This is a genomic window from Acidobacteriota bacterium (assembly GCA_034211275.1).
Lineage (GTDB): Bacteria > Acidobacteriota > Thermoanaerobaculia > Multivoradales > JAHZIX01 > JAGQSE01.
This window is the reverse complement of record JAXHTF010000015.1, coordinates 1-57,671: the sequence shown is the minus strand read 5'-3', so window position 1 is coordinate 57,671 and position 57,671 is coordinate 1. Positions and strand designations below refer to the sequence as shown.

Annotated in this window: 42 protein-coding genes; 39 read left to right on the top strand and 3 right to left on the bottom strand. The window is 67.2% G+C overall.

Annotated features, from left to right (window positions below; all coding sequences use genetic code 11):
- The first annotated feature begins 160 nt into the window (after positions 1–160).
- From SX243_04820 to SX243_04635, 38 genes are all read left to right on the top strand, one after another.
- Positions 161–1,348, top strand: coding sequence for a hypothetical protein (locus tag SX243_04820; protein ID MDY7092279.1), 1,188 nt, complete (start codon positions 161–163; stop codon positions 1,346–1,348).
- Positions 1,349–1,454: 106 nt separating this feature from the next.
- Positions 1,455–2,297 (top strand): polysaccharide biosynthesis/export family protein, encoded by an 843-nt coding sequence (locus SX243_04815; GenBank protein MDY7092278.1) that lies wholly within the window; start codon positions 1,455–1,457, stop codon positions 2,295–2,297.
- Positions 2,294–4,633, top strand: coding sequence for a polysaccharide biosynthesis tyrosine autokinase (locus SX243_04810; GenBank protein MDY7092277.1), 2,340 nt, complete (start codon positions 2,294–2,296; stop codon positions 4,631–4,633). The genes SX243_04815 and SX243_04810 overlap by 4 nt, the downstream gene beginning before the upstream one ends.
- Entirely contained in the window at positions 4,633–5,352 is a 720-nt protein-coding gene (locus tag SX243_04805; protein ID MDY7092276.1) for a CpsB/CapC family capsule biosynthesis tyrosine phosphatase, read from the top strand. The genes SX243_04810 and SX243_04805 overlap by 1 nt, the downstream gene beginning before the upstream one ends.
- A 331-nt stretch (positions 5,353–5,683) precedes the next feature.
- Positions 5,684–6,970: a hypothetical protein gene (locus tag SX243_04800; GenBank protein MDY7092275.1), complete on the top strand. Its 1,287-nt coding sequence runs from the start codon at positions 5,684–5,686 to the stop codon at positions 6,968–6,970.
- A gap of 105 nt (positions 6,971–7,075) precedes the next feature.
- Positions 7,076–7,975, top strand: a complete 900-nt coding sequence (locus tag SX243_04795; GenBank protein ID MDY7092274.1) for a hypothetical protein — start codon at positions 7,076–7,078, stop codon at positions 7,973–7,975.
- Positions 7,976–8,064: 89 nt separating this feature from the next.
- Positions 8,065–9,246: a glycosyltransferase gene (locus SX243_04790; GenBank protein MDY7092273.1), complete on the top strand. Its 1,182-nt coding sequence runs from the start codon at positions 8,065–8,067 to the stop codon at positions 9,244–9,246.
- A complete protein-coding gene (locus SX243_04785) occupies positions 9,243–11,045 on the top strand; it encodes a nucleotide sugar dehydrogenase (protein ID MDY7092272.1) in 1,803 nt (600 codons plus the stop codon). The genes SX243_04790 and SX243_04785 overlap by 4 nt, the downstream gene beginning before the upstream one ends.
- Positions 11,042–11,761, top strand: coding sequence for an acylneuraminate cytidylyltransferase family protein (locus SX243_04780; protein MDY7092271.1), 720 nt, complete (start codon positions 11,042–11,044; stop codon positions 11,759–11,761). Before SX243_04785 ends, SX243_04780 begins: the two co-directional genes overlap by 4 nt.
- Positions 11,755–12,756, top strand: coding sequence for an NAD(P)-dependent oxidoreductase (locus tag SX243_04775; protein ID MDY7092270.1), 1,002 nt, complete (start codon positions 11,755–11,757; stop codon positions 12,754–12,756). The genes SX243_04780 and SX243_04775 overlap by 7 nt, the downstream gene beginning before the upstream one ends.
- The gene (locus tag SX243_04770) at positions 12,753–13,763 is read left to right on the top strand and encodes an N-acetylneuraminate synthase family protein (GenBank protein ID MDY7092269.1); all 1,011 of its coding nucleotides are present in this window, start codon (positions 12,753–12,755) and stop codon (positions 13,761–13,763) included. Before SX243_04775 ends, SX243_04770 begins: the two co-directional genes overlap by 4 nt.
- 66 nt (positions 13,764–13,829) lie before the next feature.
- A complete protein-coding gene (locus SX243_04765) occupies positions 13,830–15,299 on the top strand; it encodes an oligosaccharide flippase family protein (GenBank protein MDY7092268.1) in 1,470 nt (489 codons plus the stop codon).
- Between the two features lie 45 nt (positions 15,300–15,344).
- On the top strand, positions 15,345–17,318 hold the full coding sequence (locus SX243_04760) for a hypothetical protein (protein ID MDY7092267.1): 1,974 nt from the start codon (positions 15,345–15,347) through the stop codon (positions 17,316–17,318).
- Positions 17,318–18,586: a glycosyltransferase gene (locus SX243_04755; GenBank protein ID MDY7092266.1), complete on the top strand. Its 1,269-nt coding sequence runs from the start codon at positions 17,318–17,320 to the stop codon at positions 18,584–18,586. Before SX243_04760 ends, SX243_04755 begins: the two co-directional genes overlap by 1 nt.
- Positions 18,586–19,524, top strand: coding sequence for a class I SAM-dependent methyltransferase (locus tag SX243_04750; GenBank protein MDY7092265.1), 939 nt, complete (start codon positions 18,586–18,588; stop codon positions 19,522–19,524). The genes SX243_04755 and SX243_04750 overlap by 1 nt, the downstream gene beginning before the upstream one ends.
- Complete coding sequence (locus SX243_04745; GenBank protein MDY7092264.1) at positions 19,521–20,474, top strand: NAD-dependent epimerase/dehydratase family protein; 954 nt, start codon at positions 19,521–19,523, stop codon at positions 20,472–20,474. Before SX243_04750 ends, SX243_04745 begins: the two co-directional genes overlap by 4 nt.
- A gap of 161 nt (positions 20,475–20,635) precedes the next feature.
- Complete coding sequence (locus SX243_04740; protein ID MDY7092263.1) at positions 20,636–22,360, top strand: hypothetical protein; 1,725 nt, start codon at positions 20,636–20,638, stop codon at positions 22,358–22,360.
- A complete protein-coding gene (locus SX243_04735) occupies positions 22,357–23,133 on the top strand; it encodes a glycosyltransferase family 2 protein (GenBank protein MDY7092262.1) in 777 nt (258 codons plus the stop codon). Before SX243_04740 ends, SX243_04735 begins: the two co-directional genes overlap by 4 nt.
- Positions 23,134–23,138: 5 nt before the next feature.
- A complete protein-coding gene (locus SX243_04730; GenBank protein ID MDY7092261.1) occupies positions 23,139–24,212 on the top strand; it encodes a glycosyltransferase in 1,074 nt (357 codons plus the stop codon).
- 29 nt (positions 24,213–24,241) lie between these two features.
- Entirely contained in the window at positions 24,242–25,468 is a 1,227-nt protein-coding gene (locus SX243_04725) for a glycosyltransferase family 4 protein (protein ID MDY7092260.1), read from the top strand.
- Positions 25,465–26,907, top strand: a complete 1,443-nt coding sequence (locus SX243_04720) for an AMP-binding protein (protein ID MDY7092259.1) — start codon at positions 25,465–25,467, stop codon at positions 26,905–26,907. The genes SX243_04725 and SX243_04720 overlap by 4 nt, the downstream gene beginning before the upstream one ends.
- Complete coding sequence (locus SX243_04715) at positions 26,904–28,769, top strand: ATP-grasp domain-containing protein (GenBank protein ID MDY7092258.1); 1,866 nt, start codon at positions 26,904–26,906, stop codon at positions 28,767–28,769. The genes SX243_04720 and SX243_04715 overlap by 4 nt, the downstream gene beginning before the upstream one ends.
- A complete protein-coding gene (locus tag SX243_04710; GenBank protein ID MDY7092257.1) occupies positions 28,766–29,659 on the top strand; it encodes a polysaccharide deacetylase family protein in 894 nt (297 codons plus the stop codon). The genes SX243_04715 and SX243_04710 overlap by 4 nt, the downstream gene beginning before the upstream one ends.
- Positions 29,656–30,708, top strand: coding sequence for a hypothetical protein (locus tag SX243_04705; protein MDY7092256.1), 1,053 nt, complete (start codon positions 29,656–29,658; stop codon positions 30,706–30,708). The genes SX243_04710 and SX243_04705 overlap by 4 nt, the downstream gene beginning before the upstream one ends.
- Before the next feature lie 12 nt (positions 30,709–30,720).
- On the top strand, positions 30,721–32,073 hold the full coding sequence (locus tag SX243_04700) for an O-antigen ligase family protein (GenBank protein ID MDY7092255.1): 1,353 nt from the start codon (positions 30,721–30,723) through the stop codon (positions 32,071–32,073).
- 35 nt (positions 32,074–32,108) lie between these two features.
- Positions 32,109–33,317 carry a glycosyltransferase family 4 protein gene (locus SX243_04695; GenBank protein MDY7092254.1) on the top strand — a complete coding sequence of 403 codons (1,209 nt, stop codon included), beginning with the start codon at positions 32,109–32,111 and terminating at the stop codon, positions 33,315–33,317.
- Between the two features lie 96 nt (positions 33,318–33,413).
- Entirely contained in the window at positions 33,414–35,129 is a 1,716-nt protein-coding gene (locus SX243_04690; protein MDY7092253.1) for a carbamoyltransferase C-terminal domain-containing protein, read from the top strand.
- Positions 35,130–35,139: 10 nt separating this feature from the next.
- Positions 35,140–37,098, top strand: a complete 1,959-nt coding sequence (gene asnB, locus SX243_04685) for an asparagine synthase (glutamine-hydrolyzing) (protein MDY7092252.1) — start codon at positions 35,140–35,142, stop codon at positions 37,096–37,098.
- A complete protein-coding gene (locus SX243_04680) occupies positions 37,095–38,336 on the top strand; it encodes a glycosyltransferase family 4 protein (protein MDY7092251.1) in 1,242 nt (413 codons plus the stop codon). The genes asnB and SX243_04680 overlap by 4 nt, the downstream gene beginning before the upstream one ends.
- Positions 38,333–39,493 carry a hypothetical protein gene (locus tag SX243_04675; GenBank protein ID MDY7092250.1) on the top strand — a complete coding sequence of 387 codons (1,161 nt, stop codon included), beginning with the start codon at positions 38,333–38,335 and terminating at the stop codon, positions 39,491–39,493. Before SX243_04680 ends, SX243_04675 begins: the two co-directional genes overlap by 4 nt.
- Positions 39,480–40,982, top strand: a complete 1,503-nt coding sequence (locus tag SX243_04670; protein ID MDY7092249.1) for an MBOAT family O-acyltransferase — start codon at positions 39,480–39,482, stop codon at positions 40,980–40,982. Before SX243_04675 ends, SX243_04670 begins: the two co-directional genes overlap by 14 nt.
- Before the next feature lie 25 nt (positions 40,983–41,007).
- Positions 41,008–42,804 carry an AMP-binding protein gene (locus SX243_04665; protein ID MDY7092248.1) on the top strand — a complete coding sequence of 599 codons (1,797 nt, stop codon included), beginning with the start codon at positions 41,008–41,010 and terminating at the stop codon, positions 42,802–42,804.
- Positions 42,801–43,049 carry a phosphopantetheine-binding protein gene (locus SX243_04660; GenBank protein ID MDY7092247.1) on the top strand — a complete coding sequence of 83 codons (249 nt, stop codon included), beginning with the start codon at positions 42,801–42,803 and terminating at the stop codon, positions 43,047–43,049. The genes SX243_04665 and SX243_04660 overlap by 4 nt, the downstream gene beginning before the upstream one ends.
- The gene (locus SX243_04655; protein ID MDY7092246.1) at positions 43,046–43,783 is read left to right on the top strand and encodes a class I SAM-dependent methyltransferase; all 738 of its coding nucleotides are present in this window, start codon (positions 43,046–43,048) and stop codon (positions 43,781–43,783) included. Before SX243_04660 ends, SX243_04655 begins: the two co-directional genes overlap by 4 nt.
- Positions 43,768–44,865, top strand: coding sequence for a nucleotidyltransferase family protein (locus SX243_04650; protein ID MDY7092245.1), 1,098 nt, complete (start codon positions 43,768–43,770; stop codon positions 44,863–44,865). The genes SX243_04655 and SX243_04650 overlap by 16 nt, the downstream gene beginning before the upstream one ends.
- A gap of 38 nt (positions 44,866–44,903) precedes the next feature.
- Positions 44,904–45,980: a UDP-N-acetylglucosamine 2-epimerase (non-hydrolyzing) gene (wecB, locus tag SX243_04645; protein ID MDY7092244.1), complete on the top strand. Its 1,077-nt coding sequence runs from the start codon at positions 44,904–44,906 to the stop codon at positions 45,978–45,980.
- Positions 45,981–46,046: 66 nt separating this feature from the next.
- Positions 46,047–47,267 carry a DegT/DnrJ/EryC1/StrS aminotransferase family protein gene (locus SX243_04640; protein MDY7092243.1) on the top strand — a complete coding sequence of 407 codons (1,221 nt, stop codon included), beginning with the start codon at positions 46,047–46,049 and terminating at the stop codon, positions 47,265–47,267.
- A gap of 18 nt (positions 47,268–47,285) precedes the next feature.
- On the top strand, positions 47,286–48,920 hold the full coding sequence (locus SX243_04635) for a sugar transferase (protein MDY7092242.1): 1,635 nt from the start codon (positions 47,286–47,288) through the stop codon (positions 48,918–48,920).
- Positions 48,921–48,942: 22 nt separating this feature from the next.
- Here the strand turns inward: SX243_04635 and SX243_04630 are convergent, their stop codons facing one another.
- The 3 genes from SX243_04630 to SX243_04620 form a co-directional block, all read right to left on the bottom strand.
- Positions 48,943–49,920, bottom strand: a complete 978-nt coding sequence (locus SX243_04630; GenBank protein MDY7092241.1) for a hypothetical protein — start codon at positions 49,918–49,920, stop codon at positions 48,943–48,945.
- A 377-nt stretch (positions 49,921–50,297) separates the two neighbouring features.
- Positions 50,298–52,289 (bottom strand): asparagine synthase-related protein, encoded by a 1,992-nt coding sequence (locus SX243_04625; protein MDY7092240.1) that lies wholly within the window; start codon positions 52,287–52,289, stop codon positions 50,298–50,300.
- Between the two features lie 166 nt (positions 52,290–52,455).
- The gene (locus SX243_04620; protein MDY7092239.1) at positions 52,456–56,835 is read right to left on the bottom strand and encodes a choice-of-anchor A family protein; all 4,380 of its coding nucleotides are present in this window, start codon (positions 56,833–56,835) and stop codon (positions 52,456–52,458) included.
- A 597-nt stretch (positions 56,836–57,432) separates the two neighbouring features.
- Here SX243_04620 and SX243_04615 point away from each other — a divergent pair.
- Positions 57,433–57,671 (top strand): hypothetical protein (locus tag SX243_04615; protein MDY7092238.1); only part of this gene is annotated, 239 nt, incomplete at its 3' end.

Sequence of the window (57,671 nt, the reverse complement as noted above, 5' to 3'; positions counted from 1 at the left end):
CGCTCGTCAGAGCTTCCCCTCAGTCGTGGGCGAAACGCTCGAACTTGGAGGAACGATGGGATTTTCCGCTCACCGGCCATGGATTTTGGCAATCTTCGCCGTTCTCATATGGATCATCATTCCTGTTGCAGAATGTCAGCAGTATATCCCGCCGGGTAGCTTGACCGCGATCGAGCTTCCGCGCCGGGAGGGACTGGAGAAAAGCCTGGCGGAGGCCCGGTGGCAATTCGGCGGCCTGCGGGTCGACCCCTGGCTGGCGGTAGAGAATCTGAGCTATCTCAACGATGTCTTCTCCGGCAGCGACGGCCCCGAAACCAGCGACGTCACCGCCACCGCCGGCGCCGGCTTGCGAGCCTTCTTGCCCGTCGGTCCCGACACCATCATCGCCGGTTATGCCCTGCCCCAATACATCTACTGGCAGGACCTGGAGGAGCGCCGCCAGCTGGTGGGCCGCTACGGCGCCGGCGTCTTCACCTATTTCAACCGCGCCACCCTCGAGGTGATGTTGTCCTCCCACGAGGAGCAGCGCTTCGCCAGCTCCGAGTTCACCCAACTGGCGGTGAGCCAGCGCGACCGGCTGGAGGTCGTCGGCGAGGTGCGGCTGGTGCGCTCCCTGTGGCTCACCGCCGCCGGCGAAACGTCCGAGCTGCGCTATCAAGTGGACGACCTGGATGAGATTCCAACCCCTCAGTTCAGCCTGCTGAACCGCGATGAAGAGGTCACCCGCATCGGTCTTCGGGCTCAGCTCCGCGGCGGCTGGGATGTCTCTCTCGGGCTCGAAAGCTTCGAAACCGATTTCATCGACCCCGGACTCAACCTCTCCAACTCCGGCGATTCGCCCTATCTATCGATCCGTTTCCAGGAGGACGAGCAGGGGGTGCTGGTGAGTTTGCTGCAGCGCAAGCTGGACCCCGAACCGGGCTCGATCTTCGTTCCCTTCGACGAGCTCGTGGGCAATGCGACGTGGAATCAACCGCTGTCGGCTCGCTTCACCTTCAGCCTCTTCGCCGCGCGCCAACTCGGCTACAGCCTCATCAACGGCTATTCCCACACGCTGGAAGACCGTGTCGGACTGGCCCTCGCCTGGAGCTGGAACCGGCGACTGAGCTTCCAGGTTTCCGCCGAGCAAGGAGAAAGCAGCTACCAGCGCACCCTCATGAGCACCGCCGCGGAACGCCAGGACGACATTCAAGCCACCGGCCTGCGCATCTCCTGGCAGATCCTGCCCAAGCTCAGCCTGGGGGTCGGTTACAGCCGCACCGAGTTCGACTCCAACCTGCCGCGCTTCGACCGCGAGCTGGACCAGATCACCACCAGCATCAATCTCGGCGGCATCGACTGGCCCTGACCCCTGGGCCTCGGAGCTTTCGGGGGCACCCGACGCGGCGAGCCCGCAGACTCTGCGCCAACGCTTCAAACCTTGGGCCGGAGGGGCTTTTGCGGTAGATTGGGTGATGATGCGGAAAACACTGCCCTCAGCCCTCTTCCTAGCCCTGCTCGTTTCCGTCCTGCCGTCCTTGGCTCAACAGCCGACGACGGACGACGGCTATCGCATCGGAGCCCGCGACCTGCTCGAGATCCGGGTCTTCGAGGTCCCCGACCTCAACGGAGAGCGGCGAGTGGCGCCGGAGGGCACCATCAGCTTTCCCCCATTGGGTGACGTTCCCCTGGCCGGGCTCACCGTCGGCGCGGCGGAGGAGCTGATCAAGCAGAAGCTCGAAGAAAAATACTTCCAGCGGGCTACGGTGTCAGTACAGGTGCGTGAGTACCGCTCCAAACCCATCTCCGTCATCGGCGCGGTGAAGCAGCCGGGCAACCTCGGCTTCTCCGGCCGCTGGACCCTGCTGGAGGCCATCACCGCCGCCGGCGGGCTGGCGGAAAATCACGGATCGGTGATCTACGTTCTGCGGCGGGCGAGCAATGGGCTGTCCGCTCAGGTGGAAATCTCGGTGGCGGACCTGATGGTAGCGGGGAACCCCCGCGCCAACATCCCCATCTTCGCCAACGACCTGATCAACGTCGCGTCCACCATCGAGGTCACCGTCTACTGTCTGGGAGAGCTCGCCCAGCCGGGATCGGTGATCTTCAAGAGCACCGAGCGCATCACCCTGCTGGCCGCCATCGCCCGCGCCGGTGGCCTCACCGAGCGCGCGTCTCCCAAAATGGTGATCAAGCGCACCCGCGGCGGCACCGAAGAGGAAATCGAAGTCGATTTCCGGCGCATCCTGGGGGGCAAGGAAAACGACTTCCCGCTTCAGGACGGTGACGTGGTGGTGGTCAAGGAGAGCTTCTTTTGAACCACCGACCCGACCTGCAAGCGCCGGGTACGGATCCCTTCGGCCAGGAGCCGGATTCCGCCCTGGACGTCAAGGAGTACCTGCACAAGCTCCGCCGGCACTGGCGCCTCATCGCCCTAGTGGCCCTGGTGTGCACCGTCGCCGGCGTCGTGATGTACTTCATCACTCCCAAGCTCTACACCGCCCGGGCGGTTCTGCAGATCGAACGCCGCAGCCTGACGCCGCTGCTGGGGAGCGAGAATCCCTGGCTGGAGAATTGGTTCAACCTCGAGTTCTACCCCACCCAGGAGCGGCTGCTGCAAAGCCGCGGCCTGGCGGAGCGGGTGGTGCGGGACCTCGACCTGGTCAACAACCCGAGCTTCGAGAGCCCCCGGCCGGAGGGTTGGGAAGGCACCGAAGATGCCTCCGCGGCCCTCGACGAGGCGGCCCTGGCGCGCATCGCCAACCGCATCCGCGGCGGCCTCAGCGTGCGGCGCATTCGGGAGACCCAGCTGGTGGAGCTGACCTACACCTCGCGCTCGCCGGAGATGTCCGCCAAGCTGGCCAACGGCTTCGCCGAAGCGTTCATCGACCAGGGCATCGACAGCCGTTTCGAGAACGCCGGCAAGGCCTCCACATTCATCGCCGAGCAGATCGAGACCCTCAAGCGTGAGATCAGCGAGCGCGAGCTCCAGCTCCAAGACCTCAGCCGCCGCACCGACATCGTCGATCTCGACCCTCAGGCCAACACCACCATTCAGCGGCTGCGCACCCTGGACCAGGACTACAGCAACGCCAAGAACGACCGCATCGAGATGGAAGCGCGCTACCGCGAGCTGCTGGCCCTGCCGGCGGAGAGCGTCGCCGACAGCTTCTCCGGCGGCGAGGTGAGCCAGCAGCGCAGCAACCTCGCCAGCCTGCGCCAGGACTACAACTCCCGTCTCAACGTCTTCAAGCCCGAGTGGCCGGAGATGGTGGAGCTCAAGTCGCGCATCGAGACGGCGGAAGAGAATCTGCGCCAGATGGTGGAAGAGAACGCTGCCCTGGCCCGGGAGACGGCGCGGGCGGCGTACCAAGCGGCGCTGCGCAAGGAGCAAACCCTGGATCGGGACCTCAACGCCCTCAAGAGCCAGACCGTCGATCAAAAATCCAGCCGCCTGGAGATCGCCAATCTGGAGGACGAGGTGCGCACCCGCCGCGAGCTGCTCAACGAGCTGCTGCGCCGGCAGAGCGAGACCGATGTCGCCAGCCGCCTGCAGAATAGCCGCGCCTCCAACGTACGCATCGTCGACACCGCTCTGGTCCCCGGCGGCGCCTCCCACCCCTCCCTGCGTCGCAACGTCGGCATGGGCCTGCTCGCCGGGTTGCTGCTGGGCATCGGCCTGGCGCTGCTGCTGGAGTACCTGGACCGGACCCTCAAGAGCAGCGAGGAGCTGGAGCGCATCCTCGGCCTGCCCACCCTGGCGGTGATCCCCGACATCAGCCACAATGAGCGCGGGTACTACGGTTACGGCAACCGCCTGCTGCCCAGCTACGGCGCCGAGGGCCAGCGAAGCGGCAAGAGCAGCAGCAAGAGCGGCAAATCCAAGAGCCGCCGGAGCAAAGAAGGCCGTCCGGAGGAAGCGGATGCCAAGATCGAGCTGCTGCCCTACACCAAGCCTCGCCTGGCCATCGCCGAGGCCTATCGGTCGTTGCGCACGGCGCTGCTGCTGTCCAGCGCTCAGCAGCTTCGGGCGGTGACCATCACCTCCGCCGAGGCCGGCGAGGGCAAGACCGCCACCGCCGCCAACCTGGCGGTGGTGATGGCGCAGCTGGGCCGCAATGTGCTGATCGTCGACGGCGACCTGCGCAAGCCCCGGCAGCACCAGCTCTTCCGCACCTCCAACCGCTCCGGGCTGGTCAACCACCTGGTGGGGGATACGGAGGCCAAGGACGTCATCTTCCGCACCGAGATCCCCCATCTCTACATCTGTCCTTCCGGCCCGACGCCGCCCAACCCCTCGGAGCTGCTCTCCTCTAAGAAGATGACCAGCTTCCTGGACTACGCCCTCGAGCGCTTCGATTTCGTGGTCATCGACACGCCGCCGACCCTGGCGGTCACCGACTCCACCCTCCTCGGCGCCCTGACCGACGGCGTCGTCCTGTGCTGCCGCGCCGGCAAGCTCCAGCGCGAGGAAGCCCGGGCCTGCCGGGACCGCCTGCATTTCGCCGAGATCCGCATCCTCGGCGCCGTGCTCAACCGCTTCCGGCCCACCGCCGGCAGTTCGAGCTACGCCCGCAAGTATCGCTACTACGAGAGCTACATGGACGCGGAGGCGGACTCCGCCAAAGACTCTCGCGCCGATTCCGCCGCTTGATGATCGACATCCACTCCCACGTGCTCCCGGGGATCGACGACGGCGCCGAAGACCTCCCGGAGTCGGTGGCCATGTGCCGGCGTGCCGCCGAGGACGGTTGTACCGCCATCATCGCCACGCCGCACCAGCGCCACCGGCTGTGGTGGAACGCCGAAAGCGACGACCTGCACCAGCTCCGCGGACTGGTGCAGAGCGAGCTGGACGGTGAGATTCAGATTCTGGGCGGCGCGGAGATCCGCGTCGACTCCGAGCTACTGGACGACCTGGACGCCGGCGTCACCACCCCGCTGGCCGGCAGCCGCTACCTGCTGGTGGAATTCGCCCGCAGCGGCTTCGGGCCGGTGCCGGAGGACACCATCCACGAGCTGAGCGTCGCCGGCTGGAGGCCGATCCTCGCCCATCCCGAGCTCCTGCCCTGGCTGGCCGAGGACATCCCCCGGCTCACTCAGCTGGTGGAGCTCGGCGCGCTGCTCCAGATCACCGCCATGAGCGTCACCGGCGAATTCGGCCAGCGGCCCCAGCGGGCGGTGCACGGGCTCCTCGAGGCCCGCCTGCCCCACTTCATGGCCAGCGACTGCCACGGCATGGCCACCCGGCCACCGGGACTCTCTGCGGCGCGGGAGCTGGTGAGCCAACGTTGGGGCTCGGAGCTGGCCCAACGGCTCACCGAAATCCATCCGCGAGCGATTCTCGAAGATTCCGAGCTGCCGCCCTGGTAGACTCCAAAGATCCGGATCGGCCCTCCCCCGGAAAGATCGGCTGCTAAGCCTCACCTGGAATGCATATTGCTACATTAATGCAGGCAGAGACCGGAGGCCTTGCTCCCGCCCCCCGTCAATCGTCCCCATCGAGCACCGGGACCGAAGCCTCCGATGCCTCCCCTGACCTATTCCTGACGCCAGAATGAGAATTTCAAAAGTGTTTCTTCGCCTCCCTACCCTTCGCGGGTTGGTCCTCGCGCCGGCTCGCAACCCGGGAGAAACTCCCAGGAGTTTCTCCCGGTTCTGGCATTCCTACAGGGGCCCCCTGCTCGCGAGCTTGTTGATGCTCATGGCCACATCATCCACCGCCACCGCCGCCTATGCCGCGGATCCGTTCTATGAACGCCTGCTCCGCGACGGCATCGAGGCCGCTGCCCGCGGCGAGCACGCCGAGGCCCAAAAAGATCTAAATCTGGCCTGCTTTGGCTTCCTCGACGACCTCGAGCTACTTTCCGAGTGCCTGGTGCAGCTGGGACTCTCCCAGGCCCAAACCGGAGACTCGGAAGGCTTCCGAGACACCTTCCGCCGGGTGTTGGAGATCGAGGAGCGTTTCGGCGCCTACACCGAAGCGCAGCTCCCGCTGGACCTGCGGAGCCGCTTCGAAGCGGAGAGCGTCGAACGGGTTCCGGAAGCCCTCTTGCGCCGTGTCGATGCCTTCGCCAAGCTCGCCGACCGCAAACGTCTGGGGCAGATAGAGAATCTCTCTCCCGACGAGCAGCGGGCCTTTCTCGAAGAGCGCATCACCGAGGAGCCCGAGGACTTCCAATGGAGACTGGAGCTGGCCCAGCTCGAGCTCGACCAGGACCGCCCCCAACAGGCTCTCGACGCTCTCCACGAGCTCAGCCAGGATGCAGCACGGGTGCCCCAGGCGCGATGCCTGAGCGCCGAGGCCGCAATCCGTCTCGGAAGGTGTACCGCCGCCGAACAGCTGGCCACCTGCCCGCGCCCCCGGCGCAACACGGAGGCCGCCGCGGCGCTGCTCGAATGCCTCGCCGAGCGGGGACGCTGGACTGAAGCCCAGGCGTTCCTCAGCGCCGCCGGCTCCACCGCCCTTGGCCGGCGCGACCTACAGCGCTGGAACCGGCGGGTGGAGCGCGCGCTCCGCGACTCCAACGGCCAGAACACGCCGGAAGCCGCGGCTGCCGACCGCAGCCCCCTACCGGAAGTGGAGGCCGCACCGGCCACCCGTCTCTCCGCCGAAGAGCAGGCCGAGCTCCAGCGCGCCCGGGACCTCCTCGCCAACGCCGAGATGGCCCAGGATCTGGATGAAGCCTTCGCCATCGCCGCCGAGGTCGCGGACGCCAATCCCCAGGCCCGAGAGGCTCAGCATCTGGCAGCGGAGATCGCCTACCGCGCATCCCGCTGGACCGAAGCCGCCGCCTATTTTCGGCGCGGTGGCGATCCCGGCGACGACAACCCCATCCGGCTCTTCTTCATGGCGGTTTCGTTCTATGAATCCGGAGACCGGGAAAGCGCCGCGGCCGCGCTGCGCCGCAGCCTCCCGGGCATCCAACGGACCCCCTATGTCGAACGCTACGTCCAGAACATTCTCGGCACCGAGGCTGTCAATGAATGAACAAGCATGCATGAGGCGGTGTCTATCTTGAGCACGAAGCACTACATAGCCAACTTGACATCAGAGGGTCATCGCTCTACGATCTTGCAAAAAAAGGAGTTCCCCGTGAACCGCTCGGTCATCCTTTTCTTCTCCATACTCCTGCTCGCGACAATTCTGGCACCTCCTGCGGCTGCCCAGGGCACATCGATCTCCGTCGAGGTCGAAGCTCCCGGCTGTCTGCCCATCGCCGAGAATGGCGTCGTCACCGCCCAGGTGCAGAACGAGCCCGCCGGCAGCAGCGTCCGCATCTACTTCCGCCGCCTTCACCAGGAGGTGGAGGACTTCTACTACGTCCTCGCCAGCCCCGACGGCCCCGGCACCTACCGCGCCGTGCTCCCGGAGGCCGAGGACGAAGAGCTGGAAGAAAAGCAGCTGGAGACCTCCGCCGCCGCCGAGGACGGTTCCGAAGACGACTGGGCGGATTGGTGGAAGGCCAAGGAAGAATCCACCAACCGGGACCCCAACGACGATCTCAACCGCGACCTCATCGACGAGCGGGCCCAGCAGGGCCGCCTGGAGCGCCGCGATTGGATGCTGGCGATGACCGACGAGGAGCTCCAGGATTGGCTCGCCCAGCAGGAGAACGAGCCCACGGAGTACTTCGGCGAGGTCATCGACGCCAACGGCCAGCTGGTGGCCCAGTCGGAGATGGAAGTGGTCGAGGTGCGGGACAACTGCCAGTTCCCGCTGACTCCCCGGCAGGAGGGCGAGGCGGAGAACCTCGTCGTCGGTGAAACCGCCGAGTGGGAAGAGGGCGAAGAGCCCTTCCATTGGCTGTGCGACGGCATCGTCTCGCGTATCGATCCCCAGGGCGTGCTGCGGGTCGACCGCCACTGCCGCTTCTGCGTCATCGCCTGGTGGCAGCGCAAGGAAGTGCTGATCCCCGCCGCCGCCGCCGCTGTGGCCACCGGCGTGATCATCGCCGACAACGACGACGAGCCCGCATCGCCTTCGGCGCCCTGAAGCGCTCTCGCTTCTCCGGTCTTCCGGCAAGAGAACCCCGGCGCAGCTTGGCTGGCCGGGGTTTTTCACGCCGTGCAGACCCGCCTACCATGGCAGCCACGGCAGTCACCAGCCCCGAGATCCACTCCATGCAGGCTCCACGAATCGCCGCCATCATCTGTCCCAACGGCCTGGGGCATCTGCGGCGAGCGGTGGGCATCCTCAGTCGCTTGATCCAACGCCGGCCCGAGGTTGAGTTCGACCTGATCTGCAGCCGCTGGCAGCTCGACAAGCTGGCCGGCTGGGATCGCCTTCAAGGGCTTGTGCAGTCCGGGGCGGGGCTCCATACCGGATGGACGGAACCCGGCGTCCGATGGTCTACAGACCCGAACCTCTACACCGACGGCCGACTCACCCGCTGGATCGAGCGACTCGCGAACCAGCAAGTCCTCGAGACTGCCGACCTAGTCCTCTCCGACAACCTGGCGGCGGTGCTAGAGCTACGCCCCGATGCAGTGCTCTCGGGCTCCTTTCTCTGGTCCGACGTGCTAGGCCAGGCCTACCCGGAGAGCGCCGCGGTGGAATCCTTTCGGCACAGGGAAGAGACTCTCCTCCGACGACATCGCCCGCCCATGCTCTGCCTGCGGGATCTGGCCATGCCGGCGGTGATGGAGCAAACCGAGGCTGTACCGCTGGCCTGGATGTGCGAGGATACTCGGCGTTCCGTGGAAGACCGTTTTCCGAAGGGCGGGGCAGGCAACCGGACCTCGGCTCCGACGATCGCGGTCGCCGGCGGCGCTACGGGGGCTGCGACGAAGATTCTGGCCTCCCTGGTCGAAGATCTCGCCACGGAGGGCTACCGCTTGCTGGCACCGGAAGCCCTGGTACCCAAAGCAACGACAGCCAGGAGCTCCGAGCCGGCCGGACCGGTGGAGACCTTCGAGCCCCGCAGGCTGGCAGAAGCCCGGATCCTGATCTGTCGCCCAGGGGCCGGAACCCTCAACGACGCCATCGCCCATCGCGTACCGATGATCACTCTCTACGAAGCCGGGAACCCGGAAATGGACCACAACGGCCGGCGCATCGAGGAGCTTGGATTGGGCATCGATCTGGGCGCCCAGGCCGACTCCTCTCAACTTCTCGACGCGGTCCGCCGGCTTCAGGAGCCGGCGACCTACGCCGCCACCCGGAAGCGTCTCCAGGAGCTTCCTCGCAACGGCCTGGAAGAGGCGGCGCGGTGGTTGGAGAAGCGGCTGGAGAGGCAGTTGACCGAAGGACGCCAGCATCCATGAGCTCCACCCCATCCCATCGAGATCCCCAGGCTCCCGAGCTCCATGACTTGAGCTGGATCTGCGTGAGCCCGTCCACGCCGCTGAAGCAGATCCTGGAGCGTCATCAAGGAGCGCCCGAGCGCGGGCTGCCGGCGGGGATCGCTCTGGTGTTGGACGAGGAGGGCGGCCTCCTGGGCACCGTCACCGATGGAGACGCCCGCCGCGCCCTGCTGCGCACCGAGGATCTGACCACTCCCGCCCGGGAGGTGATGCGTCCGGACCCCATCCGGCTGCCGGAAGGACTGAGCTTTCGCGAAATTCTCCGCCGACTGCCCAAGGAGCTCGAGCGCCGGGGCCGCCGCAGCCAGCGTTTCCTGGGCAAGATCATCCTGGTGGACGAGCAGGACCGCCCGACCCGGGTGCTCGACTATCACCAACTGTGGGAGCAGCGGGTCGCGTCCCACCGCCATGTGACGGTAGTCGGTCTGGGGTATGTCGGGCTGACCCTGGCGCTGGTGCTGGCGGAGGAGGGATTGCGGGTCACCGGCGTCGACCTCGACGAGGACAAGATCTGCGCCCTCGAAGAAGGCCGCCCCTACGTCCACGAGCCAGGCCTGCCGGAGCTCCTGCGGGAGCAGTTGAGTCACAGCTTCTCGGTCACCACCGACCTGCCGGAGGGCAGCGATGTGTTCATCGTTGCGGTGGGCACGCCGGTGGAGGCGGGCCTGGACTCGCAGCGGCCGGAACCCAGCCTCGCCATGCTCGAAGCAGCGACCCGGGCGGTGGCCGCCCGGCTCACCCCCGGCGCCCTGGTCATCCTCCGCTCCACGGTGCCCGTGGGCACCACCCGGGGCTTCGTGCTGCCCCTCCTGGAGCAGCTCACGGGCCTGCGGGGTGGCCGGGACTTCCATCTCAGCTTCGCTCCGGAGCGCACCGCCGAGGGCCGGGCTCTGGAGGAGCTGCGCACCCTGCCGCAAATCATCGGCGGTCTCGACGAGGACAGCGTCGAAGCCACCGCCGCCCTCTTCCGGGAGCTCACCCACACCTTGGTGCGGGTCGAGTCCATCGAGGCCGCGGAGCTGGCGAAGCTGGTCAACAACTCCTTCCGGGACCTCTCCTTCGCCTTCGCCAACCAGGTGGTCCAGCTGGCGGCGCCGTTCAATCTGGATGCCGTGGAGGTGATCCAAGCCGCCAACCGCGGCTATCCCCGCGACCCGGTACCACTGCCCAGCCCAGGAGTCGGCGGCCCCTGCCTAAGCAAGGACCCCTACATCCTCGCCGCCGCCCGCCAGCCTTCCGGGGAGATCTCGTCCACCGATGGCCTCACCCTCTCCGAGCTCGGCCGGCGGGTCAACGAATCGATGGTGCAATGGGTCGCAACGGCGGTGCTCTCGCAGCTCCGGCGGCTGGGGAAAGAGCCTGGGGAGTGCTCCGTGTTGATCTGCGGCCTGGCGTTCAAGGGGCAGCCGGAGACCTCGGATATTCGATCCTCGACTTCGCTGGAGATCGCCCGGCTTCTCTCTCTGGAGGTCGGCGAGCTCTTCGGTCACGATCCGGTGGTGGCGCCGGAAGAGATCGCCGCCGCCGGGCTCCAGCCGGCCCAGCTGCCGGCGGGCTTCGACGGCATGGATGCGGTGCTCTTCCTCAACAACCATCGCTCCTACTCTCGCCTCGACGTCTTCGCCACTATTCGCGCCCTGGCGGAGCCGCCGTTGCTCTTCGACGGCTGGCATCTCTTCCGGCCCGAGGAAGTGCTCCAGGCTCGGCCGGGAATCTACATGGGGCTGGGCTTCACGCGTTCGTCCCTGGAGGAGTCATGACTCTGCGCACCCTCGGTGTCATCCCCGCTCGAGGCGGCTCCAAGGGTCTGCCCGACAAGAACATCCTGCCGCTGGGAGGCGAGCCGCTGGTGCTCCATACCTGGAAAGCCGCCCACGCGGCGCAGCGGCTGCACCGGGTCATCCTGAGCACCGACTCCGCAAGGATCGCCGACACCGTGCGCCAGGCCGGCGGCGACGTCCCTTTCCTGCGCCCCGCGGAGCTGGCCACGGACAGCGCCCAGGCCATCCCGGTGATTCAGCACGCCCTGGCGGAGGTCGAGCGGCAGGAGCGGCAAGAGCACGAAGAGGCCCCTCCCTACGACGCCGTGGTGATGCTCCAGCCCACTACCCCGCTGCGCACCACCGAGGACATCGACGGGGCCCTGGCGCTGCTCGAATCCAGCGGCGCCGACAGCGTCATCAGCGTAGTCGACGTCGGCGGGCACCATCCGGCGCGGATGAAGTATCTGCGGGGAGATCGGCTCGTCGACCCTCCGTTCTGCGAAGCGAGGGAGAACCAGCCGAGGCAGGAGCTGGAGCCCATGTACCTGCGCAACGGTGCCATCTACGCCACCCGCCGGCAAGTCCTGCTGGGCGGCTCGTTCAAGGGCTCCGACTGCCGCGCTTGGATCATGCCCGCGGAGCGCTCGGTAAATATCGACACCGGCCTCGACTTCCGTCTCGCCGAGCTGATGCTGAACGAGGATGCATGCTGATCCTCCACGTCGAGCCTCGGCGGGCCGGCAAGGTCGCCCGGCGCCGGCTGAAAGCTTGCGGCTGCCAGGTCGAGTACGTCGACTGCTCCGACCAGGCAGAGCTCCTCACCGCCCTGGCGGCCCGGCCCTACGAAGCGATCTTCCTCCGCCTCGGCCTGGCCCTCGACGCAAGAGCTCTCGACGCCGGCGGTGAGCTGCGCTTCGCCGTCACCCCCACCACCGGACTCGATCACATCGACCTCGCCGCCGCCGAGGAACGCGGCGTCGAGGTCCTCAGCCTGCGGGGCGAGACCGAATTCCTGGCCACCGTACGCACCACGGCGGAACACACGTGGGCCTTGCTCCTCGCCTCCATGCGGCATCTGGTTCCAGCCCTGGAGGACGTACGCCGGGGCAGCTGGCGCCGCGAGCCCTTCCTCGCCGACGAGCTCGACGGCAACACCCTGGGCATCCTCGGTCTGGGGCGGCTAGGGCGCATCGTCGCTGGCTACGGCGTAGCCTTCGGTATGGAAGTGCTGGCCCACGACATCGACCCCGACGCCTTCCGTAGCGCGCCCGCCGCCGTCGCCGCCCGCAGCCGCGACGAGCTGCTGGCACAGGCCGACGTGGTCAGCGTGCACCTGCCCCTCGACGAAACCACCGCCGGCTATTTGGATGCCGACGCCCTGAGTCGTATGCGGCGAGGCGCGGTGCTGATCAACACCGCCCGCGGCGAGCTGGTGGACGAAGAGGCGCTGCTCGAGGCCCTGGAGTCCGGTCGTCTCGCCGCCGCCGGCCTCGACGTCCTGGCCGGAGACAGCCGCTGGAGCGAGCAGGGCCCCGGCGCCGAGCACCCCCTGGTACGCTACGCTCGCGAGCACGAGAATCTGCTGCTGACGCCCCACATGGCGGGCTACGGCCGCAACGCCATCGCCCGCACCCGCTTGTTCATGATCGAGAAATTCCTCCGCGCCGCCGGCAAGAGCCGAGGGGGCGCCGAACCGGGAGAGTCATGAGACCGATTCTGATCGCCGAATGCTGCCAAAACCACAACGGTCGCCGCGACCTACTCCAGCGCATGATCCACCAGGCCGCGGAGGCCGGCGCGGACTTCGTCAAGCTCCAGGCCATCCGGTCCCGGGAGCTGACCCACCGACCCCGCTTCGACCAGGGAGAGCGCCGTAGCGACAACGGCAACGAGGTCGTGGAGGTCATCCAACGGCCCTACCAGCCGGAGCTGGAACGGCTCCGCACCCTCGATCTGACTCTGGACGACGAGGCTTGGTTCGTCGACGAATGCCGGCGTGCCGGCGTCGCCTCAATGACGACCCTCTTCACCCGCACCGCCTGCCGTGAGGTTGAAGACCTGGGCTATGACGCGGCGAAGATTGCCAGCTACGACTGCCGTTCCTATCCCTTGCTGCGGGATGTGGCGGAGCGCTGGTCCACCGTCGTGTGCTCCACCGGCGCCACCTACGACCACGAGATCGAGGGCGCCGCCTACGAGCTCGCCGGCACCGAGCTCACCCTCCTGCACTGCGTGACCATCTACCCGACACCCATGGATCAGCTGCATCTGCGGCGCATGAGCTTCCTGCGACGCTTCACTCCCCGAGTCGGCTGGAGCGACCACACCAAACCCGCGGAAACGGGTCTTTGGGCGAGTAAGATCGCCCTCGCCCTGGGAGCCACCTGCATCGAGCGCCACTTCACCGTCCTCGGCCCCGGCGAGACCAAGGACGGCCCGGTGTCCATCACTCCGGAGCATCTGAAGGAGCTGCGGGCCTTCGCCGACCTGCCGCGGGCCGAGCGCATGGCCCTGGTACGCCGCGACTATCCGGAGTGGGAGCAGGCCCTGGGGCAGGCCCGGCGCTCCCTGTCCCACGGCGAGCTGCTCAACCGCGACTACTACGCCGGCCGCTTCGCCAGCCGGGTGGCGGGCCGCTGGATCTACAACTGGGAGGACGTGGATCTGGATCCGCTGCTGGACCACGAAGCTCCGACAATGCCCCCCAGCGTCTGACCCCATAGTCGGTTACTAGGAGAGCCCCTCGCTCTCCCCACATGCGCGAACCTCGAGACTTGAGTCTTGGCCACCCTTCTCCGCCGCCTAACCTCCGGGACCTTCTTCTACGGTCTGGGGCAGTTCCTCCCAAGGCTGGTCCGCTTCCTGCTGCTGCCGGTCTTCACCCTCTTTCTAACTCCGGCGGATTATGGAGTCTTGGAGCTGGCGGGAGCGGCGGGGGGATTCCTCGCCATCTTCCTGCGGCTGGGGCTACCGGGCTCCGCTACCCGCTTCTACTTCGATTATCGGGAAGGGCCCGAGCTCAAGGACTACATCACCACCCTGGCGTGGTTTCTGAGCTTGGTCAGCCTGGGCGTGGGAATGCTGGCCTTGATGGCCGCGCCGTGGGTCTTGCAGCGCTGGCTCCCCGACCTGCAGTACGCGCCCTTCTTCGTCCTCGCCGCCATCACCGCCATCCTCGCCACCAACTACGAGCTGCAGCTGCGGCTGATTCAGGCCCGCGAGCAGGCCAGCCTGGCCGCCCGGCTGAGCGTCTCCCGAGCGGGCATCAGCATCGCCTTGTCCCTGCTCCTGGTGGTGGGCCTGCGCATGGGTGCCACCGGCGTCCTGATGGCCGAAGCGGTGGTCGCCGGGCTCTTCCTGCTGCAGGCGGTGCGCTACCTCGCCCCCGAGCTGCGGGGCAATTTCCGCCGCGAGCTGCTGGGAGCGTCCGCCCTCTATGGCCTGGGCATCCTGCCAGGGCACCTGATGGGCACCTTCACACCGCTCATCACCCGCGGCTGGCTCTCCACCGCCGAGTCCCTTTCAGCGGTGGGCCTGCTGGGCATCGCCACCCGTTTCGCGCTGCCCATGACCTTGTTGGTGGCCGCCTTCCAGCGCGCCTACCAGCCGGTGTACTTCGCCCTCCGCCAGTCGCAAGGAGAGGAAGACAGACAACAGCTGGCCACCGCCGTGCGCACCATCTGGACCAGCGCTCTGGGCATCGCCCTGCTGGTCGGCCTGGGAGGACCGGCGCTGATCCAGCTGATGACCCCGGCGAGCTTCCACGACGCCGCACCGCTGCTGACCATCCTCAGCTTCGGCTTCCTCGGTCATACCCTCTACACCCTGCTCGGCTCCGAGATTTACTTCAAGAAGAAGACCTGGCTGATCCCCGCCATCTCCGCCGCCTCCCTACTGGCAACCCTCGGCGTCACCGCTCTGACCGTCGAGGGTTTCGGCGCCGCCGGTGTCGCTTGGGCCACCGTTGCGGGCTATTGGGCCAGCGCCCTGGTAGCCTCCACCGTCGCCAGCCGCCTGGTGCACATTCCGCATCACTGGCTGGCCTTGGGCCGCTCGACACTGGTGGGCGGAGGGCTGCTGGTCCTGGGCCTGCTCTACCCGGCCCAGGACCCATGGATGCAGCTCCTCCGCTGCGGCGGTGCCTTTGCCGTCTTCGCCACGCTGTTGTGGATCACCGGCGATCCGACCCTGCGGGAAGCGGCGAACCGGCTGCGCCAGCTGCGGCCCCGGGGGGAGGACGAGACTCCATGAACACCGTTCCCATGAATCAACCATTCCCATGAATCAACGGTCCCCATGAATACCGTCCTCTTCTACGACCTGGAGAGCCTCACCAACGAGGAGCTGCAGCGGGTCCGGGAGGCCGCCGGCAATCCGAGCACTCGGGACGAGCCGCCGCATCGCCTCATCGAGATCGCACCTGCGAGCACTGTCTGGCCAGAGAGCACTGTCTGGCTAGAGAACACCGTCTGGCCAGCAAGCACCGTATGGCCGCAGTCTTCTTCGGAGAACCCGCCTCCCTCGGAGGAGCAGCCGGAGCCCCTCCAGCGCGTGGCGGACCACCGCGGGGAAGACTTCCTGGATCGGCTGATGGACTGGATCGACCAGGTCGTGGGCAGTGAGGCTGCCGGCGGCACCATGGCGCCGGCCCAGGAGATCCTGGCCGCGGCCCGCTACGCCCTCCTCTTCGATCTCGCCCATCCTCTCTCCCGATGGTGCAACCTCGTCGACCTGCTCCACCGCTTCTCCCCGGACCGACTAATCTGGGTCACCAACGGTGCCGAGGGCAGAGCACCGGCGGAGATCCGCGCCCTGCTGGCCAGCGTGCCGCAGCTCGAGCCGCGCTGGATCGAGCTCCGGCGGCCGAATCTTCTCGACCGTTGCCGGAGCGCGCCCCGCCGGTTGCTGGAGCGCCACTGGCGCGCCGTGGAACGCTGGCGTTCGCGGCTGCGCGCCGCCCTCCGCCGCCGCCCCGCCTTGGAGCCGGCGCCGGTGGTCCTCACCGAGTATTTCCCCAACAGCGTCCGCACCTCGCTGCCGGTGGCCAGGGCTCTCGCGGAACGGGGCATGGCGGTGCGCTGGTTGCCCGCCCGGCAGCGGGTGGCCCATCGTCTCGCCGAGTTCACCGCCGGCAGCTCCTCCGAGCCAACGACGACCTCCATGGAAGAGGTGGTGACCTCGGCTTCCCGCCTGCTTCGGGGCCACTGGATGCGCGCCCGGCGGTCCGCCCTCCAGCAGCTGCTGGGCCTTGCCACCACCCCGCTGCCAACGGTCCGAGAAACGCCCCCGCAGGTCCAGCCGCTGGCCGAGCTCCTGCGTCTGCTGCACCATCGGGGGCTGCCCCTGCTGGTCGAAGCCGCCCACTGGCTCGAGGTCTACGACCAGGCCTGGGAGCATCTGAAGCCCCGGGTGGTGCTCTCCACCACCTACAGCAGCATCCAAGGCCGGGCCGCCGCCCTCACCTTGCGCCGCCGGGGCGGCAGGGCGGCCTACCTCCAGCACGGCATCTTCCCCTCCCGCCGGGTCTATTCACGCTTCTGTCACGACCTGATCCTGGTCTGGGGGGAGCACGAGCGACGAGCTCTGGAGGGCTTCGGTGTCGCCGGCGAGCGCCTGCGATGCGTCGGCGCGACTCTCTACGACGCCCCCCTGCGGGAGGCTTGGAACCGGCGATCCGAGAACTTCCCCGCCGCCGGTGAACCCCTGAGCATCTCTTTCATGGCCTCCCGCTCCGGCGGGGCGGTCTCGACCCTGGCGGTCTCCCGCCGCACCCTGGAGCTGGTGGCCGGCGCCGCCCGCCGCATCCCCGGCGCCGGGCTGACGGTCAAGACCCACCCGGCGGACGCCACCGGCCTGCCGGAGCGGATCCTCGCCGCCTACCCGGAGGTGGAGCTGATCCGCCAGGGCAATTCTCAAGAGATCATCCGCGAGTCGGACCTGGTGATCGTCGTCTCCAGCACCACCGGCTACGAAGCCTGCGTCTTCGCCAAGCCCCTCATCGTGTGCAATCTCACCGGTCGACCGGACTTCGTAAACTATGAGGCCTACGGCGCGGCCCTCGCCGCCGAAGACGAGAACCAGCTAGTGCATACGATCCTTCGGCTGCAGAACGACAAAGACCTGCGGCGGCAGCTCCAAGCCGGCCGGCAGCGGCTCTTTGACGAGTTGCTCAACGGCGGCCGTGGAGATGCAGCAGAATCCGCTGCTCGGGCCATCGAGGACTGTCTCCAAGCCACCCGGGCCGCCGCAGGAAATCGAGAGAAAGCCTGATGAGCACGGCCACCGAGCACTCTTCTACGCCTCCCCCAGCGGATCTACCCCGGCTCTTGGTGTGGACCTGGACCGATCCGGACTTCCCTTCCGGTAGCCCGGCGATCCTCGCAGCTCTGCTCGACCCGCTCCCCGCTGGCAAGGTGGAGGTCGTCTGCGAAGACCGCACTCAGGGTCGCCGCCAGCGGTTGCACCGCTTTCGCCATCCCGTACATCGATATCGTCTACACCAGCGGCTCTGGCCGTTTCGCCGCGGCTCGCGGATCCGCACCGCCCTCGCCTACCTCTGCGCCCCCTGCCTGCTGCTCTACGGCCTTTGGCGGATCTACCGGTTTCGCCCCGGCTGCCTGCTCACGGTCTACCATCAGCCCTTGTGGATCTTCACCAGCTATTTGCTCTCCAAGCTCACCGGCGTGCCGGTGGTCTACTACGTCCATGACCCCTACCGGCAAGCCGCCGAGCACCGTGGGCGCCTCGAAGGTAAGCTCGCAGCGTGGATCGAATCAAGAACCTTGCACCACGGGCTTGTAGTGGCGCTGTCCGACTACACCGCCGAGTTGTACCGGCAGACCGCCGGTATCGAAGCCCGGGTATTACCTCACGTCGCCGACCTGTCCTGGGCCTCAGAGGTGGTCCCTCGACCCCACACGACCGGCGAAGAAGGCCGTCTTGTCGGCTATGCCGGTACGATCTACGAGAACAATCAGGACCTGATGAAGTGTCTCGCCTCCGTAGTGGAGGCTGAACCTCGACTCTGTCTGCGGGTCTGGACTCCGGCCCGGCAAGCGGTGCTGGAAGCTTGCGGGCTTCTCCATCCGCGCATCGAGATTCGCTTCGAAAGCGATCATCAGCGTCTACTCGAAGAGCTCTCCCAATGCGACTTGCTCTACCTTCCCCTAAGCTTCCACGATAGCCCCAGTCTCCCCACCGACTCTCTGCGGTACGCTCTGCCGACCAAGGTGGTGGATTACTGCCTGGCAGGAGCGCCGACCCTCGTCCATTGCCCGGAGGACTATGCTACGGCAAGGTTCTTCCGTCATCACGAAGCGGGATTCCTACTGCATCGCGAGAGGTTGGAAGATCTGAGAAGCTGGATCAAGCAGTGGCTCGACGAAGATGACACACCGTCCTTCTCAAGAGGCTTGGGAAGTGCGAGGGCTACTTTCGACCCCAGCCGCAATCATCGGTTGTTTCGTGAGTATGTCCGAGAAGCGGCACAGCAAGATTCCAAGGCCAACCAACGTCAGCGCAACGAAGTAGAGAAGTGATGAGCAACCAGCAGCCAAGCCCGCCCAACCAACCGGTGGATCCCGGCTCCTCCCGGAAATTCTTTAGCGCTGAGTTCAACGGCGCGCGCTTCGGATCCTTCCAAGATCTTAAACTGCCGCGCTTCATCGAGCTGTTCAAGGAGCTCGAGGAGTTCTCAACCGCCTATGGGCAGCAAGTCGCCAGTGGAGAGGGATGGCCCGAGACCTATCCTTGGCCCCTGGACGCCCTCCACACCAACACGCGTATCTGGGAGTATCCCTTCGCCCTCGATGCCCTCCGCCGTTTCGCCGCCCCGGGGGCCAGGATCCTGGACATCGGATCAGCCCTCACTTTCTTCCCATCCTTCCTGGCGTCCAGTGGGTATGAGGTCGTTGCCTCGGATATCGATCCGGCTATGGAGAGCTCCTTTCGCCAACTTCAACCGGGTCTCCGAGCGCTGTTAGGTCCCAAAGCTTTGGAACGAATCGCCTACCGCCGGGAGGATGTGACGAGGCTATCTCTGGAGGATCACTCCATCGAGGCGGTAACCAACATCTCGGTGCTCGAACACCTACCCTTCGAAGCGCTGGAACGCGCCATCATCGAGATCCGAAGAGTTCTCGTCCCCGGAGGTTTGTTCATCTGCACCCTTGATACGTGGATGAGAGGAGGTCCGCGAACGGCGCATCACAGTCCCCTTGATCAACAAGAGTTTGAAGCCTTTATGACTTCGATGCTCGATCATTTCGAGCTCCTGGATCGACCCCGGATCACCGTGCCCAGGGACCTCATTACCAACCTCCATTGTCCGCTTCCTACCAGCAGCTACAATGCAGCAGCGGCCACCGCCCGCAGAATCCGGCCATTCAAGGCCCTGCGCGCGCTATTCAACCGTCCAGAACCCACGCCCCTTGAATGGAGCGTCTTCGGTACAGCCCTGGAGAGCTCGTCAACATGAAACACGTCGCATTGGTCACAGGTGGAGCCGGTGCCATCGGTTCGCGCCTGGCAGCAGAGTTGCTCCGCCGAGACTTCGAAGTTGTCGTCCTCGATGATCTTTCCTCTGGGTATCCCGAGAACGTTCCCGAAGGAGCCCGGTTCGTCGAGGGTAGCGTCACCGACCTGGGTCTCCTTGATCGGCTCTTCACAGACCACGGTTTCACCTATGTATTCCACCTGGCCGCCCTTTTTGCGAACCAGAACTCGGTAGATCACCCGGTCCAAGACCTTGAGATCAACGGAGGAGGAACCCTCGCTCTCCTTGAGAGAACTGCTCACGCGGCGGAAGACTTGGGCGGGTTTCAGCGATTCCTCTACGCATCCTCGTCGTGCGTCTACGGCAACGTGTCCGGAGCCATTAGCGAAGACCAGCCAACCCATGCGACCGAAACCCCCTATGCCATCACCAAGTTCCTGGGCGAGCAGTACCTGCAATTCTTCATGGAGCACTACGGTCTCCCTGGAACCATCGTCCGCCCGTTCAATAGCTACGGGCCCGGAGAACGCCCCGGCCGCTACCGCAATGTCATCCCCAATTTCATTAAGCTCGCGCTACGGGGCGACCCCCTGAACATCACCGGTGAGGGCAACGAAACGCGAGATTTCACCTTCAACGGCGACACGGTTGCAGGCATTGTCGGTGCTGCTACGTCCTCCGCCTCACAAGGCAAAGCCTACAATCTAGCTACAGGCCAAGAGACCAAGATCATCGACCTCGCCAAACAGATCATCCGTCTGTCCGATAGCACCAGCGAGATTCGATTCACCGGCCGCCGCAGTTGGGACCAGGTCACCAGCCGATGCGGATCGATCACGCGAGCTCGTGAGGATTTCGGCTACACTCCCTCCACTTCGCTGGAAGAAGGTCTACGCCTCACCATCGACTGGATCCGTTCGCTCGCCCCGTGAGCTCACTCCCCTGAACTCCAATGAGAACCTGCCGAAAGTCCGCTATCCTCAACTGTGGCGCCTGATGATCCTGAAGCTCCGATAGCGCAGTCTCCGCCAGGCCGACGACGAGGGGTATCCACCGTCCCATTGAACCGATGCCATCAAGCCGTCCACTGAATATGTCCAGTCTTCGCAAGAACCCCCACCTCGAAGTCCTCATTCCCGCCGCCGGACCGCCGCCGGAAGGGGTGTTGGGGCTGGCCAACGTGACCTGCACGGCGATGGTGCCGGTGGCCGGACGGCCGGTGATCTACTGGATGCTCGAGTATCTCCACGGCCTCGGGCTGCGGCATTTCCGCATGGCGGTGCCGCGGCGGGGGCTCTACGTGGAAGATTTCGTCGAATGCGCCGCCCCCACCGGCAGCCAGGTGGAGTTTCTCGCCCCCAGCCGGGACGGCGGCCTGGGGCTGACCCTGCTGGAGCTGGCGGAAGCCTCCACCGCCCGCTCCGCCCTGGTGGTACTGGGAGATACCCACTTCCGCTTCGAGGACCCGAAGCTGCTGGCCTCCGACGACCCGTGGGTGCTGGTACATGCGGTAGAGGAAAGCTATCGCTGGTGCCTGGCGGAAACGGATCCCGGCGGCATGCTGACCCGGCTGCGGGACAAGGAGCCGGGCCTCGAAGGCAACCTTCAGGCGCTCATCGGTGTCTATTACTTCCCGGACCTGGACCGCCTCCGGCGCCTCGCCCGGCAAGCGGTGGAGGCCGCCGACCAAGCAGGCCGCCGGGCGCAGATGGCAGACGTCCTGGCCGCCCTCCAGGCCGAGGCCCCGGTGCGGGTGGCACCGGCGGCGGAGTGGCTGGACTGCGGCAATCCGGACCGCCAGGCCGACTCCCACCGCTCGCTGCTTCAGATGCGGGCGTTCAACGAATTGAGCATCGACCCGGTCCTGGGCACTCTCACCAAACGTAGCCAACACGTGGCCAAGCTCATCGACGAGATCAACTATTTGCGGCTGTTGCCGGAGGACCTGGCGGTGCTCTTCCCGCGCCTCCTGGCCTCCTCCACCGACTGGAATGATCCGTGGATGACCCTGGAATATTACGGCTATCCCAGCCTGTCGGAGATCTTCGTCTTCGAGAATGTCGACGCCGGGATCTGGGAACGGGTCTTCCAGCACTTGGCGGACATCCTGGAGCAGGGCTTCCTGCAGCGCCGACGGCCGCTGGAGGCCCAAGCGGTGCGGCGCATGTATCTGACCAAGACCCGGCGGCGGCTGGAGGAATGTCGAGGGCCGCAGGAGCTGCGGGATCTCATCGACCATCCGGGGCCGCTGGAGATCAACGGCCGCCCCGTGCACAGCCTGCGGCAGCTGTGGCCGGTGGTGGAGGAGCGGGTGGAGGCCCTCGCCGACGGCACCGAAGCCGCGGTGATGCACGGCGATTTGTGCCTGTCCAACATTCTCTACGACCTGCGCTCGGGCATCGTCAAGCTGCTCGACCCCCGGGGCAGCTTCGATGCGCCGGGAATCTACGGCGACCCGCGCTACGACCTGGCCAAGCTCTACCACTCGGTCTACGGGCTCTACGATTTCATCGTCAACGATCTGTTCACGGTGCGGGTGGAGGGGGACCGGATCTCCCTCGACATCCGCTCCCGGCCGGAGCACGAAGAGATCCGCCAGCGCTTCGAGAAGGTCTTCTTCGCCCGCTTCCCGCGGGAGCAAGTGCTCTTCATCACCGCTCTGCTCTTCCTCAGCATGCCGGCGCTGCACTACGACGCACCGCGGCGCCAGCTGGCCATGGTCGTGCGGGGTCTGGAGCTCCTCGACGAGGCCGTCGCAGAAGGCACGCTCTCCGGAGACACCAGCCCGAAGCCGGCGCAGAAAGAAGCTGTCTCATGAGCGTCCAACGCACCGTCAACATGGTGATCCCCATGGCCGGCCACGGACAGCGCTTCCGGGACGCCGGCTACACCGTGCCCAAGCCCCTCATCGAGGTCTTCGGCCGGCCCATGTACAGCTGGGCGGTGGACAGCCTGCCCCTGGAGCTGGCCCGACGGCTGATCTTCGTGGCGCTGGAGGAGCACCTGGAGCAGCAGGGGCTGCGCCGGGACATCGAGGAGCGCTACAGCGACTACGATCCCATCGTCATCGGCCTTCCGGAGGTCACCGCCGGCCAGGCGTGCACGGTGCTAACGGCGCGGGAGCACATCGACGTTCCGGAGCCGCTGATCATCTACAACGCCGACACCTTCTGCCGTACCAACCTGGTGCAGACTCTCCCCCAGCTGCCACCCCAGGTCGGGGGCGTCTTGGGCGTCTTCCAGGCGCCCGGCGACCGCTGGAGCTTCGCCCGCCTGGACGATGAGGGCCGGGTGGTGGAAACCGCCGAGAAGCGCCGCATCTCCCCGTGGGCCACCACCGGCCTCTACCACTTCACCCGCGGCTCAGACTTCGTGCGCCACGCCGACGCCATGGTGGCGGAGCAGGATCGCAGCCGCGGCGAGTACTACGTCGCCCCTCTCTACAACCGCCTGCTGGCGGAAGGAGTGGAGCTGCGGGTGGATGTCAGCCCGGAGGTGTGGGTGTTGGGCACGCCGGAGGAGCTGGAGCATTTCGTCGAGCATTACCCGAGTTCCGGCACGGACCATCCAGCAACCAGCTCCGAGGGCTGAGCACTATGCCCCTGACCTTCTCCGTCTGCATCCCCAACTACAACTACGAGCGCTATCTCGGCGAGACGTTGCAGAGCGTCCTCGACCAGACCTATCCCCACTTCGAGATCCTGGTGGCGGACAACGCCTCCACGGACCGTTCGGTGGAGGTGGTGCGCTCGTTCCCGCCGGAGCGCATCCGGCTGATCGAGAACCGCTACAACATCGGCTTCTCCCCCAACCTCGACCGCGCCACCGCCCAGGCCACCGGCGACTTCCTGATTCTCCTCTCCTCCGACGATCTGATGCACCGGGACGCCCTGGAGACCTACGCCCGGGTATTGGAGGAGCTGGGGGAGGAGGCAGAGAACACGGTGCTCACTTCCGCCGTCGACGTCATCGACTCCGAAGGCCGCCTCACCGGCGTCTCCTGGCGCCCCCGGGGAGAGCTCTTCTATCGGCAGATGTCGCCGCAGGAAGCGGAGACCAAGTCCTGGGACACCCTGACGCCGGAAACCACCGGCGCCGATGAGACCTTGGCGGCGTCGCTGCGGCAGAAGAACACGCCGGCGGCCTTCCTCGCCACCTGCTACTCCCGTAGCCTCTACCAGCGCGTGGAGGGCTACAACAACAACCACCGCATCTGGCCCGACAGCCATTTCCTCAACAAATTGCTCAGCGCCGGCGCCAGCCTCACCTACGTCCCCCAACGCCTTTTTGGCTACCGCATCCACAACAGCAACCAGCTGGCCCAGGAGGCCAAGGGTGGCGCTCTCACCTATCAAGTGGACGCCTACATGCACACGGCAGAGTTTCCCGGCGACGTGCTAGAGCGCATCGGCGTCCATCGGCGGGAACTGCAGAAGGTGTTCATCGAGAAGGCGGTGATGGAGCGCGGTCTCCAATCCCTGGCGGCGGGCAATCTCTCCAAAGCCTTCCGCTGTCTGGCCTTCGGCTTCGCCAGCTATCCGGGCCTCGCCCTGCGCCAACCCAAGACCTGGGCCCTGGCCGGCCTGGTGGCCCTGGGACCGCTGGGCAAGGTCCTGGCGAACCGGCTCTACCGCGTCCACCGGCGGCGTAGCGAAGCCCGACAGGGCTGAGGGTCGCTCTTCCGACCGCCCGACCCACCATGGCCCGCGTCCTCTTCGTCCTCAACTCCGCCTCCGGCGGCGCCGCCGTCAGCGCCCGGGACCTGATGCGGGAGCTCCGACAGCACGGTCACCGCTGCTTCGCGGTCCTGCCCCCAGGAGCGTCGGCGGACGAGATGGAGGCCCTACGCCAAGTGAGCGAGGAGCACGTGACGATGCCGCTGCCCTGGTGGAATCGCAAATACAAGGCCAAGCTGTGGAAGCGGCCCCTGCACTGGGGCTGGAATCTGTGGCGTAGCGGCGGCCACCTGGGGTCGCTGCTGGCCCTGCGGCGTTGCCTGCGCCGTTGGGACATCGAGCTGGTGCACACCAACACTTCCCTCAATCTCCAGGGCGCCCTGGTAGCGGCCTGGTCCGGGGTGCCCCACGTATGGCATATCCGCGAGCACATCGGGCACCGGCGGCTGTTCCGGTTCTGGTTGCCGGAGCCGCTCCTGGCGCGCACCTTCGAGAGCCTGTCCGACGCCCTGGTGGTCAACTCCGAGACCAGCGCCGAACTCTTCCGCCGCCACCACCGGGACCGGACCCTGCGGGTGATCTACAACGGTGTCGACCTCGACCTCTTCGCCGGCGGCGCCGAGGAGCGGGCCCCGGCCCTGCGCAAAAGCTGGGGCGCCGGTGAGGAGGAGCCGGTGGTGGCCATGGTGGCGCACCTGAGCTCGCGGGTGAAGCGTCACGACGTCTTCGTCCGCGCCGTCGCCCAGCTGGCACCGCGCTGGCCCCAGGCTCGCTTCGTGGTGGTGGGCACGGATCCGGCCCAAAGCGGCGGCTACCGCAGCGAGCTGGAGCACGCCCGGGCCATCCACGACTTGGCCCGAGAGCTGAAAGTCGACCAGCGCATCCTGTGGGCCGGAGCCCTGGACGACGTGCCGGCGGTGATGAACGCCGTCGATCTGCTGGTCCATCCCGCCGACCGGGAGAGCTTTGGCCGGGTAGCGGTGGAGGCCATGGCAGCGGGCAAGCCGGTGGTGGCCGCCGACGCCGGCGGGCTGCGGGAGATCGTCGAGGACGGCGTCACCGGGCTGCGGGTGCCGGCGGGAGACGCCGACGGCTTCGCCCGGGCCATCGAGGAGCTGCTGGAGCAGCCGCAGCGGCGCCAGGCCCTCGGGCAAGCGGGTCGCCGCCGGGTCGAGGAACGTTTCTCCCTGACGGCGACGGGCCGGGACGTGGACGCCCTCTACCGGTCCCTGATGGAGGCGGCGGCATGAGCCCGCGCGATTCGAGCAGAGAGCCCGCGCCACGGGGCTGGCGCGGCCGCCGCTGCCTCGCCCTGGGCAGCCGGCTGGATCGGCTGCGGGGCCGAGACGCGATGCAGGACCTGCCGCGGCTGCGCCAGATGGAGTGGTGGGACGCCGAAGCCTACGACGCCCACCGCCAAGAACGCCTGGCGGAGCTGCTGGACTTCTGCTGGCAGCAGGTGCCCTTCTACCGCCGCCGCATAGAGGCCGCCGGGCTCGAGCGATCGGATCTAGCCGACGCCCTCCCGGCCCTCCAGGCATTGCCGCCCCTGACCAAGGCCGAGCTGCGGGAGCATGGGGAATCTCTGCTCACCGAGCCCCCGGAGAGCCTAGCCACCGCCACAACCAGCGGCTCCACTGGAGCTCCGGTGCGCGTCTGGCAGGACCGCCACTTCGCCGGCTGGAGCCGCGCCCTGCTACGCCGCGCCTTCCTTTGGCACGGGGTCGAGTATTACGAGCCCCGGGTCTTCCTCCTGGGTACCCCCGCCGGCCCCGTAGCGGCGCTCAAGCAACGCCTCATCGACCGGGTCATCGGCCGCCGGCTAGTGTCCTTCCACGGCCTCGACGACGCCGGCTACGGCCGCGTCCTACGCACCATCGAGAAGTTTCGTCCGGCCTACATCACCGCCTACCCCAGCGTTCTCGACGAGCTGTGCCGCTACGCCGCCCGCACCGGCCAGGACCTTCGCGGACGGGGAATCCGGCTGCTCCACAGCCAGTCGGAAATGCTCCTGGACACCCATCGGGAGAGCTTCCGGGAGGTCTTCGGGGACGTTCCCGTGCTCAACGAGTACGGCTGCGTCGAGATCGGTGCCATGGCCTTCTCCTGCCCCGCCGGCACCCTGCACATCTGCCACGAGCAGGTGGTCTTCGAAGTGGTGGACGACGGCGGGCAGCCGGTTCCCCCGGGCACCACCGGCCGCATTCTGCTGACGCCCCTGGAAGCCCGGGGCATGCCGCTGCTGCGCTACGAGATCGGCGACGCCGGAACCCTCTCCGAAGAGGCCTGCTCCTGCGGCCGGATGGCAGGAACGGCGGTGCTGGAACGCCTCGACGGCCGGCTCTTCGAGCAGATTCTGGGGCTCGGCGGCGAGCGGTTCAACGCCGGCATCGTGCACTTCCTGATGCGGCGGGCGGGCCTCGCCCAGCACCTGGCGGAGTATCTGGCGGTGCAGCGCCGCCCCGGCGAGCTGGAGCTTCTGCTGGTGCCGCGGCCAGCAGCGAGCCCCGACGAAGAAACTTCCGGCGGGGAGACCCCGAATTGGGAAGCTCTCGTGCAGGAAGCGAAGCGTCTCTTCGGCCAGGCCGTCGTGGCCTCCTACCGCTTGGTGGACACTATCCCCCGTCCCCCCCGCGGCGCCGGAGCCAAGAAGCGAGGCTATTTCCGCTCAGAGATCTCCGAACCGTGAGCCGCCGCCCCCAGAAGGCCGAGTCTCGGGAGTCCGGGTTCCAGAAGCTCAGCTCCCAGGAGCCCGGTACCCGATCCGGTCCAGAAACCGTCCTGCTCCTCGGCCGGGCGAGCCAGATTCTCCTCACCGTCGCCCGGTCCCTGGGCCGTCGACGCCTCGCGGTGGAGGTGGCTACCGCCCATCCCGAAGAGCCCCTGCTGCGCTCGCGCTACGTCGCCGCCGTTCACACCCTGCCGCCCTATCGCTACCAGCCGGACCGCTGGCTGGAGGAACTCCTGGAGCTCATTCGCCGGGGAGCCTATCGCCTGCTCCTGCCGATGGACGAGCCGTCCCTCTACGCCGTCCGGACCCACCGCCGGGAGCTCGAGGACCAGCTACCCTTGGCGATGCTCGACGACGAGACCTTCGAGATCGTCTTCGACAAGGCCCGTACCCACCAGCTGGCCGCTTCCTTGGGAGTCCCGGTGCCGCGGCAAACCCTGCTCCGGACCCTCGAGGACGGCCGGCGGGGGATCCGAGGGGAAGAGGCCTTCACGCCTCCCTTCGTGCTCAAGCCGTTGGCCTCCTACGGCGGGCCGGCGGTCAGCCGGCGGCGGGACGTGCGCAAGGTCTACGACAATGAGGACCTGGAGCCGGCGCTGGAGGAGATGCTGGAGAAGGGCCCGGAACCGCAGGAGCCGGTGCTGCTGCAAGAGAACGTGCGGGGCACCGGCTATGGCGTCGAGGTGCTGGCCGCCGACGGAGAGATCCTCCTGAGCTTCGCCCACCGCCGCATCCACGAGCCCATTCACGGCGGCGGCAGCTCCTACCGCAAGAGTATCGACGCCCCCGAAGAGCTCGCCGAGGCGTCCCGCAAGATACTCCGGGCGCTGCGCTACACCGGCGTGGCAATGATCGAATTCAAGGTGGATGAAGACGCCGCCAGCGCGAGCAGGGGCCGCTGGGTGCTGCTGGAGATCAACGGCCGCTTCTGGGGCTCCCTACCCCTGCCCCAGGCCGCCGGTGCCGACTTCCCCTACAGCCTCTACCGGCTGCTGGTGCACGGCGAGGGCCCCGAAACCTCCGACTACCGCCGAGGGCTCTACTGCCGCAACCTGGCCGGCGACGCCAAATGGCTGCTGGCCAACCTGCGGGCGGACCGCAGCGACCCCTTGCTCGCCACCCGGCCTCTACCGGCGGTAGCGGCGGAGATTCGCCACCTGCTCCTGCTGCGGGAACGTTGGGACACCTTCAGCCTCGACGACCCGCGGCCGGCGGTGGCGGAGGTTCGATACTACGCCGGCCTCTTCCTACAGCAGGCGCTGGACCGGCTGCGCGCCGCCGTCGTCAACCTGCCGCCGGTGCGCCGCCGCCTGGCACGCCGGGGAAGCAGAGCCATCCGCCGATCCCGCCGCGTGCTCTTCGTGTGCAAGGGGAATATCTGCCGTAGCCCCTTCGCCGCGCTCTACCTCCGGCAACGCCTCGGCGACGCTGGGATCGTCACCTCGTCGGGCTTTTATCCCATCCCCCATCGCCCGTCGCCACCGGAGGCCGTCGCCGCCGCCGCTGAGCTGGGGGTGGACCTGGCAGACCACCGCTCCTCCGTCCTCACCTTTCGCGACGTGCGCCGGGCCGATGTCCTGGTGAGCTTCGACGAGGAGGTTCACCGCACGGTGGGACGGCGTTTTCCGGAAGCCCGCTGGAAGCTTCACCGCCTGGCGAGCCTTCCCGAAACGGCCTCCGGCACTCCGAGGATGGAGTTCGAAGATCCTTTCGGAGGCGACCAGGAGACCTTCCGGGAGAGCTATCGGCGAATCGCCGACGCCATCGACCGCACCCCGTGGGCTCAGACGGCAGACTCTCCGGAGGAGCCTGCGCCATGAGCCGGTTCCGCGCCCTCTTCTTCACCGTCCTGCGCTGGACTCCGCTGCCCTGGCTGCTGCGCCATACCTACCAGCGCCGCGCGGTCACCGTCCTGACCTACCACAACCCGGCCCCGGACACCGCCCGCAGGCACTTCCGGGCTCTGGCCCGCCGCTACCGCGTGATCTCCCTGCGAGATCTAGAACGGGCCTTGCGCCAGGGCCGCTTCGACGAGTTGCCTCCCCGAGCCCTGGTGTTGACCCTGGACGACGGCCTGCGGGAAGTCGCCGATCTGGAACCAGTCTGCCAAGACCTCCGGCTGCCCTTGACGGTCTTCTTGTGCAGCGGCATCGCCGGCACCGGCCGGCGCTTTTGGTTCACCCATCCGCTGCCGGTGGCGGAGAAAGAGCGCCTCAAACGGCTCCCCCACCGGGAGCGACTCCGGCAGCTGGAGGAAGCGGGATTCGATCAGCAGCTGGAGAGCGATCCGCCACAGGCTTTGTCGTCGGAGCAGATCGCCCGGCTCTCGGAGGTGATGGACTTCCAGGCCCACACCCGCTTCCATCCCTGTCTTCCGACCTGCGAGGACGCGGAGGCCTGGGAGGAGATCGAGGGCAGCCGGCGGGAGCTGGAGCAGCAGCACGAGCTGGAGATCTACAGCCTGGCCTACCCCAACGGCGACTACGGCCCGCGGGAGGCAGAGATGGCCCGCCGAGCCGGCTTCCGCTGCGCCGTCACCACCGACCATGGGGTCAACCGGGCAGCAGCGGACCCTTTCTTGCTGCGGCGCATCTCGATGAACGAGGACGGCGGAACGGCGGAGGCCATCGTCACCGCCAGCGGGCTGTGGGGCTTCCTGCGCCCGGCGCTGGTACAAGCCTTCCGCCGTCTGGGATACGCTAGCCGATGAACACCTCCCCCCCTCCGCGAACCATGAGCGAGCATTCATCCCATCCCGCCGACCCCGGCATCTCCACCGACAACTCAGCGGGTGGGGCCTCGACCGAGGGCACCGGCAAGCTGCCGGTGGTGCTGGTTTCCTCGTTGCCCTTCTCCGCCTCGACCCTGGTGGGGATGATCCTCGGTAGCCATCCGGACATCTCCTTCCTCGGCGAGACGGACCTGCTGATGCGCCGCCGTCCGGACGGTAGCTGGCGGCACCGGAAGTTCTGCAGCATCTGCCAAGACCAGGATGGGGAGAAGTGCCCGGTCTGGAGCGGCGAGCTGGTCCAGGAGCTACGGGATCATCCCGACGAGCTCCATCCGCGATTGGCTCGGCATTTGGCGGCCCAGAACTTGGGTGCCAAGATTCTGGTGGACTCCTGCAAGGACGAGGACTGGTGGCGGTCGCGCCTCGAAGCGCCGGGGATCCAGCCCATCGTGCTCCACGTGAGCAAGGCCCCGGAGGCCTATATCTCCTCTCTCCTCACCCGCCACTCCCTCCGCCGGCCGGTGGAGCTCATCGCCCTCGACTGGGCTCAGGGCAACCTGGCCCTTCGACAGGCAGCGCTGGAGCGCGGCCTCGTCTACCATTCCGTGCGCTACGACGACCTGGTGCTGCGCATTCGGGAGGTGCTGGCGGATTTGGGACGGCTCCTCGGCTTCGAGCCGACGGACGATCAGGAGGAGTTTTGGCGCCACCCCCAACACAACCTCCGCGGCAATCCGGGCACCGCCAGCCACCTGGACGCCCAGCGGGCGGAGTCGGAGCCCGGGGTGAACAAAGAGCTCTACCGCCAGCATCACCGCACCATCTTCCTGGACGAGAAGTGGAAGAAGGTGCTCAGCCCGCGGCAAGTGGACCGCATCCACGCGATGCCGGCGGTCCGCCGGGCCTGTCGGATTCTCGGCTACTCACACCCCATCCGCACCGGCGGCTCCCCCTTGGCCTTCCGCCTCGCCGGCCATCTCGTCGAGCCGCCCCTGGTGCTGCTGCGGCGGCTACGCCATGGCGGGTAGGAACCGGCAACGATGAACCCGCGCACCCCCCTCACCGCCACTGCTACCAGTGCCGGCAACGGCAAAGCTTCTCGGGAGGCGCCGGAGGGACTCTACCCCTGGGATGATCGCACCACCAACGGTGGCTACCTGGCCTTTCTCATCGGCCTGTCGTTCTTCCTCTCCGCCATCCCTGGAGCGCGGCCGCAGATCGCCGGACTCTCGGTCCACCCCTACCTGCTGCTGCTGGTGGCGTCACTGCCCTGGGCCCTGACTCCCCGCAATCGCACGGCGCTCCATCGCGGTCTCGGCGGTGCTGGGGTTCTGCTGCTCATCGGACTGCTCATCGCCACCTTCGGCTCGGAGCACCTGCGGGCCGGTCTGCAGATCTACATCAAGTGGATCACCGTCGCGCTCACCTTCTTCGTCCTCGAACGCCTGATCTCGACGGTCAAGGATTTTCGGCTTGCGGCCTACGGCGTCATCGCCGGCGTCACTCTCATCGCCCTCCGCGGCCTCTACCTCTACCGCCTGGAGCCCACGTACTACCTGGAGCTGCTGCCGGGGGTGGGCTCCCGCAACGTCTTCTCGCTGTGGACTATCACCCCCATGGTCTTCGCCCTCTTGATCTTCAGCTCCGCCACCGCCGGACGCAAAGCCAAGCTGCTGATGATCCTCTCGGTGATCATGTTGATGGTGCCCCAGGTCCTGACCCTCAGCCGCTCCGGCTGGCTACTCATCGCCGCCATCTTTTTCCTGGTCTTCGCCACCCGCTTCCGGCTGCGGATGCTCGTCCCTATGGTGTTGGCAGTGTTCGTCCTGCAGTTGGCCATCACCCAGCTAGGATTCGAGGAGAAAGTGGAGTCGAGGCTGCAGGATCTACGCACCGGCACTGCCTCCGATTCGCTGCGCAAAGAAATCGTCTTCGAAGGTTTGGAGCTCTTCGTGCGCAACCCCCTGGTCGGCGTCTCCCAGGCGGATCTGCCCTACGAGATCGGCAAAGTGCTCTACCACCCCCCCACCTCCAGCCACAACCTCATCGTCGACCTGCTGGCGGGGACGGGCCTGATCGGTGCCCTGCCCTTCGCTCTCTGTGTGTTCATCCTCGCCCGGCGCTGGCGAGGCACTCTTCATCGAGGGCATTTCAGCGGCGAGGTGGACCTGCGCCGTGCCTTGCCGATCTTGGTCTTGGCATTGGGAGTGCGCTCTCTGACCAGCGATGAGATCCTCTTCTGTCCCGCCATCATGTTCGGTCTCGGAGCCGCCTACGGCCTGATCACCTCTCGTCCCGTCCCCCAAACCGCCAGCCCTCGGCCCAGGGTCCCCGAGCTTCGCCGGCAACCGGCGGGGCTGGTTTCGTCCCAGCCCGAAGCCGGCAGCGGTTGAGCGGCGACGGCTGCCAGGCTGAAGGGAGAGACGCCTTGTTGCCCCGAGACTTTCGCCTCGGATTCGTCAGCGCCCGTTCCGCCTACCTAGGGAAGAACGGCCCGAAGAAGGACCAGTTGTGGACCGATGCTGGTCTCGGCCGGTTGATCGACGAGTTGAAGAAGCGTGTGCCGCATCTGAAGGTCGCCCTCTCTTCCATCCCTTCGCCGCCCCCCCTCTTCGACCATCGGCTGAGCCTCGACACCAACGACTTCCTGGCCCTGCCTTTTCTTCCCAGCGTCCGCGGCGGCCTGCCCAAGAGCCTGGCCTGTCGGCGGGTGCTGCGGCGCCTGGAGGAGCAAAGCGACGCGTTGCTGGTGCAGCTCCCCTTCGCCGCCACGCCGGCGCTGCTGCGGCCCCGGCGGCCGCGGCTTTACCACCTGTGCGCCGACGTCCTCAAGCAAACCCAGACCTCTCCTTACTATCGGGGCCTGCGCCGGGCACCGGCGCTGGCGGTGGCCCACGGCGTGGATCGCCTGCAACGCCACCTGGTGCACCGCCCAGGCAGCCGTACGGTGACCCACGGAGCGGATCTACGACGCCACTACGGCGAGCCTCCGGGACGCTGGGTGGTCTCCTCCACCCTGTTGGAGGAGGAGATCGCCAGCGTGCCCCGCCGGCGCCCCGAAGACGCTCCGCTGCGGGTACTCTTCGTCGGCTATTTGCGCCACGAAAAGGGCTTCGACGTCCTGCTGGCGGCGTTTCGGGAGCTGCTCCGCCAGCACCCCGACGCGGAGATGGAAATCGTCGGGGCGATGGACTATAAAGACAGCGGCGTCGATGACCAGTTGCGTCAGGGGCTGGCCTCGCTGGACGCCGGCGGCCGGGTCCGGCTGCTGGGGCCTCGGGGCTTCGGCCCGGAGCTCTTTCAGCGCTTCGCCGACGCCGACGTTCTCGTGCTTCCCAGCCGCAGCGAGGGCACGCCACGAGTTCTGGTGGAAGCCCGAGCCTTCGGTTGCCCAGTGATAGCGTCTCGGGTCGGGGGGATTCCCAGCTCCGTAGACCACGGGGTCGACGGGCTACTCTTCCCGCCGGGAGATCAGGAAGCCCTGGCGAGGCTGCTGATTCGCTTCGCCGACGAGCCACAGCTCCGAGAGAGCCTGCGAGAACGGGGGCTGGAACGTGCCCGCCGGCATACCGTCGAAGCCTTCGCCGACGAGCTGGTGGCGGAGCTGGGGCTGCTCCTCAGCGCGGCGCAGAGTTGAGCGCAGAGTTGAGCCCAGCACCTGAACCGACCACCGGATACGCCGAATTCTGGATAGCCAACCTTCTCGATAACCCACATTTTGGACGACCAAGCCATGGCCCCATACATCCTCGCCCTCCACGCGGGACACAACGCCAGCGCTGCCATCGGTGACGCCAGCGGCCTGCTCTTCGCGGTGCAGGAGGAGCGCCTCTGCCGGGAAAAGAATTATTGGGGATTTCCCCGCCGCGCCATCCAGGCCTGTCTGGAGCATGTCGGCGCCGGCCCCGAAGACCTGGCGGTGGTGGCCTATGGCGGCCGCCAGGTGTTCAGCGATTACCACAGCCGGGAGGACGTGGTGGCCGCCTACCAGCGCCAGGACCAGGTGCTGGGGCGGCTGCGACAGCGCCTGCTGATGCCCGCGGCGCTGCGCCTGATGCCGGACTACGGTCAGAAGCAGCTCAAGGCGTTGCTCGAAGAGGCGGGTTTGGGGGCAGTGCCGGTGGTGCACCACGACCACCACCACACCCACGCCGCCACCGCCTATTTCGGGCTGCGCCGGAACCCGGAGGAGCGCTACCTGGTGCTCACCTGCGACGGTGACGGCGACGGCCTATGCGCCAGCGTGCGGGTCATGGGCGGCGGCGAGGACCGGCTGCTGGCGGCCACCGGCTGGGACCATTCCCTGGGCACCCTCTACTCCTGGACCACCTACAACCTCGGCTTCGTGCCCCTGGAGCACGAGTACAAGCTCATGGGGATGGCGCCCTACGCCTACGACAAGGCGAGCCGAGAGACGGCGAAGATCTACCACGAGCTGCTGGGCCTCGACGACAGCGGCCTGGAGCTGCGCAGGAAGACCCGGCTGCGCACCAACGATCTCGGCCGCACCCTCGCCCAACGCCTCGCCGGACGGCGCTTCGACCACGTCTGCGGAGGCCTGCAGCTCTTCACCGAGGAAATCCTCACCGCCTGGGCCGACCACGCCGTCCAGGCCTCCGGCTGCCGCAAGATCCTCGCCGCCGGCGGCGTGTTCATGAACGTCAAGGCCAACCAGACCATCGCCGCCTTGGACTCGGTGGAGTCCTTCCAGGCCTTCCCCTCCTGCGGTGACGAGACCCTGCCCCTGGGGGCCTTCTATCTGCAGGCGGCGGAGCGCTTCGCCGCCGACGCCCTCGCCCCCTTAAAGCACTTCTATCTCGGCGACGCCCCCAGCAGCGAGGAATGCGAGGCGGCGCTGGCGGCCTCCGGCTTCCCCCACCGGCGACCGGAAGCGCTGGCAGATGCGGTGGCGGAGCTGCTCGAAGCCGGCCAGCCGGTGGCCCGCTGCGCCGGGCCGATGGAATTCGGCGCCCGGGCCCTGGGCAACCGTTCCATCCTCGCCGACCCCAGCCAGCCGGACGTGGTGCGGGTGATCAACCAGATGATCAAGAAGCGGGACTTCTGGATGCCCTTCGCTCCCATGGTGATGGCGGAGCGGCAGCACGAGTACATCGTCAACCCCAAGGAGCTGGACAGCCCTTACATGATGATGACCTTCGACACCCGGGAGAATTTCCGCCAGCTCATCGCCGCGGTGCACAACGCCGACCTCACCTGCCGCGCCCAGATCCTGAGCCGGGAGCAGAATCCCGCCATGCACGACATCGTCGGCGCCTTCGCCCAGCGCACCGGCCGCGGGGTGGTGCTCAACACGTCCTTCAATCTCCACGGCTTCCCCATCGTGCGCACCGCCGAGGACGCCCTGGAGGTCTTCGCCAACTCGGGCTTGGAGCACCTGCAGCTGGGCGACTTCTTGGTCTCCAAAGAAGCAGTCTCCAAGGAAAGCTAGCAGCCGACCCATGTGCGGCATCCTCGCCTTGCTCCGCCGTCCCGACCATCCCTTCCCCACGGGAGCGGTGGAGGCCATGACCCGGCTGGTCAGCCATCGCGGCCCCGACGGTGAGGGCTACGCCTACCTGGAGAATGACGGCGACGGTCTACGGCAGATTCCCGGGGAGAACCGCTCGGCGGGGGACGGACCGTGGCGGGTGGCCCTGGGGCACCGGCGGCTCAAGATCCTCGATCTCAGCGACGCCTCCTACCAGCCCATGGCCTGGCCCATGCCCTCGCCCACCGGGAGGACCGACGCCTCGCCGCATCTCTGGCTGATCTACAACGGCGAGGTCTACAACTATCTGGAGCTGCGTCGGGAGCTGGAGAACGAAGGCCATCGCTTCTTCACCACCGGCGACACCGAGGTGGTGTTGGCGGCCTACGAGCACTGGGGCACCGACTGCTTCCGGCGCTTCCACGGCATGTGGGGCCTGGTGCTGGTGGACGGCCGGCGGCGGCGGGCGGTGGTGAGCCGGGACCGCCTGGGCATCAAGCCCCTCTACCTGCGGCCGATGGACGGCTGCGTGGCAGTGGTCTCGGAGCTCAAACAGCTCACCGCCATGCCCGGGCCGGCCCTGGCGCCGGATCCGGAGGCCCTGGCGGAGTATCTGGCCACCGGCTACGAGGAGACTCACCGCTGCTTCTTCGCCGGCGTCGAGCCCCTGGCGGCGGGTACCTGGCGCAGCATCGACCTCGACACCCTGGAGCTGAGCCCCGCCCACAGCTTCTGGGATCCGGCCCTCGACGAGCCGCAGATCGACCGCCCGGAAGAAGCGGCGGAGCTCTTCGCCGAGGCCTTCCGCCACTCCGTCACCCTCCACCTGCGCAGCGACGTGCCCGTGGGCTGCGCCTTGAGCGGCGGCCTCGACAGCTCGGCGGTGGCGGCGGTGATCCAAGATCTCTGGAAGGACCACCAACCCCGAGCGGCGGAGCCCGGCCAACCGCCGGTGGGCAACCTCCAGACCTTCACCGCCACCTTCCCCGGCAGCGCCGTGGACGAGGGCCCCCAAGTGCGCCGCACCGCCGCCGCCCTGGGCGCCGACGCCTTCTTCGTCGAGCCTCGGGCGGAGGAGCTGCTCCAAGAACTCGACCATTGGGTGTGGAGCCACGACGAACCGGTGGGCTCCCTGTCCCAATACGCAGGCTACCGGGTCGCCCGGCTGACCCGCGAACACGGCGTGCCGGTGGTGCTCAACGGCCAGGGCGGGGACGAGGTGCTGGGGGGCTATTGGCAGTCCTATCTGCTGTGGCTGCGGGAGCTCGCCCGCCGTGGCCGGGCCGTGGCCCTCGCCGGTCATTTCCTGGGCGCTGCCACCCCCGGCGGCAACGGGCGATTGTTGGCCCAGCTGCCGGTTTTGGGGCGGCGATATCTCCATCGCCGTCGGTCCAGTCAGCGGCGACCCTCCCACACTCTCCAGCGAATGTTGTCTATGGAAGAAGGACCACGGCGGCTCTTCGAGATCCGCCACCTCTATCTACCAAGACTGCTCAAATGGGACGACCGCAACTTCATGGCCTCGTCGGTGGAAGGGCGCTACCCCTTCCTCGACCACCGGCTCATCGAGCTCTGCCTGCGCTTCTCCCCCAAGGTGCTCTACCGCGCCGGCTGGACCAAGGTACCGTTGCGGCGGGGTCTGGCGCCATGGCTGCCGGATGAGGTGCGGCAGCGGAAGATCAAGCTGGGTTTCGAGACACCCCAGGAACGCTGGCTGCGAGGGCCCCTGGCACCGGTGGTCCAGCGCTTCGCCGACGGGGACTCGCCACTATGGTCCTACCTCGAGCCGGACGCCGTCCGCGTCCTGGCTCACCGGGCATCTGGTGGCCTGGGCCGGGAAGAGGGGGAGAAGCTCTTGCGGGCGCTGCTGGCGGACCGCTGGATGCGCCGCTTCGATCTCCAGGGACACGCGCTGCAGGAGGTCTCATGAGCCAACGCCGCTTGCTCATCCTGAGCCAGTACTTTCCACCGGAGATGGGCGCTCCCCAGGTGCGCCTCAGCGAGCTCGGGGAACGGCTGCGCAGCCGCGGCTGGTCGGTGGAGGTGCTCACCGCCCTGCCCAACTACCCCACCGGCAAGATCTTCCCCGGGTACCATCCCCGGCGCCCGGTGGTGGAAACCGTCGGCCGCCTGCGCACCGTGCGGGTGCCCCTGTGGCCTGCCAAGACCGGCTTCGCCAAGCGGGTGATCTCTTACTTCTCCTTCGTCGCCTCCGCCGCCCGCTACGGCCCCAAGCTGTGCACTCCGCCGGATCTGCTGTGGGTGGAGTCACCGCCGCTCTTCATCGGCTACGCCGCCCGCTACCTGAGTCGCCGCTGGCGGGCTCCCTACGTGCTCAACGTCAGCGATCTATGGCCCGAGTCGGCGATTCGCATGGGCATCGTCGAGCCCGGTTTCCTCACCCGCCGCGCCGAAGCCCTGGAGCGCAAGCTCTACCGCCGTTCCGCCGGCGTTACCGGCCAAAGCCAGGAGACCATCGATTCCGTGCGCCGCACCGCCCCGGACATCCCCACCCGGGTGATCACCAACGGGGTCGACCCGGCGCGCTTCGGTCCCGACAAGAGCGACGCCGAGGCCCGGCAGCTGCTCGGGGACGAGCCGGGACCGGTCTTCCTCTACGCCGGGCTCCTGGGCTGGGCTCAGGGACTGGATCAAATCCTCGACCTCGCCAAGACCCTGCCGCCGGAACAGCCGGGACGTTTCGTCCTGGTGGGGGACGGGCCGGATCGGGAGCGCCTGGAGGCGCGGGTTCGGGACGAGGCCATCCCCCGCCTGCGCATCCTGCCGGCCCAGCCCCGGGAACGCATCCCAGCCCTGCTAGCCACTGCCGACGCCGCCGTGATCACCCTCGGCATGGTCATCCCCGGCGCGGTGCCGAGCAAGATCTATGAGGCCATGGCCTCCCACCTGCCCACCCTGCTGGTAGCGGAGGGAGAGCCGGCGCGGCGCATCGAAGACGCCGAGGCTGGGTTGGTGGCTCCATCGGGCAATCCCCAAGCCTTCGCCGACGCTTTCCACCGTCTCGCCTCGGATCCCGAGCTTCGACAGCGCCTCGGCGCCGCCGCCCGCCGAGCCGCGGAGATGACCTACAATCGGGACGTCATCGCCGGACAGCTGGACGAGTTTCTTTCCGAGGTCTCCGAGCCCTCTTCCACACCTTCTAGATGAGCACCGCTTCCCTACGCCATCTGCTGCTCACTCTCGCCGTCGCCGCCCTGACGCTGGCCGGCATCAACCATTGGGCGGAGCTGTGGACCGACCCCGGGGATGGCCCCGAAGGACCGCCGGAGCGGTCCGCGGCGGTCCGGGAGCTGCCGCGGGAACCCGCCAGCCTGCCGCCGGCCCCCAGGGCTCCGACGGTGCTCCTGATGGGCAACTCCCACACCTACACCCTCCCCGGTCTCGAGCGCGGCGAGCCGCTGCGGCCGGATCCCGGCGCCACCCTCATCGACGAGCTCCACCGGCGGCTCCCGGAAGCTGGGGACGAGGCGGTGTTCCTCCGCCTCTCCTATCCCAACTTTCTGCCCTTCGAGATGCTCCTGCGCTACGGCCAGCTCTCGCTGGAGGGCTACCGGCCACGGGTGGTAGTGCTCGGCCTCACCTGGCGCAACCTGGCCCGGGATCGGCAGCCGCGGCACCAGATTCGCCGGGTTCTAGAAGATCCGGAGCGAGCTCATCAACTGGCCCGACGCCTGCACCAGGCGCCCATCGAGGCCCCCGAGCCGGTACTGGCAATGCTCGACGAGCAACGCCGACGACAGGCCTACGAAGAGCAGCAAGACCGCCAGCGAAGTGCCGCTGACCGCATGGACGCCCGGCTCACCGAGATCCTGGGAGAAGAGGTGGCCCTCATCGGCCGTAGCCCCGACCTGAGGGCACGGCTCTACCGCGAGCTCGCCTACGGCATCGAGCATTGGCTGGTGCCTCAGGAGGAGAGCGCCTTCTCCTACCCGGTGATCGATGCGGATCTGGAGCTCAACCTGGCGTGTCTGCGCACGCTCCTGCGCTGGCTCGACGCCGACGGAGCCCGGGTGCTGCTCTACCGGGCACCCCAACGCTCCGACCTGCCGCCCCTGGTCGACCCGCGGCGGCTCGATCAGGAGCTGTCCCGCATCGAGGACTTCGCCCATTCTCTGGGCTTCGTCACCGTGGACGCCACGGCGGTGGTGCCGAACGAATTCTGGGGTTGGGATCGCAGCACCCCCGACCGCTCCCACTTCACCGAGCCCGGACACAGCCGATTGGCCCAGACGCTGGTCGACGAGGGCCGAACGTCGGGCCTTTGGCAAGCTCTGACGGAAGACCCGGACCGTGCGCTTCAATAGCCTCACCTATTGGTTCTTCCTCGCCGCGGTGGTGGCGGTGCTGTGGCTGCTGTCGGGACGCCGCCAGCGCCGCGCCTGGCTCCTCGCCGCGTCCTATCTCTTCTACGCCTCTTGGCACTGGCCCTATCTCTTCCTGCTCCTGGGCAGCGTCGTGTTCAATCATCTGGGAGCCCGCTGGATCACCGGCGCCGAGGACCGCAGCCGGCGCGGCGCCGTCATCCTCGCCGGCAACCTGGTGTTGCTGGCGGTGTTCAAGTACCTGGACTGGCTGATCGTCAACCTGGGCGTGGTCACCGGCTGGGTAGGGCTGCCGGCGCCCTTCGAGCCGCTGGGATTGGTGCTCCCCCTGGGCATTTCCTTCTATCTCTTCCAGGCCATGAGCTACATCGTCGACCTGATGAGAAAGCGGGAGAAGCTCCACAGCTTCTGGGATTTCCAGCTCTACATCACCTACTTCCCGCAGCTCATCGCCGGCCCCATCATGCGCGCCAAGGAGTTTCTGCCGCAGGTGACGGCGGATTGGAAGATTCGCCCAGAGGACGTGCGCCTGGGAGCTCGCTGGATCGTCACCGGCCTGTTCGTCAAGATCGTGCTGGCGGACGGTCTGGCCCCCGCCGTTGACCGAGCCTTCGCCCGCTCTCCGGATGTCCTGGGCAGCACCGACGTGGTGATCATGGCGGTGGCCTTCGGGCTGCAGATCTACTTCGATTTCTCCGCCTACACCCGCATCGCCATCGGCTCCGCCCGGCTGTGCGGCCTGCGCCTGGTGGAGAACTTCAACTTCCCCTACAGCGCCACCTCGCCGGCGGACTTCTGGGCTCGCTGGCACATCTCCCTGTCCCGCTGGATCCGCGACTACCTCTTCTACCCCCTGGCCAGCGGCCGTCCCGGATTGGGCGGACTGTGCTGGGCGGCGCTGGTGGCCATGACCCTATGCGGGGTGTGGCACGGTGCAGGCTGGACCTTCGTGCTCTGGGGCTTCTACCACGGCGTGCTCATCGCCGGATACCACGTGCTGACCTTTCATCGCCGGAAGCCCGCGGCGCGGCGCCGCACCGCACAGCAGACCAGCCCTCTGGGCTCTCTGGGAACCCGGCTGCAGCTCGTGGCCAGCATCCTCGCCACCTTCGGCTTCGTCTCCTTCGGCTGGATCTGGTTTCGCTCCGTCGGAGTCGAGCAGGCGTGGACCTTGAGCGCTCACCTGCTCACTCCCTGGGATCACGCTCACCGAGCTCTCAGCGGCACCTTCTACCTGCACACCACGGTGTTGATGCTCCTGGTATGGATAGCACCATGGGTGGGGCGGGCGGCAGAGCGCTGGCTGAGCCTCCTCGATGCCCAATCAACGGAGACCGGCTCCTTCCGCCCCCAACAAAAAGCCCTAAACTGGGTCTATTCCTTGGGGGAAGGAGCGCTGCTGGGAGTGCTCCTGGCTTTCTGCCTGGTCTACCTCCGCGGCCAGACCGCGTTCATCTACTTCCAGTTCTAAGCCAATCCTGCCCGTGAGCCCTCTCATGACCGACCTTCTGCGACAGGTTCTCCAGCATGCAGAACAGACACCCCAGCAACTCTGCGTGCGGACCCACTCCGCCCGGGTGGCTGAGGGCCAGCGGGATTTTCAGCAGGTAGCGGAGGCGGCCGGCCGGGCCGCCGGCGCCTGGCGTGCCCGCGGCATCGAGCCCGGCGACCTGGTGGCGCTCATCGGCACCCACCACCTGGACTTCTACGCCAGCTGGCTGGGGGCCGTGTGGGCCGGCGCCGTGCCGACGGTGCTGGCGGAGCCCAGCGTTCGCATCGACCGGAAAGTGTATTGGCAGCGCCTCGATGCCCTCCTCGAGCACAATCGGGCTCGCCACCTGGCACTGGATCCGCGCTACGCCCCCGGCGGTTCCGAAGAGGCTAGCAGAGCCCCGAGTACCGCTGTCGAGAGCTCAGTGCTCCAGGACGCCGTCATCACCTACGAAGAGCTCGCCGGTGCAGCGGAGGAGCCTCCTCCGGTCCCCGACGCCCAATCCGAAGATCTCCTGCTACTCCAGCACTCGTCCGGTACCACCGGCCTGCAAAAGGGCGTGATGCTCTCCCACGGAGCGGTGCTCCGCCACGCCCGGGCCTACAACGAGGTCCTGAGAATGGGGCGCCGGGACGTCGTGGCCAGCTGGCTGCCCCTCTACCACGACATGGGCTTCATTGCCTGCTTCATCCTCCCCCTGCTCACCGCCACGCCGGTAATCTGGCTCTCCCCCTTCGAGTGGGTGGCCAACCCCGGGCTGCTGCTGGAAGCCGTCACTCGTCACCGGGCCACCCTCACCTGGCTGCCCAATTTCGCCTTCTCCTTCCTTGCTCAGCGGGTGCGCTCCGAGGAGCTGGACCTGTCGTCCCTGCGCGCGGTGATCGACTGCTCGGAACCCGTCACCACCGAGGCCCTGGAGGCTTTCCAGCGCCAATTCGCCGAGCACGGCCTGCGCCGGGAAGCTCTCCAGACCTGCTACGCCATGGCCGAGAATGTGTTCGCCGTCACCTCGACCTCGGCCCGGACTGGAATCAAGACTCTGTCGGTGGAGCGGGACACCTGGCAACGAGAGCACCGCGCAGTGCCGACCTCCCCCTCCCAGCCCCGCGAGGACACGGTGGAGCTGGTGAGCAGCGGCGTCCCCGTGCCCGGCTGCCGGGTGCGCATCGTCGACGAGGCCGGAGCAGAGGCTTCCCCGGGGCAGGCCGGCCGTATCGTCATCCACAGCTCCTTTCTCTTCGACGGCTACTACCAGCGACCGGAGCTCAACCAAGACCTCTTCGACGGCGACGGCTTCTACGACACCGGTGACCTGGGTTTCGTCGATGCCGACGGCCACCTCTTCGTTACCGGCCGGCGCAAGGATCTGATCATCGTCGGCGGCCGCAACGTCTATCCTCAGGACGTGGAAGCGGTGGCCTCGGAGGTCGCGGGCGTCAAGGCGGGACGGGTCGTGTGCTTCGGCGTCACCCTCCCCGATCTGGGCACCGAAGGTCTGGTGCTGCTGGCGGAAACCGACGAACCGGAAGCGACCTGGCCGGAGCTTCGCCGCCGTCTTCGAGCCTCTGTACCGACGCGGCTGGACCTGGACCTCTTCGACGTGCGCGTCCAGCCGCCGGGGCGCCTGCGCAAGTCGACCAGCGGTAAGCTAGCCCGTGACGGCAACCGGCAGTGGTACCTGGACGGACGCTTCGGCCCGCCGCCCCAGCTCGGACCCCGGCAAGTTGGCCCGCGGCAGAGCAACCCTCCGGTCCCCCGACCGGGTTCCCCATCGGACTCACGCTCAGGAGAATCGGAATGAACGTCGCCATCGATCAACTATTGGCCGCCGTCCGCAGCTTCGTGCGCGAAGATCAGGGCCTTTCAACGGAGGACCTGGACGCCGAAACCCAGCTCTTTCAGGAGGGCTATATCGACAGCTTCGCGGTGGTCCGCTTGATCGCCGACCTGGAACAGCGGTTGAGCCTGAACCTGCCCTCCGGCGCCCTGATCCCCGAGGACTTTGCCACGGTGAGCACCCTGCATGGGCGGCTGGAGGAACTTTGAGCGAGCCCCCCCGAGGTGCCTCCTCTCGAGGTGCCCCCTCCGAAGCCGAGGCCGAGCGCATCCTGCGCGAGCAGGAGCGCCGGCGCCAAGAGCTACCGGAGGATTTCTACGCCCGCCACAAGGCTGCCAACCTCTTTCTCCGTCACGGTCAGGAGCGGGCCCTGCGCCGGGCTTTGGAGCGTTTCGGCCAGCTGCCTCTGGAGGGCAAGGAGATTCTCGAGGTCGGCTGCGGCGACGGCTCTTGGTGGAGCCTCTTCGAGGCCTTCGGGGCACGCCGGGAGGATCTCCACGGCATCGATCTGGAGGAGCGGCGGGTAGAAGTCTGCCGCGGTCTCTATCCGCAAGCGGAGGTGCGGGTGGGCAACGCCGCCGAGCTACCCTGGCCCGATGACCGCTTCGATCTGGTCTTCCAAAGCACCGTCTTCACCTCCATCCTCGACCCCGAGATACGCCGCCGGGTGGCGGCGGAGATGATGCGAGTGGTGCGGCCGGAGGGGCACATCGTGTGGTACGACTTCCTCTTCGACAACCCCTCCAACGCCAACGTCCAGGGAGTTTCCTCCGGCGAGCTGCGCAAGCTCTTCCCCGACTATCGCTGGAAAGTCTGGCGGGTGACCCTGGCACCGCCCCTGGCCCGGCGGCTGGTCCCCCGCGCCTGGACCCTGGCGGCGCTGCTGGAATCCATCCGCTTGCTCAACAGCCACGCCCTGGGAGTGGCATGGCCGAAAACCTGAGGCTCGACGAGGCCGAGCCATCGCGGGAGCTGGTGGCCCTGTGCACCCGCTCCGCGGGGGCCGCGCCCACGGATCCCGAAACAGATTCCCAAGTCTTCGCCCAGATCGCCAACCTCGCCGTGGGCGAAGGGCTGGCGCCGCTCCTCGGTGCCCGGCTAGCCGCCGGCGAGATCGCCGCCCCCACCGATTCCGAGAGCCGGGCCCTGAGCCAGGAGCTGCAGGAGCGCTACCGCACCGCGGCGCGGGTGGGAGCCGCCCGAGCCCTCGGCGCCGAAGTGCTGCAGCGCTCCCTCGCCCGGCGGCGGATCCCGGCCTTGCTGCTCAAAGGCGCTGCCCTGGTGGCCACGGTGTACCGCGATCCGGGGCGCCGCACCATGGGGGACGTCGACCTGCTGGTGCCGCCGGAGCGCTGGCAGGAGGCTCTGGAGGCCGCTCGGAACGCCGGCGCTCAGGTGGTGGAGGCCCCCCAGCGGCCGGTGAGCCTGCGCCACTTCCACGAGGTCCACCTGGTGCTCCCCGGCGGCGGGTTGGGGGATCTGCACCGGCGGCTGACCCCCTGGCCCCTCTTCACCCCGGACCTGCCGCAGCTCTTCCAGCGCGCCCGGCCGCTGCCCGGAGCAGCGGAGAGCGACTCAACCGGCGCCTGGCTGCCGGCGCCGGAAGATCTCCTCCTCAGCCTCGTCGTCCACGCCGCCAAGGACGGTTTCCAGCTGCCCTTGCGGGCGGTGGTGGACGGCCTGCGGCTCCTCGCCGTGGCGACCCCGGACCCGCAGGTGGTCGAGGCCCGAGCCCGCGCCTGGCATGCCCGCCGCGCCACCGCCCGCTGGCTGCAGATGTTGGGTACTTTTGATGATCTCGGCAAGGATTGGCAGGAGCTGCCGGGGCGCCTTGCCCCGAAGCTCGGCCCCCTCCCGCCGGGCTTTCTCCAGCCACCCCCCAGCGACCTTCGAGCCCTGGGCGCCCGCTGGTCGATGCGCCGGCGCCAAGCGCAGGTTCTGGACGACCGCTGGCGAGCCGTCGCCTATGCCGGCGCCACCGCTCTCTTTTTCCTCGGAGATCTGGTACAAGGGAAGAGAAGCTGAACCATCCGCGAACCCAAGAAAGACAAAGAAGAGGATCCATGCGAATCCTATGCGTGGTCGGAGCCCGACCCAATTTCATGAAAATGGCACCGGTGGTGGCCGCCCTCGCCGAGGCCGGCAGCCGGCCGCTGCTGGTGCACACCGGCCAGCACTACGATCAGGCCATGTCCCAGGTCTTCTTCGACCAGCTGGGCATGCCCACTCCGGACATCCATCTGGAGGTGGGCTCGGACACCCACGCCCGCCAGACGGCGCGCATCATGACCGCCTTCGAGCCGGTGCTGCTGGAGCAGCGGCCGGATTGGGTGGTGGTGGCCGGGGATGTCAACTCCACCGTCGGCACCGGCCTGGTGGCGGCCAAGCTGGAGATTCCGGTGGCCCATGTGGAAGCTGGCCTGCGCTCCTTCGACCGCGCCATGCCGGAGGAGATCAACCGCGTCCTCACCGACCATCTCTCGGACCTCCTCTTCACCACCGAGGAGAGCGGCAACCGCAACCTTCGGCACGAGGGCATCGCCGAGGAGCGCATCGCCTTCGTGGGCAACTGCATGGTCGACACCCTGCGCACCCACGTCGAAGCGGCGGTGGCCCAAGAACCTTGGAAGGAGCTGGAGCTGAGCCCCGGCGGCTACGCGCTGATGACTCTCCACCGCCCCTCCAACGTCGACGATCCGGAGGTCTTGCGCTCCCTCATGGACACCGCGGCGCGCATCGCCGAGGAGCTCCCGGTGGTCTTTCCCCTCCACCCCCGCACCCGCCAACGGCTCGACGATCTGGGCCTCGACCTGCCCACCGGGCTGCGCCTCGAGCCGCCGCTGCCCTACCTCAGCTTCCTCGGCCTGATGGCCCGGGCCCGCTGCGTGCTCACCGATTCCGGCGGCATCCAAGAGGAAACCACCGCCCTTTCCGTCCCCTGTTTGACCCTGCGCTGGAATACCGAACGGCCCAGCACCGTGGACGCCGGCACAAACCGGCTGGTAGGGACCGAGAAGAACAAGATTTTGGGCGCGTTTGACGATATCCTCGCAGGACGGTGGCAACAGGGCGAGATCCCTCCCCTCTGGGACGGCCAGGCCGGTGAACGCATTGCCCGGCGCCTGTTGAACGAGGGCTGAGCCCACCACCGCCCCCCCTGAAACCCCAATCGAGGGAACTCTGACCGAGGAGTGTCTGATCCCGATATGAACGTACCGTTTTTCAGGCCGGACCTGGGCCAAGCCGCCATCGACGAAGTGGTGAACACCCTGCGCTCCGGCTGGCTCACCACCGGCCCCAAGGTCAAGCGCTTCGAGGAGCAATTCGCCGAGGCCGTCGGAGCCCGCCACGCCGTGGCCCTCAACTCGTGCACCGCCGGGCTGCACCTGTCGGTCAACGCCCTCGGGCTGGAGCCCGGACAGGCGGTACTGGTGCCCACCATGACCATGGCCGCCACCGCCGAGGTGGTGCGCTACCAGGGCGCCGTGCCGGTGCTGGTGGACTGCGAGCCGGACACTCTCAACCTGGACCTGGACGACGCCGAGGCCAAGATCCAGCTACTGCGTTCCGGCCAGCTCCCGGACGCTCTCGGCGAGCGGCCAGACGTGGTGGGCATTTTGCCGGTGCACGTCGGCGGCCAGATGATCGACCTGGCCCGCCTCCACGACTTCACTGAGCGCCACGGCCTGTGGTCCGTAGAGGACGCCGCCCACGCCTTCCCCGCCGCTTGGCGGCAGGACTCGGATCAGCCCTGGCGCCGCTGCGGCAACCGCACCGCCGACGTCACCTGCTACTCCTTCTACGCCAACAAGACCGTCACCACCGGCGAGGGGGGAATGGCGGTGACCGACAGTGAGGAGCTGGCGGACCGCATCCGGCTGCTCTCCCTCCACGGCCTGTCGGCGGACGCCTGGGGGCGCTTCACCGCCAAGGCCAGCTGGGACTACCGCATCGTCGCCCCGGGCTATAAATACAACCTCACCGACATCGCCGCCGCCATCGGCCTGCACCAGCTGGCCCGCGCCGAAGAGATGCGGCAACAGCGCCAGGCCCTGTCCCTGGCCTACCTCGAGGCTCTGAAGGATCTCGACGAGATCGAGCTACCGCCGGTGCTGGACAACCGCATCCACTCCTGGCATCTCTTCCTCATCAAGCTGCGCCTGGACCGGCTGACCATCGACCGCAAGACCTTCACCGACCACCTGCGGGACGCCGGCATCGGCCATTCGGTGCACTGGCGCCCGCTGCACCTCCACCCCTACTACGAGGAAACCTTCGGCTGGCGACCCGATCACTTGCCCATCGCCAGCCGGGAGTGGCAGCGCATCATCACCCTCCCGCTCTTCCCGTCCATGACGCCAGAGGAGCTGGAGCGGGTGGTGACCGTGCTGCGGGAGCTCTGCACCCGCTTCCGGCGCCGGGGCTGAGGAGCACGGCGAGAAACCATGGGCCCCGCAGCGCATAGGGATCACGAGGCTGGAGCCAAGGGCTCCTCCGCCGCCCTCGACGACACCGCCAGCCTGCTGGACAGCTCTCATCGGCCGCCGGTGAGCCCGGGCCTGCCGCGGGCCTTCGACCTGGTGTGTTCCGCCCTCGGGCTGCTGGCGCTCTCGCCGCTGCTGGCGGTGGTGGCCCTGGCGGTGGCGGTCAGCTCCCGCGGGCCGATCCTCTTCCGGCAGACTCGCATCGGCTACCACGGCCGCCCCTTCACCTTCTATAAGTTTCGCTCCATGCGGGTGGCCCAGGAGGGCCTACCCCTCACCGCCAGCGGCGACCGGCGGGTGACCCGGGTGGGCCGCTGGCTGCGCAAGCTCAAGCTCGACGAGCTGCCGGAGCTGTTCAACGTACTGCGTGGGGATATGGCGCTGGTGGGGCCACGGCCGGAGGTTCCGCGCTACGTCGATCTCGACGACCCGCTGTGGCGACACGTGCTGGGGGTGCGCCCCGGGCTCACCGATCCGGTGACCCTGCGCCTGCGCAATGAGGAGGAGCTGCTGGGTGCCCTGGCGGGGGACCCGGACGATTTCTACACGTCCTCCCTGCTGCCCTTCAAGCTGCGCGGCTACCGCGGCTACATCCTGCGGCGCTCCTGGCGCAGCGATCTGTGGGTGCTGTGGACCACCATCCTGGGAATCCTCCTACCGGGCCGCAATCCTCCCCCGACCCAGGACGAGATCAGCAGCCTGTGGGGCGGCGACGAAGCGGCGGGAGCCGAGACCGCACCGTCCCAGGGCTTTTTCGAGGGGCACCGGCGCCAGGCCCAATTCCTCCTCGATCTGGGGGTGCTGGCGGCGGCCTTCGTCCTCGCCTACCTGCTGCGTTTCGAGTTTCGCATCCCCGCCGACGAGCAGCACAATCTGCTCATCCAGCTGCCCTACGTCCTGGTGCTGCAGCTTGCGGCCTACTTCCTCACCGGCATCCACAACTTCGCCTGGCGCTACATCAGCCTGTCGGAGGTGCAAGCCTTCCTACGCGCCGGTATCTACTCCGCCATTCCCCTGCTGATCCTGCGCTTCGCCCTCCAGGAGCCATACCAATCCTGGCGAGTGCCGCTGTCGGTCATCGTCCTCAACGCCATTCTCGGTTTCGGCGGGCTGCTGGGGCTGCGGGTGATCTGGCGCATGCGCTATGAGCACCGCCGGCGCCAGCGGCGGCTGCTGGTGGCCGGCGCCCAGGCGGCGCTGCCGGTGCTGCTGGTAGGAGCCGGCCAGGCGGGAATCCTCGCCACCCGCGAACTCGACAGCCGCGGCGACGTGCCCCTGGACATCCGCGGCTTCGTCGACGACGATCCGTCGAAACAGGGCCTGGTGATCCGTGGCGTGCGGGTGCTGGGTACCACCGACGACCTGCCGCGGCTGGTGGCGTCGCACAAGGTCGACCACGTCATCATCACCATCGCCGAACCCTCGCCGCTGGAGCTGGGGCGAATCATGGCGATCTGTCAGAAGATCCCGGTGGGAGTCCGCATCATCCCCGGGCTGCACAAGATTCTCGAAGGGTCCCTGCGCATGGAGGCGGTGACGGGGGATGCTGGAGAAGCTCCTGCCGAGGATCCTCCCCCCGAGGGGACTGCAGGCTGACGCTCTCGACTTGAAGCCCCGATCAGCCGAAGCCCAAGCTCTCCTCCACCGCATCCAGCACCGCCGGCAGATACTGCCAGCCGGAGGGATAGCGCAACCGCCGCACCGGCACCGACTCCACCACCCGTGCCAGGGTCTCCAGTCGCCGCCGCTCCCAGCCCAGAGCGGCGGGCATACGGTGCAGGAAGGAATGGCGCAAGAGCTCCGCCAGGGCCTCCCGGGGGCCGACGGCTTCGATCTCCACCGCCCGCTCCTCGTCGAGACGTTCCGGAAGGTAAATGGCCGCCAGCGGCGATGAGCTTGGCTGGAATTCGAACCCCAGCGCCTGAGGCGTGGTCCAGACCTTCTCCACCCGGTCGTTGACCTTCGGCAGAGAAGAGACGTCATCGACGTAGCGCCGGGCCAGATCCGGCCACATGCGCAGTGCCGGATAGCTGGGACGAGCCGAGACCCGCCGATCCTCCAAATTCGAGTCGTCGAGATCCAGGGCCAGGATGTCGTCGGTGAGCAAGCGAGCGCCGCGGTCCAGGAGACCAAGAGTCAGGCTGCTCTTGCCGCTGCCGCTGGCGGCCAGCAGGCCCACCGCGCGATCCCCCAGCGCCACCGCCGAAGCGTGCAGCGCCGCGGTGCCGGAGCGCTCCAGCCAGAAGGCCATCACCGTACCCAGGAAGCGAATCTCCAGCATTCGCCGGTCACCGCCTTCGACCGGGCGGCAGAGGATCTCCCGATCGCTGAGGTAGAAGTCCGCCACGCCGGGAAAGTGCAGCAGATCCCAGCCGGCAAGACGGTAGATGCGCAGAACGCTGCGGCCTTGAAGATCTGAGAGCGAGCTCTCGTAGACCGAATCGTTGGAAGCTCCCTCGAGGGAGACCGGAGGCTCCCGACACAGATGGATCACCAGATCCGGGTAGGTTTCGCCGCCCGCCGGAGGCAGGTCGAGAGCTAACGGTAGGTCGGATCGGATGCGGAGGCCATAGAGACCGGCGGCTGAGGAGTCCATAGAAAGGGCAGCAGCGCCGAGGCAACGCCCGGAAGCACGCGCCTGGCTCCGGGGAGTCGGAGTCCCTCGGGAATCAGGGGCCCCTCGAGAGTCGGGAGGCTCTCGGAAGTCAGGCGCCTGTGCTCCCTCCGAAACCCGCATCGATTGTGCCGTTGAGCGTCCCCTGAGTAAGCTGCTCCAAAGTCCCCCAGCACAGCACTTCCGGGGCGTTATAGGGCTTCTTCGCCCCCACGGCGCTGGAAAGAGGCTCGCGGGGCTGGGGAGAAATCGAGTGAGGAGGCGTATTGATCAGGTCCATCATATTCCTTGACTTCGAGTACAACGTTTCGACATTAGATTATCAGAAGAAGCATAGTCGGCACTATGGCATACAAACGTCAGGCTTTCGTCTGGACGAGCCCTGCGGGCACCAAAGCCGATGCCGAGGGCTCGTAGAATTTCCGCAACCACAGCTCCAGAGTCAGCACGTACCAAATGTGGCGGAGCATATAACCAGCTCGGCCATCCAGATAGTCCTGCCAGGATCGGCGCAATCGAGCTCCATCGACGAATCCCAACTCTGCCACCAGCGGCTGCCGCAGCAGCTCGTCGATGCGCTGCTGCCGGCGCCGCAGGCTGTGCTCGATGAAAGCGGCAAAGCGAGTCTTGTCCCGGCGCTGCCGCACCGTCTCCGGCAGATGGTCTTTCATCGCTCGGCGCAGCAGGAGCTTGGCTCCGGAAGTCCCTTGGTGCTCCGCCGGATCCACCGCCAGCACCAGCTCGGCGAGCTCGTGGTCGAGAAATGGGTGGCGCACCTCGACTCCGTGCCGAGCGGCGGTGCGGTCGAGCCAGGAGCAGGCCCGGCCGACACTCTCCAAGCATCGGACGGCCCGCCAATGGGCCTGCCGGGCGGGATCCCGAAACAAGCGCTCGCCATCGTTGCGGCGCAAACGCTGGGACAGTCCCACCCGCTCGGCAAAGCGCGGCTCGATCCAGCGCGGCGGTGAGGACAGGCTCGGGCGACCGAGCCAACGGCGCAGAGTGCCGTCCAGCCCCGGCAGCGCCGGCGCCGCGAGGTAGTAATAGGCTGCCCGGGCCACTGAGATGTCGAGACATCGGGCCCGGCGCACGACATCCGCCAGTGCCGAGAGCTCCCCCCGGCGCAATCGCGACAGATAGACTCGGCGGCTGCCGGCAAAGAGGTTGTCGCCGCCGAAGCCGGTGAGCAAAACCCGCCCATCCCGCTGCCGCAGCCGCTCCAGGAGCACCCGATCCGTCGATTCCCAACCCTGGAAGGGGCCCTCCAACGAGGGAGCAAAGTCTGCCTCATCTCCCAACAGCCAGAGCTTCTCAGCGTCGATGGGTTCGACTTCCACCCCCAGCTCCCTGGCCATGGCGCCGGAGTACGCTCGCTCGTCACAATCTTCCAGACTCGGAAAGACGTAGCTCAAGGCCAGCAGCTGAGGCCTGGACGCCGCTGTCCCCGCAACCGAATCTCCCCCTTGGGAATCCCCCGCTACCGGGCTTCTGGACCAGCTCTGGGCCAGGGCCGCCACGGAACAAGAATCCAACCCGCCGCTCATGGTCAAGCCAACCACCGGATCGTCCGTCGGCAGACGCTCTTCCACCGCTTCCTGCAGTAGACGCCTCGCCTCCTCTTCCAACTCCCGGCCCTGGAGTCCCGGTTCCCCAGACTCGGAAGGCCGCCAATAGCTCCGTACCTGCCTTCGCCCTGACTTCACGACCAGCACCGAAGCCGACGGCAGTCGCTGGAGGCCGACGAAGAAGGTTCGTTCCTCGTCCCGCGAATCGTCCATCAGGTAATCCGCCACCGCGACCTCGTCCAGCTGAGCCCGCAGGCCCAGCCCCCGCAGCAGCTGCTGGGCCTCGGAGGCCACGTACAGGCGACGGTCGCGCAGGAGGTAGTGCAGGGGCTTGACACCGAAACGGTCCCGGGCGCAGAAAGCCCGCCGGTGGCGACGGTCCCAGACCACGAAGGCGAAATCACCACTCAACCGTTGGGGGCAACCCTCGCCCCAGGCGAGATAGGCGGCCAGCAGGAGCTCTGCGTCGGTGGGGCCTTCGACCAAGGCCTGATCGGGAAGAGCCTGCCCCGCCGCCGAAAGCTGGCGCCGCAGCTCGTCGCGGCGATCCAGCCGGGCATCAGCGACCAGATCCACGCCGACATCACTGGAGGCCAGGGAATGCGCCCGGGCGCCGGGGCGAGATCGCGAAGGCAGGAGGGTGAGCGCCGCCAGGCCGGCGTGGTGACCGAGGGCATAGGACGTACCCTGCGGTCCCCGGTGGGCTGCCGCGTCGGTCATCCGCACCAGCGTCTCCCGATCCAACGGGGAGCGATCGAAATGGATGATGGCGGATAGGCCACCCACGACGAAAAGGACCCTCCTAGCTATAGAACCGCGTTCATCGAGCCAAAAGCCGGCCAAAAAGCCGGCCAAGAGCCGGGGCGCAAACTTTCCTTCCTCTATATAGACACGGAAAGCCCCGGAAAAGATTCCGGGGCTTTCCGATGGATGTTAGAAGCGGGAGAGACCGCTAGCCGCCGGCGCGCATGCGCTCCGGCTGGGACGGGACGATGCCGTCACCGCCGTCATCATCATCATCGTCGTCATCGTCGTCGTCCCCACCGCCACCATCGGGGCAGAAGACGATCTCCGCCAACCCGCCGCTGCCGGCGAACTGCGCTTCCAGGCGGCTGATGCCGGAGGCGAAGAGGAGGACGTCCTGGGCGCTGTTGTCGCCCATGGATACCGCCGTCGCCTGGCCCATGAGGAAGCCGTCGGCATCGAAGGCCAGCAGGTCCACCAGCTCTCCATTGTCGATGTCGAGGACGCGGACGGAGTGGATCTCCACCGGTACATCGAAGTCGAAGATCATCACGCCGCCGTTGCGGTCGTCGTCCGGATCGCTGGAATCCGCATCCTCCGAAAGGATCAGGATGTTGCCCTCGGGAATCGAATTCTCTCCGGGCATTCCGAGACCGCCGCCGGCGCCCACGCCGGGCCCGCCGAAGTCCTGGTTGGGAGTGCCCAGATCCGGATCGCCGCCGGTGGGGGCGAAGCTGTTGAAGATCATCAGCGGGTGCGCCGCCGGATCCCCGCTGGTGGCGTGGATGCCGAAGGCCGAGAACTCCTCGTCGATGACCTGCCCGGGGAGCAGGAAGACGCCCATGCTGCTGACCTCGAAGTCGAGATCCGGCAGACAGATGCCCGGCTCCGGGCACTCGAAGAATTCGAGGTTGAAGTCACCCTGGCCGCTGGGCTCCAGCGCCGGGCCGCTGAAGGGCTGCGCCAGCACCTGCCAGACCAGCCAGCCGGAGGCACCGAACTCGAGGTTCTTGTTGTTGGCGCCGTAGCCGATCTGGAAGGCCGGACCGGTCATCTGGAAGTCGACGAAGGCGCCGGCGAGGGAACCATCACCCAACAAAGTGCCGGAGAAGGAGGTGTAGTACCACCAGGTACCGGTGTCCACCGGTCCGCCGTTCTCGGCGTAGGCGCCGCTCTTCAATTCCTTCTTCGGGCTGCCGCCGGGAGGCGTCGAGTCGCTACGGCCGCTGAAGCTCGCGTTGACGATGAAGCGGCGCTCCGGATCGTTGAGGTCATAGACCGTGCCGTTCAAGGTGGCGGTGCCGTCGGGGTTTTCCACGAAGGTCGCCTGGGAGCTGAACACGAAGTGCTTGCCGATACCCGGCAGCCACAGCGCGTGGTCGTTGATGTTGTTCAACCACTGGGGATCCGTCGGCGCGGCGCCGACGCAGAACTCGGTGGAATCTCCGGCGTAGCCGAAGTCCACATCGTCCCGGTTCTCTCCCGAGGCGACGGTGACGGTGGCCCGATCCGGCGTGCCGATGCCGTCCAGGTCGTAGCTCGGGATCAGGCCCGGCGGCAAGGTGGAAGCATCCACCACCACGGTGTAGGTGCCGGGAGCCAGATCGCCGAAGCCGTACTGGCCGTCGGGACCGGTGACGGTGGTCGCCACCACATTGTCGCCGGCATCCAGCAGGTCGATGACGACACTGTTGAGGCTCGGCTCACCGGCGTCCTGGACGCCGTCACCGTTGGTGTCCCACCACACCCGGTCGCCGAGGCTGGCGGGCTGCGGCGGCAGCTCGTACGGCGGCAGGCAGCCGGTGAAAGGCACGTGATGGCTCTCGCCATAGCCCGACAGGCTGGCCGCCACGAGGGTGCCGTCGATATTGCCGTTGTTGAAGTCCACGTGGGCGAAGGGCGCGAAGATCGAGCCCTGGATGCCGATGCCCTGAACGGTCAGGTTCGTGGTCTCGAAGAAGTTGTAGAGCACGTTGCCGCGGTCGGTGCCGTTGACCGAGATGCCGAAGTACTGCATCTGGTTGGTGGCGCCGTCGATGTTGATCAACACCGTCGAGCCCGCCGGCGCGTTGATGTTCAGCGTGTTGGCCGCCGACAGATCAGCTCCGGAGAGATCGAAGATGTTGAGGTCCGGATCCGTGCCGTCGAGCTGGATCTGCGCCGTCGGACCACCCCAATAGTTGACCGTGGTGGTGCCGTTGGCGGTGAGGCCGGCCCAGTAGGCGGAAGCTCCCTCCAGGAAGCTCTGCTCGGCGGCGAAGTCGATGGGCGAGTCCTGGCGCGAGGTGCCGTTGAGCACCGTCACGCTGGTCAGGTTGGCGATGTCGCCGTAGACCAGGTTGCCGTTGTAGACCTGACCGTTGGTGAAGGTCAGGTCGTCGCCCACCACCAGGTCGTCGCGGGTACCACCGGAGTTGGAGAGAGCGAGACCGACGCCGAAGTTCATCAGCGTCGCATCGTCGCCCACCGCCAGACGGCCGGTGACGTCGGTGTTGCTCTGGTCGAGGTCACCGAAGACGAAGACGTTGAAGCCGTTGGCAGTGCCCAGGGGCTCGGTGGTGCAGGCCATGGAGCCGCCGGGCTGATAGCCGAAGTCGGCGTCGCCGTAGTTCTCGCCGGCGCCCAGGGCCACGTCCAGAGGCTCGTTGCCGGTGGTCAGCTGCAGGCCGGCGGCCAGCGAGCTCTCATCCACGTCGACCCGGTAGAGACCGGGCAGCAAGCCGGTGAACTCGTAGATACCTCCGGCGTCGGTGGTCTGGGTGCCGAGGGAGACGTCGTCGGCGGTGCCGAAGACGCCGTCCGTGCCGGCCTCCGTCAGCTGCAGCACGACGCCGGACAGACCCGAACCGGCGGGCTCGTTGAACACTCCGTCACCGTTGGAGTCCAGCCACACGAAGTTGCCGATGCTGCCGGTGCCGCGGTAGCCGAAGTCGAAGGTCAGGACGTTGTCGTCCACCACCGTGCCGGAGATAGCGTCGCCGGTGGTGGAGGCGAGTCCATCCAGCGGCTGGCCGGGCAGGAAGTTGGTGGCCGCCACCTCGACGGTGAAGTCACCGCTGGTGACGTCGAACGAGTAGGTGCCATCCGCCGCGGTGGTGGTCTCCCCGAGCATGGTGCCCTGGGAGTTGAAAAGCTGCACCACGACGCCACCGATGCCCGACTCACCGGCATCCTGAAGGCCGTCGCCGTCGGCGTCGAAGAAGACGGTGTCACCGATGAGGAACTCCCGCAGCGGAATGCAGGGGCTACCGTCGGTCTCGACGCAGAGCACCGGGTGGAAGAAGCGCCAGAAATTTAGATTCTGCATGTCCACACCGCGGGCTCGCACCACGTAGGTACCCGCCGGCAACTCCGGCGCCTGCTGATCGGCGGTGGCGGGATCGAAGGGCCCGGTAGTCAGCCGGAACTGCTCCCATTCCTGATTGCCGGAGGGGTTGGGATTGGAGTAGACCATGCCGTTGGGATCGATGAAATCGAACTCGATGGACGGCTGGCGCTGGAGGTAAGCGCCCAGCCCCGCAGGATTGACGTCGTCCGGCGGATTGCCGGTGGCGCCGGTCAGGCCCGTCGCTACTCCTTCCGAAACCGCGTCGCCGGTGGCCCAGGGCGGCAGGAAGGGAGCATTGGGGGTATCCGGATCGTCGGTATCGGCGGTGCTGCCGTCGTAGGCGCCGTAGTCGAGGTCACCACCCCAAAGCACCAGGTCCTCTTCCTCCAAAGCGATGTCGAGATAGAAATCGAAAGAACCATCGTAGGTGGTGGCGCCGGGGCTGCCGGGAGCGGCCATGGGATCGTAGGTCGGGAAGTCCGGGAAGACCGTGAGGGCGTCGGCCTGGCTCTGGATCGCCGCATAGAAGCCGAAGGGCTGCTGAGCCACCTCGATGGACACAACGCCATCGGTGCGCAACTTGAAGGAGTTGAGCACGGTGAGGGTGGGATCCTCCGTGTTGATCTCTAGGCGATAGAAGTAGTTGCCGCTGGGCGCCTGCGCCTCCGGGCCGGTGGTGATGCTGATGTCGAACCAGTCGTTGTTGAGCAGCGTGGTGCTCATGAAGGGCCCGGCGACCACCGTGGAACCGCTGCCGTCGCGGTCCGGATCAGCGTAGACGGTGTAGGAGAACGGGGCGGCCCCGACGTCCCAATTGCCGTTGGCGGCGTTGGCGTCGCCGTCGAAGACACCGATCTGGAACGACGCGGTGCCTACCGGCGCTGCCACCTGCACGTCCAGGGAGGACTCGCTCAAGGTCACCAGGGCCGCGCCGCTGGCCACCGCCAGGAAGCGCGCGTCATCCGCCGCACAAGACGGCAGGCAGCGGAACCCGGGCAGCAGCTCGGCGCTGCCGTCACCCCGCGGTCCGCCATCGAGGCCGGCCGCCGGCAGGCCGTCGGCGAAGGCATCCTCGAACTGCTGCCGAGCCATCCACTCGATATCGGTGACGGCGTCGGGATCCAGGACCTCGGGCTTCTCGGAGCCGGGCTGTCCGCCACCGGGCTGTCCCGTGCCAAGCTGAGCCGCAGCCCAACCGGTGGGCAGCAACAAAGTACAGCTGAGCAGAATGAAAAAGAGCTTCCTCGTAGCAGAACTCATAGGGTTCCTCCCGCATCAAAAAGAGAGATGAACGGTCGTCTCTCGTCGGTCCGAGCCCTGACGTCTTGCGGCCAGTGCCGCAGCGGGCTCGTCGTCGTTCACCTCGGGATGAGGCTCTAACTGTTGTGAATCTTGCCGAGATGCCGCTCGCGCGCTCTCGGGGATTTGGACCTCAGGTAAACATTCAATCGGTGATCCCTAGGAGGGGGGTGGGCGAGATCACCATCGACAATCACTGACTCGCTATTCAAAGCTACTTCCGTCAGGAGAACGTCAGCGTACAACTGCCTCGAATTGTTCGACCGGTTCTCCCAAAGCGCCGCCGGAGACCCATAAGGCGTTTTAAGGCAAGGACTTAGGCGAATATCCTCGCCGTCAGGGGTCATTGCCTCTCGTGTTACCGCCACGTAACGATGGCGGAGCTGCCTCTCGGCCTTCGGTTGAGCGCTAGTGAGCTTCACGAGGTCCATTCAGTACAAGAACTATGCCATGTATTTAACCTTGGCGATCTTTGCCTATTTTCATGAACCAGCTGGTCCGATGGATAAATAGCGAGGGACTCATTCATCGGCAGATAGTTCCATCGATAATCGGGATATGAACACACGACCGGCCTGGGGCGCTCTGTTCCTCGGTGCAGTGCTGGTGATCGCGCTGTTGCTGTCACCGCTGTGGTTGGATCAGTTCGAAGCTTATATCGAAGAGGAGCAGGCCGTTGCGCCGTTCCCGGATACCTTCTACGATCTGCCCACACAGGCGCAGGACCAGTACCTTGACCTTTACGATACAAGCCGCCAGATGGCGATCGATCTGGTCGCGGCACGGCTGCAAGAACC

Excerpts from the sequence above, each read along its gene's own strand:
- SX243_04815 (MDY7092278.1), top strand. The coding sequence starts at position 1,455 with ATGATGCGGAAAACACTGCCCTCAGCCCTCTTCCTAGCCCTGCTCGTT.
- SX243_04805 (MDY7092276.1), top strand. The coding sequence starts at position 4,633 with ATGATCGACATCCACTCCCACGTGCTCCCGGGGATCGACGACGGCGCC.
- SX243_04800 (MDY7092275.1), top strand. The coding sequence starts at position 5,684 with ATGGCCACATCATCCACCGCCACCGCCGCCTATGCCGCGGATCCGTTC.
- SX243_04790 (MDY7092273.1), top strand. The coding sequence starts at position 8,065 with ATGGCAGCCACGGCAGTCACCAGCCCCGAGATCCACTCCATGCAGGCT.
- SX243_04785 (MDY7092272.1), top strand. The coding sequence starts at position 9,243 with ATGAGCTCCACCCCATCCCATCGAGATCCCCAGGCTCCCGAGCTCCAT.
- SX243_04780 (MDY7092271.1), top strand. The coding sequence starts at position 11,042 with ATGACTCTGCGCACCCTCGGTGTCATCCCCGCTCGAGGCGGCTCCAAG.
- SX243_04775 (MDY7092270.1), top strand. The coding sequence starts at position 11,755 with ATGCTGATCCTCCACGTCGAGCCTCGGCGGGCCGGCAAGGTCGCCCGG.
- SX243_04770 (MDY7092269.1), top strand. The coding sequence starts at position 12,753 with ATGAGACCGATTCTGATCGCCGAATGCTGCCAAAACCACAACGGTCGC.
- SX243_04760 (MDY7092267.1), top strand. The coding sequence starts at position 15,345 with ATGAATACCGTCCTCTTCTACGACCTGGAGAGCCTCACCAACGAGGAG.
- SX243_04755 (MDY7092266.1), top strand. The coding sequence starts at position 17,318 with ATGAGCACGGCCACCGAGCACTCTTCTACGCCTCCCCCAGCGGATCTA.
- SX243_04750 (MDY7092265.1), top strand. The coding sequence starts at position 18,586 with ATGAGCAACCAGCAGCCAAGCCCGCCCAACCAACCGGTGGATCCCGGC.
- SX243_04745 (MDY7092264.1), top strand. The coding sequence starts at position 19,521 with ATGAAACACGTCGCATTGGTCACAGGTGGAGCCGGTGCCATCGGTTCG.
- SX243_04740 (MDY7092263.1), top strand. The coding sequence starts at position 20,636 with ATGTCCAGTCTTCGCAAGAACCCCCACCTCGAAGTCCTCATTCCCGCC.
- SX243_04735 (MDY7092262.1), top strand. The coding sequence starts at position 22,357 with ATGAGCGTCCAACGCACCGTCAACATGGTGATCCCCATGGCCGGCCAC.
- SX243_04730 (MDY7092261.1), top strand. The coding sequence starts at position 23,139 with ATGCCCCTGACCTTCTCCGTCTGCATCCCCAACTACAACTACGAGCGC.
- SX243_04725 (MDY7092260.1), top strand. The coding sequence starts at position 24,242 with ATGGCCCGCGTCCTCTTCGTCCTCAACTCCGCCTCCGGCGGCGCCGCC.
- SX243_04720 (MDY7092259.1), top strand. The coding sequence starts at position 25,465 with ATGAGCCCGCGCGATTCGAGCAGAGAGCCCGCGCCACGGGGCTGGCGC.
- SX243_04710 (MDY7092257.1), top strand. The coding sequence starts at position 28,766 with ATGAGCCGGTTCCGCGCCCTCTTCTTCACCGTCCTGCGCTGGACTCCG.
- SX243_04705 (MDY7092256.1), top strand. The coding sequence starts at position 29,656 with ATGAACACCTCCCCCCCTCCGCGAACCATGAGCGAGCATTCATCCCAT.
- SX243_04700 (MDY7092255.1), top strand. The coding sequence starts at position 30,721 with ATGAACCCGCGCACCCCCCTCACCGCCACTGCTACCAGTGCCGGCAAC.
- SX243_04690 (MDY7092253.1), top strand. The coding sequence starts at position 33,414 with ATGGCCCCATACATCCTCGCCCTCCACGCGGGACACAACGCCAGCGCT.
- asnB (MDY7092252.1), top strand. The coding sequence starts at position 35,140 with ATGTGCGGCATCCTCGCCTTGCTCCGCCGTCCCGACCATCCCTTCCCC.
- SX243_04680 (MDY7092251.1), top strand. The coding sequence starts at position 37,095 with ATGAGCCAACGCCGCTTGCTCATCCTGAGCCAGTACTTTCCACCGGAG.
- SX243_04675 (MDY7092250.1), top strand. The coding sequence starts at position 38,333 with ATGAGCACCGCTTCCCTACGCCATCTGCTGCTCACTCTCGCCGTCGCC.
- SX243_04665 (MDY7092248.1), top strand. The coding sequence starts at position 41,008 with ATGACCGACCTTCTGCGACAGGTTCTCCAGCATGCAGAACAGACACCC.
- SX243_04660 (MDY7092247.1), top strand. The coding sequence starts at position 42,801 with ATGAACGTCGCCATCGATCAACTATTGGCCGCCGTCCGCAGCTTCGTG.
- SX243_04650 (MDY7092245.1), top strand. The coding sequence starts at position 43,768 with ATGGCCGAAAACCTGAGGCTCGACGAGGCCGAGCCATCGCGGGAGCTG.
- wecB (MDY7092244.1), top strand. The coding sequence starts at position 44,904 with ATGCGAATCCTATGCGTGGTCGGAGCCCGACCCAATTTCATGAAAATG.
- SX243_04640 (MDY7092243.1), top strand. The coding sequence starts at position 46,047 with ATGAACGTACCGTTTTTCAGGCCGGACCTGGGCCAAGCCGCCATCGAC.
- SX243_04635 (MDY7092242.1), top strand. The coding sequence starts at position 47,286 with ATGGGCCCCGCAGCGCATAGGGATCACGAGGCTGGAGCCAAGGGCTCC.
- SX243_04630 (MDY7092241.1), bottom strand. The coding sequence starts at position 49,920 with ATGGACTCCTCAGCCGCCGGTCTCTATGGCCTCCGCATCCGATCCGAC.
- SX243_04620 (MDY7092239.1), bottom strand. The coding sequence starts at position 56,835 with ATGAGTTCTGCTACGAGGAAGCTCTTTTTCATTCTGCTCAGCTGTACT.